Source organism: Acidovorax sp. 1608163 (genome assembly GCF_003669015.1).
Classification (GTDB): domain Bacteria; phylum Pseudomonadota; class Gammaproteobacteria; order Burkholderiales; family Burkholderiaceae_C; genus Acidovorax.
This window is the reverse complement of record NZ_CP033069.1, coordinates 4,046,911-4,103,963: the sequence shown is the minus strand read 5'-3', so window position 1 is coordinate 4,103,963 and position 57,053 is coordinate 4,046,911. Positions and strand designations below refer to the sequence as shown.

48 protein-coding genes, 2 pseudogenes and 1 riboswitch (2 of these 51 only partly in view) are annotated in these 57,053 nt (G+C 64.2%); of the genes and pseudogenes, 33 read left to right on the top strand and 17 right to left on the bottom strand.

Translation table 11 applies throughout. The features are described 5' to 3' along the window. Together EAG14_RS18215 and EAG14_RS18210 are read right to left on the bottom strand one after the other, a co-directional pair. Nucleotides 1-866: the 5' portion of a methyl-accepting chemotaxis protein gene (locus EAG14_RS18215; RefSeq protein WP_121730546.1), read on the bottom strand. The gene continues 706 nt to the left of window position 1, outside the view; the window shows 866 of its 1,572 coding nt (coding positions 1-866); its start codon is at nucleotides 864-866; its stop codon lies off the left edge, out of view. Nucleotides 867-958: 92 nt separating this feature from the next. Next, a complete protein-coding gene (locus EAG14_RS18210; protein ID WP_121729715.1) occupies nucleotides 959-1,480 on the bottom strand; it encodes a chemotaxis protein CheW in 522 nt (173 codons plus the stop codon). A gap of 151 nt (nucleotides 1,481-1,631) precedes the next feature. Between EAG14_RS18210 and EAG14_RS18205 the strand changes: the two genes are divergently transcribed. The 22 genes from EAG14_RS18205 to ftsZ all read left to right on the top strand — a co-directional run bounded on the left by EAG14_RS18205 (nucleotide 1,632) and on the right by ftsZ (nucleotide 27,422). Continuing rightward, the gene (locus EAG14_RS18205; protein WP_121729714.1) at nucleotides 1,632-2,867 is read left to right on the top strand and encodes a class I SAM-dependent rRNA methyltransferase; all 1,236 of its coding nucleotides are present in this window, start codon (nucleotides 1,632-1,634) and stop codon (nucleotides 2,865-2,867) included. 151 nt (nucleotides 2,868-3,018) lie between these two features. Next, nucleotides 3,019-4,107 carry a GTP-binding protein gene (locus EAG14_RS18200; RefSeq protein WP_121730545.1) on the top strand — a complete coding sequence of 363 codons (1,089 nt, stop codon included), beginning with the start codon at nucleotides 3,019-3,021 and terminating at the stop codon, nucleotides 4,105-4,107. A 191-nt stretch (nucleotides 4,108-4,298) separates the two neighbouring features. Further along, complete coding sequence (gene dksA / locus EAG14_RS18195) at nucleotides 4,299-5,075, top strand: RNA polymerase-binding protein DksA (protein WP_099743080.1); 777 nt, start codon at nucleotides 4,299-4,301, stop codon at nucleotides 5,073-5,075. Nucleotides 5,076-5,184: 109 nt separating this feature from the next. Beyond that, entirely contained in the window at nucleotides 5,185-6,942 is a 1,758-nt protein-coding gene (locus EAG14_RS18190; RefSeq protein WP_121729713.1) for a hypothetical protein, read from the top strand. A 48-nt stretch (nucleotides 6,943-6,990) separates the two neighbouring features. Next, the gene (gene hslV, locus EAG14_RS18185) at nucleotides 6,991-7,554 is read left to right on the top strand and encodes an ATP-dependent protease subunit HslV (RefSeq protein WP_099657909.1); all 564 of its coding nucleotides are present in this window, start codon (nucleotides 6,991-6,993) and stop codon (nucleotides 7,552-7,554) included. A 117-nt stretch (nucleotides 7,555-7,671) separates the two neighbouring features. Then, nucleotides 7,672-8,985: an ATP-dependent protease ATPase subunit HslU gene (gene hslU / locus EAG14_RS18180; RefSeq protein WP_121729712.1), complete on the top strand. Its 1,314-nt coding sequence runs from the start codon at nucleotides 7,672-7,674 to the stop codon at nucleotides 8,983-8,985. A 369-nt stretch (nucleotides 8,986-9,354) separates the two neighbouring features. Then, on the top strand, nucleotides 9,355-9,783 hold the full coding sequence (mraZ, locus tag EAG14_RS18175; RefSeq protein ID WP_099657911.1) for a division/cell wall cluster transcriptional repressor MraZ: 429 nt from the start codon (nucleotides 9,355-9,357) through the stop codon (nucleotides 9,781-9,783). After that, a complete protein-coding gene (gene rsmH / locus EAG14_RS18170) occupies nucleotides 9,758-10,714 on the top strand; it encodes a 16S rRNA (cytosine(1402)-N(4))-methyltransferase RsmH (protein WP_099743083.1) in 957 nt (318 codons plus the stop codon). The genes mraZ and rsmH overlap by 26 nt, the downstream gene beginning before the upstream one ends. A gap of 85 nt (nucleotides 10,715-10,799) precedes the next feature. Beyond that, nucleotides 10,800-11,129 (top strand): cell division protein FtsL, encoded by a 330-nt coding sequence (gene ftsL / locus EAG14_RS18165; protein ID WP_099743084.1) that lies wholly within the window; start codon nucleotides 10,800-10,802, stop codon nucleotides 11,127-11,129. Beyond that, entirely contained in the window at nucleotides 11,126-12,871 is a 1,746-nt protein-coding gene (locus EAG14_RS18160; RefSeq protein WP_099657914.1) for a penicillin-binding protein 2, read from the top strand. Before ftsL ends, EAG14_RS18160 begins: the two co-directional genes overlap by 4 nt. Continuing rightward, nucleotides 12,871-14,421, top strand: a complete 1,551-nt coding sequence (locus EAG14_RS18155; protein ID WP_099743085.1) for a UDP-N-acetylmuramoyl-L-alanyl-D-glutamate--2,6-diaminopimelate ligase — start codon at nucleotides 12,871-12,873, stop codon at nucleotides 14,419-14,421. Before EAG14_RS18160 ends, EAG14_RS18155 begins: the two co-directional genes overlap by 1 nt. Continuing rightward, nucleotides 14,412-15,839 carry a UDP-N-acetylmuramoyl-tripeptide--D-alanyl-D-alanine ligase gene (murF, locus tag EAG14_RS18150; RefSeq protein ID WP_099743086.1) on the top strand — a complete coding sequence of 476 codons (1,428 nt, stop codon included), beginning with the start codon at nucleotides 14,412-14,414 and terminating at the stop codon, nucleotides 15,837-15,839. Before EAG14_RS18155 ends, murF begins: the two co-directional genes overlap by 10 nt. Before the next feature lie 43 nt (nucleotides 15,840-15,882). Continuing rightward, the gene (gene mraY, locus EAG14_RS18145) at nucleotides 15,883-17,061 is read left to right on the top strand and encodes a phospho-N-acetylmuramoyl-pentapeptide-transferase (protein WP_099657917.1); all 1,179 of its coding nucleotides are present in this window, start codon (nucleotides 15,883-15,885) and stop codon (nucleotides 17,059-17,061) included. Next, entirely contained in the window at nucleotides 17,058-17,273 is a 216-nt protein-coding gene (locus tag EAG14_RS22930) for a hypothetical protein (RefSeq protein WP_162996035.1), read from the top strand. Before mraY ends, EAG14_RS22930 begins: the two co-directional genes overlap by 4 nt. 395 nt (nucleotides 17,274-17,668) lie before the next feature. After that, complete coding sequence (gene murD, locus EAG14_RS18140) at nucleotides 17,669-19,186, top strand: UDP-N-acetylmuramoyl-L-alanine--D-glutamate ligase (protein ID WP_233195344.1); 1,518 nt, start codon at nucleotides 17,669-17,671, stop codon at nucleotides 19,184-19,186. Next, nucleotides 19,186-20,472 (top strand): putative lipid II flippase FtsW, encoded by a 1,287-nt coding sequence (gene ftsW / locus EAG14_RS18135; protein ID WP_099743088.1) that lies wholly within the window; start codon nucleotides 19,186-19,188, stop codon nucleotides 20,470-20,472. The genes murD and ftsW overlap by 1 nt, the downstream gene beginning before the upstream one ends. Continuing rightward, nucleotides 20,469-21,533 (top strand): undecaprenyldiphospho-muramoylpentapeptide beta-N-acetylglucosaminyltransferase, encoded by a 1,065-nt coding sequence (gene murG / locus EAG14_RS18130; RefSeq protein ID WP_121729711.1) that lies wholly within the window; start codon nucleotides 20,469-20,471, stop codon nucleotides 21,531-21,533. The genes ftsW and murG overlap by 4 nt, the downstream gene beginning before the upstream one ends. Beyond that, nucleotides 21,530-22,963: a UDP-N-acetylmuramate--L-alanine ligase gene (gene murC / locus EAG14_RS18125; protein WP_099657920.1), complete on the top strand. Its 1,434-nt coding sequence runs from the start codon at nucleotides 21,530-21,532 to the stop codon at nucleotides 22,961-22,963. Before murG ends, murC begins: the two co-directional genes overlap by 4 nt. Further along, a complete protein-coding gene (locus EAG14_RS18120) occupies nucleotides 22,960-23,946 on the top strand; it encodes a D-alanine--D-alanine ligase (RefSeq protein WP_121729710.1) in 987 nt (328 codons plus the stop codon). The genes murC and EAG14_RS18120 overlap by 4 nt, the downstream gene beginning before the upstream one ends. After that, complete coding sequence (locus EAG14_RS18115) at nucleotides 23,943-24,740, top strand: cell division protein FtsQ/DivIB (RefSeq protein WP_099657922.1); 798 nt, start codon at nucleotides 23,943-23,945, stop codon at nucleotides 24,738-24,740. The genes EAG14_RS18120 and EAG14_RS18115 overlap by 4 nt, the downstream gene beginning before the upstream one ends. Nucleotides 24,741-24,790: 50 nt before the next feature. Then, nucleotides 24,791-26,020, top strand: coding sequence for a cell division protein FtsA (gene ftsA, locus EAG14_RS18110; RefSeq protein WP_099657923.1), 1,230 nt, complete (start codon nucleotides 24,791-24,793; stop codon nucleotides 26,018-26,020). A 157-nt stretch (nucleotides 26,021-26,177) separates the two neighbouring features. Beyond that, nucleotides 26,178-27,422 carry a cell division protein FtsZ gene (gene ftsZ, locus EAG14_RS18105; protein WP_121729709.1) on the top strand — a complete coding sequence of 415 codons (1,245 nt, stop codon included), beginning with the start codon at nucleotides 26,178-26,180 and terminating at the stop codon, nucleotides 27,420-27,422. Between the two features lie 282 nt (nucleotides 27,423-27,704). On the opposite strand, the gene EAG14_RS18100 is transcribed toward ftsZ, so the two are convergent. Next, nucleotides 27,705-29,477, bottom strand: a complete 1,773-nt coding sequence (locus EAG14_RS18100) for a methyl-accepting chemotaxis protein (RefSeq protein ID WP_121729708.1) — start codon at nucleotides 29,475-29,477, stop codon at nucleotides 27,705-27,707. Nucleotides 29,478-29,682: 205 nt separating this feature from the next. Here EAG14_RS18100 and lpxC point away from each other — a divergent pair, with 205 nt between their 5' ends. The 4 genes from lpxC (at nucleotide 29,683) to EAG14_RS18080 (ending at nucleotide 35,151) form a co-directional block, all read left to right on the top strand. Beyond that, nucleotides 29,683-30,606, top strand: coding sequence for a UDP-3-O-acyl-N-acetylglucosamine deacetylase (gene lpxC, locus EAG14_RS18095; RefSeq protein WP_099657926.1), 924 nt, complete (start codon nucleotides 29,683-29,685; stop codon nucleotides 30,604-30,606). Between the two features lie 57 nt (nucleotides 30,607-30,663). Then, nucleotides 30,664-30,787: riboswitch (TPP riboswitch) on the top strand. Between the two features lie 121 nt (nucleotides 30,788-30,908). Next, complete coding sequence (gene thiC / locus EAG14_RS18090) at nucleotides 30,909-32,813, top strand: phosphomethylpyrimidine synthase ThiC (RefSeq protein ID WP_121729707.1); 1,905 nt, start codon at nucleotides 30,909-30,911, stop codon at nucleotides 32,811-32,813. A 204-nt stretch (nucleotides 32,814-33,017) separates the two neighbouring features. Continuing rightward, entirely contained in the window at nucleotides 33,018-34,667 is a 1,650-nt protein-coding gene (locus tag EAG14_RS18085; RefSeq protein ID WP_121729706.1) for a methyl-accepting chemotaxis protein, read from the top strand. A gap of 115 nt (nucleotides 34,668-34,782) precedes the next feature. Next, nucleotides 34,783-35,151 carry a DUF2845 domain-containing protein gene (locus EAG14_RS18080; protein ID WP_162996034.1) on the top strand — a complete coding sequence of 123 codons (369 nt, stop codon included), beginning with the start codon at nucleotides 34,783-34,785 and terminating at the stop codon, nucleotides 35,149-35,151. 53 nt (nucleotides 35,152-35,204) lie between these two features. On the opposite strand, the gene EAG14_RS18075 is transcribed toward EAG14_RS18080, so the two are convergent. The 10 genes and pseudogenes from EAG14_RS18075 to gspG form a co-directional block, all read right to left on the bottom strand. Further along, on the bottom strand, nucleotides 35,205-36,593 hold the full coding sequence (locus EAG14_RS18075; protein ID WP_099657929.1) for a GspE/PulE family protein: 1,389 nt from the start codon (nucleotides 36,591-36,593) through the stop codon (nucleotides 35,205-35,207). A gap of 220 nt (nucleotides 36,594-36,813) precedes the next feature. Next, nucleotides 36,814-39,423, bottom strand: a complete 2,610-nt coding sequence (gene gspD / locus EAG14_RS18070) for a type II secretion system secretin GspD (RefSeq protein WP_162996033.1) — start codon at nucleotides 39,421-39,423, stop codon at nucleotides 36,814-36,816. Between the two features lie 4 nt (nucleotides 39,424-39,427). Next, a pseudogene (gene gspN / locus EAG14_RS18065) lies at nucleotides 39,428-40,169 on the bottom strand (type II secretion system protein N). A 152-nt stretch (nucleotides 40,170-40,321) separates the two neighbouring features. Beyond that, nucleotides 40,322-40,861 carry a type II secretion system protein GspM gene (gene gspM, locus EAG14_RS18060; RefSeq protein ID WP_121729704.1) on the bottom strand — a complete coding sequence of 180 codons (540 nt, stop codon included), beginning with the start codon at nucleotides 40,859-40,861 and terminating at the stop codon, nucleotides 40,322-40,324. Next, entirely contained in the window at nucleotides 40,858-42,117 is a 1,260-nt protein-coding gene (gene gspL / locus EAG14_RS18055) for a type II secretion system protein GspL (protein WP_121729703.1), read from the bottom strand. The genes gspM and gspL overlap by 4 nt, the downstream gene beginning before the upstream one ends. A gap of 62 nt (nucleotides 42,118-42,179) precedes the next feature. Then, nucleotides 42,180-43,192 (bottom strand): annotated as a pseudogene (gene gspK / locus EAG14_RS18050) (type II secretion system minor pseudopilin GspK). Continuing rightward, nucleotides 43,189-43,881, bottom strand: coding sequence for a type II secretion system protein J (locus EAG14_RS18045; RefSeq protein ID WP_099743094.1), 693 nt, complete (start codon nucleotides 43,879-43,881; stop codon nucleotides 43,189-43,191). Before EAG14_RS18045 ends, gspK begins: the two are co-directional and overlap by 4 nt. After that, nucleotides 43,882-44,283, bottom strand: a complete 402-nt coding sequence (gene gspI, locus EAG14_RS18040) for a type II secretion system minor pseudopilin GspI (RefSeq protein WP_099743095.1) — start codon at nucleotides 44,281-44,283, stop codon at nucleotides 43,882-43,884. Further along, the gene (locus EAG14_RS18035) at nucleotides 44,280-44,669 is read right to left on the bottom strand and encodes a type II secretion system protein GspH (RefSeq protein WP_240456835.1); all 390 of its coding nucleotides are present in this window, start codon (nucleotides 44,667-44,669) and stop codon (nucleotides 44,280-44,282) included. The genes gspI and EAG14_RS18035 overlap by 4 nt, the downstream gene beginning before the upstream one ends. 222 nt (nucleotides 44,670-44,891) lie before the next feature. After that, the gene (gene gspG / locus EAG14_RS18030; protein ID WP_304528998.1) at nucleotides 44,892-45,344 is read right to left on the bottom strand and encodes a type II secretion system major pseudopilin GspG; all 453 of its coding nucleotides are present in this window, start codon (nucleotides 45,342-45,344) and stop codon (nucleotides 44,892-44,894) included. Nucleotides 45,345-45,392: 48 nt separating this feature from the next. Here gspG and EAG14_RS18025 point away from each other — a divergent pair, with 48 nt between their 5' ends. Then, complete coding sequence (locus tag EAG14_RS18025) at nucleotides 45,393-45,842, top strand: type II secretion system protein N (RefSeq protein WP_099657935.1); 450 nt, start codon at nucleotides 45,393-45,395, stop codon at nucleotides 45,840-45,842. A 63-nt stretch (nucleotides 45,843-45,905) separates the two neighbouring features. Here EAG14_RS18025 and EAG14_RS18020 read toward each other — a convergent pair whose 3' ends face one another. The 3 genes from EAG14_RS18020 to ilvA form a co-directional block, all read right to left on the bottom strand. Further along, nucleotides 45,906-46,502, bottom strand: a complete 597-nt coding sequence (locus EAG14_RS18020) for a histidine phosphatase family protein (RefSeq protein ID WP_205603546.1) — start codon at nucleotides 46,500-46,502, stop codon at nucleotides 45,906-45,908. A 20-nt stretch (nucleotides 46,503-46,522) separates the two neighbouring features. After that, entirely contained in the window at nucleotides 46,523-47,332 is an 810-nt protein-coding gene (gene cobS, locus EAG14_RS18015; protein ID WP_121729701.1) for an adenosylcobinamide-GDP ribazoletransferase, read from the bottom strand. A 75-nt stretch (nucleotides 47,333-47,407) separates the two neighbouring features. After that, nucleotides 47,408-48,970 (bottom strand): threonine ammonia-lyase, biosynthetic, encoded by a 1,563-nt coding sequence (gene ilvA / locus EAG14_RS18010; protein WP_099657938.1) that lies wholly within the window; start codon nucleotides 48,968-48,970, stop codon nucleotides 47,408-47,410. Between the two features lie 377 nt (nucleotides 48,971-49,347). On the opposite strand from ilvA, the gene EAG14_RS18005 reads away from it, so the two are divergent. Next, complete coding sequence (locus EAG14_RS18005) at nucleotides 49,348-49,797, top strand: OsmC family protein (protein WP_099657939.1); 450 nt, start codon at nucleotides 49,348-49,350, stop codon at nucleotides 49,795-49,797. 17 nt (nucleotides 49,798-49,814) lie between these two features. Here EAG14_RS18005 and coq7 read toward each other — a convergent pair whose 3' ends face one another. Continuing rightward, nucleotides 49,815-50,432 carry a 2-polyprenyl-3-methyl-6-methoxy-1,4-benzoquinone monooxygenase gene (coq7, locus tag EAG14_RS18000; protein WP_121729700.1) on the bottom strand — a complete coding sequence of 206 codons (618 nt, stop codon included), beginning with the start codon at nucleotides 50,430-50,432 and terminating at the stop codon, nucleotides 49,815-49,817. A gap of 303 nt (nucleotides 50,433-50,735) precedes the next feature. Here coq7 and EAG14_RS17995 point away from each other — a divergent pair, with 303 nt between their 5' ends. From EAG14_RS17995 to EAG14_RS17975, 5 genes are all read left to right on the top strand, one after another. Then, complete coding sequence (locus EAG14_RS17995; protein WP_099657940.1) at nucleotides 50,736-51,776, top strand: porin; 1,041 nt, start codon at nucleotides 50,736-50,738, stop codon at nucleotides 51,774-51,776. 329 nt (nucleotides 51,777-52,105) lie between these two features. Continuing rightward, entirely contained in the window at nucleotides 52,106-53,254 is a 1,149-nt protein-coding gene (locus tag EAG14_RS17990; RefSeq protein ID WP_121729699.1) for a porin, read from the top strand. Between the two features lie 328 nt (nucleotides 53,255-53,582). After that, nucleotides 53,583-55,157, top strand: a complete 1,575-nt coding sequence (locus tag EAG14_RS17985) for an ABC transporter substrate-binding protein (RefSeq protein WP_099657942.1) — start codon at nucleotides 53,583-53,585, stop codon at nucleotides 55,155-55,157. A gap of 259 nt (nucleotides 55,158-55,416) precedes the next feature. Then, nucleotides 55,417-56,397: an ABC transporter permease gene (locus tag EAG14_RS17980; protein ID WP_099657943.1), complete on the top strand. Its 981-nt coding sequence runs from the start codon at nucleotides 55,417-55,419 to the stop codon at nucleotides 56,395-56,397. A 195-nt stretch (nucleotides 56,398-56,592) separates the two neighbouring features. Continuing rightward, nucleotides 56,593-57,053 carry the 5' portion of a M20 aminoacylase family protein gene (locus EAG14_RS17975; RefSeq protein WP_121729698.1) on the top strand. 757 nt of this gene lie beyond the right edge of the window, so the window shows 461 of its 1,218 coding nt (coding positions 1-461); it begins with the start codon at nucleotides 56,593-56,595; the stop codon falls past the right edge of the window.

The following is a 57,053-nucleotide window of genomic DNA, read 5'->3' as shown; positions in this document are numbered from 1 at the left end:
CGCGCTGAGAGATCGTCGTTGCCCTGTGCAATTTCGCCAGAGGCCGCGGACACGCTGGCTGCGCCGTGGTGCACGGCGCTCACCAGTGTCACCAGGGAGCTTTGCATGCTCTTGAAGCCGTGCAGCAACTGTGCCGTCTCGTTGGTGCCCCGCGCTTCGATGTGCTGGGTCAGGTCGCCCTGGGCGATTGCGTCAGAGAAGGCAATGGCGCGGCGCAGCGGCTGGGCGATGGAGCGAATGACCAGGTACCCAAATACCAGGGCGAGCGCAATGCTGATGAACAGCGAAGCGATCAGGCCAAAGGCCATGCTCTGATAGAGCGCATCTGATTGATCATATTCTGTTTTGGCAATGTCCAGTTGCACTTGCACCAGCTTGCCCAGAACGTCCTGCAAGGGGTCCAGGGCCGGATACATCTCTTTGGCGGCATACGCGGTCAGCGCGGTCATGTCCGCCGATTTCAAAATCTTCTCCAGGTTGGCCACCGCTGTGTCTGCGGTCGATTGCAGGCTCCTGAATTTCGCCACCAACTGCACTTCTTGCGCAACCAACTCTGTCGCAAGGTAGGCGCTCCATTGCTCCTGAATGTCCTTGCGCGCCTGGGCCACAGACTGCAAGCCTTGCACTGGTGTCATCGCGCCATCGCGCACCTTATGGGCGGTGTCGACGATGTTGATCGCGTAGGCATCGGACACCAGTTTGATTTGTTTGAGCGGGACAACGCGGTCTTGGTAGACCGTGTCGAGCCCCTGATTGGCCCGTTGCATGCCCAGCAGGCCCGCGGTGCCGATCACCGCAGTCAAAAGGCACAGCGCTGCAAGCAGCAAGGCCAGACGGGTCGAAATTCGGATGTTATCGAGGTTCATGGCAGTGCCTTTTTCCAAGGGGCTAAGGGGTCAGTCGAGTCAAGCAAGTTGGAGGCCATGCCGTTGTTTGGGCTTGGCTCCGGGCCGTGGTATCACTGCAGCGATTCGCCTTGCGCGGCCATCACCGAGTCCTGCAGAAATTTCTCGATGTCCAGCAAGATGAGCATGCGGTCGTCCACCGACCCAATGGCCAGCAGGTGTTCTGGGTCGAAGTTCGAGTCGAGTGCGGGCACGGGGCGCAGTTGCGAGGGCTCCAGCGTCAGCACGTCCGAGACGCCGTCCACCACCACGCCGATCACGCGCTGGCCGATGTTCAGCACGATCACGACGGTGAGGTGGTTGTATTGCACTTCGCTCACGCCCAGCTTGATGCGCAGGTCGATGATGGGAACGATCACGCCGCGCAGGTTCACCACGCCCTTGAGGTGCTCGGGCGCGTTGGCAATGGTGGTGGGCTTTTCGTACGAGCGGATTTCCTGCACCCGCAGGATGTCCACGCCGTATTCCTCGTTGGCAATCTTGAAAGCCAGGAATTCCCGAATCTGGGTCAGCGCCCCGGTGCCACTGGAGGACGCTGAGAAGGAGGAGGGCGTGGCGGTTGCGGCGTTGATCATCGGATGCTCCGGCTTAAATGATAAAAATGTGAATCAAATTTTATCAATCAGATAGTTGCGTGTCAATTTTGGCAATTTTTATTTCAACGTGAGCTCATCCGCTAGGGGGTGGGCGTTTTGTGCAGGGGATGGCTGCCTGCACAATCCAGGGATGAAAACGATCCGACTCAAGCAAGGCAAGGAGCGCTCGCTGCAGCGCCGCCACCCGTGGATATTTGACTCCGCCATCGCCAAAGGCGGTGGCGACAGTGGCGAGACGGTGCGCGTGGAGTCGCACGAGGGGCAATTTTTGGGCTGGGCGGCGTTCAGCCCCAACTCGCGCATCCGAGCGCGGGTGTGGAGCTTTGACGAGACGCAGCGCATTGATGCTTCTTTTTTCATAGCTGCTTGCGCTCGTTCTATCAGCGCTAGAGCACGATTTGATGTGAAAAGCGATGGCGTGCGGCTGGTGCACGGTGAGTCCGATGGGTTGCCAGGCCTGATCGTGGACCGCTACGGCGACACGCTGGTGGCCCAGTTCACCAGTGCGGGCACCGAGCGCTGGAAGGCGGTGCTGGCCGATGCCTTGTTGCAGGCCACGGGGCTGAGCAAGCTCTATGAGCGATCGGACGCCAACGTGCGCCAACTGGAGGGGCTAGAGCCTGCCACAGGCTGGCTGCGGGGTGGGCTTGCGGCTGGGCAGCCCGAGCCGCCGCTGGAGCTGACCATCCACGAGCACGACTGGCGCCTGACGCTGAACATTGCCGAGGGCCACAAAACCGGCTTTTACCTGGACCAGCGCGACAGCCGCAAGCGCTTTGCCGACTGTGTGCAGCGCTTGAACCTGCGCAAGGTGCTGAACTGCTTTTGCTACACCGGCGGCTTCAGCGTGGCCGCGCTGGCGGGCATGCGGGCGGCCGAGCAGGCGGGCGGGCAGGGCGGTGGCGAGGTGACTTCCATCGATTCATCCGGCCCCGCGCTGGAGCGGGCCCGCGCCCATGTGCTGCTCAATGGCTTTGACGTGGCGCAGGCCCGGTTCATGGATGCCGATGTGAACGCATCGCTGCGCCAGTTTTTGAAAGACGGTGTGCGCTTTGACGCCATCGTGCTGGACCCGCCCAAGTTTGCGCCCACTGCGGCGCACGCCGAACGGGCGGCCCGGGCCTACAAAGACATCAACCGCCTGGCGCTGCAGCTACTGGAGCCGGGCGGCGTGTTGTTCACTTTCTCCTGCTCGGGCGGTATCGGTGCCGATCTGTTCCACAAGATCGTGGCCTCCGCCGGGGCCGATGCGGGCGTGGATGGCTACATCACCGAACGCCTGGGGGGCGCACCTGACCACCCGATGACATTGGAGTTTCCTGAAGGGGAATACCTCAAGGGCCTGGTGGTGATGCGCAAGGGCTGAGGCTGCGCACTCCCAGTGCACTTTTTTTGCGCCGGGGGGCTTGACACGATCGATACACTGGAAAAAACCGGTTTCAACCCGATCTGCGGGCTCGGTTGCCCAACGGGCGGTGGCTTTCGCCCCCGCCCTATTTCATTTGAAAGAGATTCCCATGGCACTCATTCCAGTCACCATCCTCACGGGCTTTTTGGGCTCGGGTAAAACCACCTTGCTCAAGCGTGTCTTGAGCGAGGCCCATGGCCAGAAGATCGCAGTGATCGAAAACGAGTTTGGCGAAGAAAACATCGACAACGACATCCTGGTGACTGACTCGAAAGAGCAGATCGTGCAGATGAGCAACGGCTGCATCTGCTGCACCATTCGCGAAGACCTGCGCGAAACCCTGCAACTGCTGGCCGCCAAGAAGCGCAAGGGCTTGCTGGACTTTGAGCGCATCGTGATCGAGACCACCGGCCTGGCCGACCCTGGCCCCGTGGCACAAACGTTCTTTATGGACGAAGAGATTGCCGAGACCTACCTGATCGACTCCATCATCACCCTGGTGGATGCCAAGCACGCGGCGCAGCAGCTCAACGACCGCCAGGAGGCACGCCGCCAGGTGGGCTTTGCCGACCAGATTTTCCTGTCCAAGACCGACCTAGTGAGCGCCCAGGACGTGGACGCGCTGACGCATCGCCTCAAGCACATGAACCCGCGTGCGCCCATCAAGGCGGTGCATTTTGGCGAGGTGCCGATCAAGGAGGTGCTGGACCTGCGGGGCTTCAATCTCAATGCCAAGCTGGACATCGACCCTGACTTTCTCAAAGAAGAGGACGACCACAGCCACGGCGACCATGACCATGCGCATGAGGGGCATGAGCACCACGACCATGCTCCCGGCGAGGCGTGCAACCACCCCTCGCACCAGCACGGCCATGGCCATGGCCACCACCATCACCACGATGACGACGTCAAGAGCTTTGTCTACCGCTCCGATCGCCCGTTTGACCCCGCCAAGCTCGAAGACTTCCTGGGTGCCATCGTCAACATTTATGGCCCGCGCATGCTGCGCTACAAAGGGGTCTTGAATATGAAGGGCACTGAGCGTAAGGTGATCTTCCAGGGTGTGCACCAGCTTATGGGCAGCGACCTGGGGCCGCAGTGGGCCGAGGGCGAAGCCCGGTTGAGCAAGATGGTGTTCATCGGCATCGATCTGCCGCAGGACATCTTCCGCCAGGGGCTGGACCAGAGCCTGGTGTGAGCCAGGCTTGAGCCTGTGGCGAGCGCCTTTTCCCCTTGGGGAAAGACCTCGGTGTGTTGTATCTGCAACGTTTTCGTTTGCAGCGGCGCAGGTCGATACAATCGCGCCCCGGTAAAACCCCGGAAGGCTTGCCATCCGTCCCAGGCTGCACTTGCAGCCGGGGCCTGCCCGTATTGCGAGGAGACCAGGAAGTGAAAGCCGAAACCAGCAAACCCAAGGCGGCAACCAAAGCGTCTGCACCCGCGGCCAAGGCCGCTGCTGCCCCGGCACCAGCCAAGGCCATCAAGGCTGCTGCTTCCTCCAAGGTCGCAGCAGCCACTCCCGTGGCGCCTGCGGCGGTGCCCGCGTCGGCAGACCCGCAGGTGCCTCTGCGCACCACCCGGCCTTCTTCGCGTTTGGCCCAATTGACCGTACCATCCATGGCCCAAGCAGTGGCATCGACCGCTGCCAAAGCCAGTTACCAACACACCATGCCCACGACCGCGCCAGTGCACCCCACCTTCACCGCTGCAAAAAAAGACCCCAAGCTTGCCAACAACTGGAAAGCCAAGACGGCCCAAGAGCTGACAGATGCTGAAGTGCTGGCCATGCCTGACAGCGAATACATGAACGACAAGCAGATGGCGTTTTTCCGCCTGAAGCTGGTGCAGCTCAAGCAAGACATCCATAACAGCGCCGGTGAAACCACCGAGCACCTGCGTGAAGACACCGTGGTGGTGCCTGACCCCGCCGACCGCGCCACCATCGAAGAAGAACACGCGCTGGAGCTGCGCACCCGCGACCGCGAACGCAAGCTGCTCAAGAAGATTGAGCAGTCCATCGCCCGCATCGACGCTGGCGACTACGGCTACTGCGACGAAACGGGTGAGCCCATTGGTGTGGGCCGCTTGATCGCCCGCCCTACGGCCACGCTGTCGCTGGAAGCCCAGCAGCGCCGTGAACTCAAGCAAAAAATGTTTGGGGACTGAGCTTGCGTGAAAACCCCCGCCATGCCCGCTTGGACACGCGGGGTTCATTCACACCCTCCAACTCAGGCGTTATGCTGAACGCCTTCAGGACAACCGCAGCCAAATCACCATGAGCAAGGAAGAAACCCCACCAGCCGGCGGACTGTTGTCCAAGATGGTGCGGTTTGTGCGCAACCCCACCGTCCAGTGGACGGAGCTGGACTCTCTGCAGGATGACCGCGAGAGCCAGTACAGCAAGCAGATGCTCAAGGAAATGATTGAGCGCAAGCGGCGCAACGACTTTGTGCGCCGCCGCGAATTCGATCAGCTGCGCAAGTTGCGCCAGCGCGAGGTGCTGCAAGGCCATCGCACCGAAGACCCCACCAACCGCCCCTCGTTCTTCCAGAGCAGCATGGCATCGCCCGATGAGCGTGCCGTCACGCTCAAGAAGATCGATGAGATCGAGGCGCAAATGTCTCAGCAGTGGTGGAAGAGCAAACAATCTACGGACGGCGGCGCTACGGTTCCAGGGGCTTTGGCGACTGAGCCAGCCCCCGCACAGGGCGCCGACACAGAAGCGGCCGACGCCCGCGCCTTCGCCCCCACTGCTCCGGTGAGCCTGGCAGCGCCGCTGGCGCAGCCCAGCCCCAGCCCGGTGGCGCCGCTGTTTGCGGACGACAGCATGGCGATGGGCAAATTCGGCGGCACCGATGCCAAGTTACAAGCGGCCCCTGTGGCGGCTGAGCCTTCTTTCAGCCCCACGGTGCCCGGCGTGATCCCGCAGACCGTTGCCGCACTGGAGAAATTCGTGCACGAACCCGACCTTGAAGAAGCGGCCATCCGCTACGCCAATGGTGATAACGAAGGGGCAGAGTCCGGCTTGCTGGAGGTTCTGCAACAACATCGCAATGACAACCCAGACCAGCAACTGGATCTGTGGATGACCCTGTTTGACCTGTACCGGGCAACGGGGCAGCACGACCGGTTTGAAAACCTGGCCATTGATTTTGCAGCGCAGTACAGCCGCTCTGCGCCGCTGTGGTTCTCGCTGCCTGAGCAGTTGGGCATGACGGCTGCGGCCCCTGCGCTGCAGGCCGATGCGCCGGGCCGGCGTGACTTCAGCTGGAACGCGCCGCAGCGCCTGGCCGTGTCTTCGGTGGCTGCGTTGCAGGCTTCGGTTGAGCGCTCGGCCTCGCCGTGGACGCTGTCTTGGTCGCGCATTTCGGGGGTGGACGATGCGGCAGTGCCGTTGCTGGCCGATTTGTTCACCCGCTGGGCAGACAAACAAGGGCAGTTCGTGTTCTCGGGTGTGGACAAGTTCAACACCCTCATGGAAATCATGACCCAATCGGGCGATCGTGCGTCGGGGCCAGAGTGGTGGCGCCTGCGCATGTCGGCCTTGCGGCTCATGGGCCGCCCCGATGAGTTCGAACTGGTGGCCTTGGACTACTGCGTGACCTATGAAGTGTCACCCCCGTCCTGGGTGTTTCCCAAGTGCGGCTACTCAGACGACGATACCCAGGCTTCCCCAGAGCCCTCACCCGCGAACGAGCGGGACATGCTCGCCTCTGACTTTGGTGACCTGTCGATGCCGGCGCCTTTGGAGACAGGGCCGGTGGCCACGCTCAGCGGCATCATCGATGGCGACGCTACGCCGCTGCTGGAACCTTTGGAGGCCATGCTGCGCCCCGGGGTGCCACTGCCCATTGCCTGTGACAAGCTCATGCGCATCGACTTTGCCGCGGCAGGTTCGGTGCTCAACTGGGCGGCCGACCAGCAGGCCAAGGGCTATGTGGTGCATTTCCAGAACCTGCACCGGCTCATCGCCGTGTTTTTCAACGTGATCGGCATCAACGAACACGCCTGGGTCATCCCGCGCAAGAACTGAGCTTGGGGGCCGCTTGCAATTGCAGCGGCAGGCCCCACGTTCGGGGCTATGACGTCATCCAGCGAATCCCCCGTGTTCCACGGGACCACCATCATCAGTGTCCGCAGGCAAACCCCAGCGGGCGTACAGGTTGCCATCGGCGGCGATGGCCAAGTGACCTTGGGCAACATCGTGGTCAAGGGCACGGCGCGCAAGGTGCGCAAGCTCTACCACGGCAAAGTGCTGGCGGGCTTTGCGGGCGCCACGGCCGATGCCTTCACGCTGTTTGAGCGTTTTGAAGCCAAGCTGGAAAAGCACCAGGGCCATCTGACCCGCGCGGCCATCGAGCTGACCAAAGACTGGCGCACTGACCGCGTGCTGCGCCGCCTTGAAGCCATGCTGGCCGTGGCCGATGCCAGCGCGTCGCTCATCATCACCGGCAACGGCGACGTGCTGGAGCCTGAGCAGGGCATCGTGGCGATCGGGTCGGGCGGTGCCTACGCGCACTCGGCGGCCAAGGCGTTGCTGGTCAACACCGATCTGTCCGCGCAGGAGATCGTGAAGAAGTCGCTCGAAATTGCGGGCGAACTCTGCATCTATACCAACATGAACCACACCATCGAGACGCTCTGAGCGGTGTTGGCGTAAGTTTGCTATTGTTTTGATAGCTTTTTGCGCTTGATTAACGGGCGCTAGAGCCATTTTTGATTGAATTCAGGCTGACACCATGTCTTCCATGACCCCCAGGAAATCGTCTCCGAGCTGGACAACCACATCGTGGGCCAGGCCAACGCCAAACGTGCCGTGGCCATTGCGCTGCGCAACCGCTGGCGCCGCCAGCAGGTCGAAGGCAGCCTGCGCCACGAGATCACGCCCAAGAACATCCTCATGATCGGCCCCACTGGCGTGGGCAAGACCGAGATTGCGCGCCGCCTTGCAAGACTGGCCGATGCGCCCTTCATCAAGGTCGAGGCCACCAAGTTCACCGAGGTGGGCTATGTGGGCAAAGACGTGGACGCCATCATCCGCGACCTGGCCGAAATGGCCGTGAAGCAAACCCGCGAAGCCGAGACCCACAAAGTGCGCACGCGCGCGCAAGATGCGGCCGAGGAGCGCATTCTGGACGTGCTGATCCCGCCCGCCCGGGGCGCTGCGCCAGGCGCCGTGGGGGCTGAGCCCGCTGCAGATAGCACTGCCCGCCAGGTCTTCCGCAAAAAGCTGCGCGAAGGGCAGCTTGATGACAAAGAGATCGAGATCGACGTGGCCGAAAGTCGCCCCCAGCTCGAAATCATGGGCCCGCAGGGCATGGAGGAAATGACCGACCAGCTGCGCGGCATGTTCAGCCAACTGGGGCAAGACCGCCGCCGTACCCGCAAGCTCAAGATCGCCGAGGCGCTCAAGCTCATCACCGAAGAAGAAGCGGGCAAGCTGGTCAACGAAGAAGAAATCAAGGTCCGCGCCATTGCCAATGCCGAACAAAACGGCATCGTATTCATCGATGAGATCGACAAGGTGGCCACGCGGCAGGAAACCAGCGGCTCCGACGTGTCACGCCAGGGTGTGCAGCGTGATTTGCTGCCCCTGGTGGAGGGCACAACGGTATCGACCAAGTACGGGATGGTGAAGACAGACCACATCCTGTTCATCGCCTCGGGGGCATTTCACCTCTCCAAGCCCAGTGACCTGATCCCTGAGCTGCAAGGGCGCTTCCCCATTCGGGTGGAGCTGGAGTCCCTGTCGGTCAAGGACTTTGAGGCCATCCTCACGCAAACGCATGCGTCTTTGGTCAAGCAATACCAGGCGCTGCTGGCCACCGAAGGCGTGGCGTTGGAGTTCACCCCCGAGGGCATCACCCGCCTGGCACACATCGCATTCGAGGTGAACGAGCGCACCGAAAACATCGGCGCGCGCCGCCTGTCTACGGTGATGGAGCGCCTGCTCGATGACGTGAGCTTTGACGCCGCCCGTTTGTCGGGCCAAACAGTGCAGATTGATGCGGCCTACGTGGACGCGCGGCTGCAGTCGCTCAGCCAGGACGAAGACCTGTCGCGCTACATCCTGTAGCCCGGCCCGACCTCTGCAGCCAGCATTGCCCCGCTCAGCCCCGCTGGCGGGGCATTTTCTTGGGGCTTGCTTGATGCACATACCCTATTTCTCGGGACAACATAGTTAACAAGTCTTATCGGCGCCTTGGCGCTTCAGGTATCACTTGCATAGCCTGTTCTAAGTGCTTATTTTTCAACAGATTTTGCCATTCTGATACCTTTGGATTCGCTGCTAAGTCATTGATTTCATTGCAAAACTTTGTAGCGTCCCTATTGCTTGGTGTGCTTTTCCTGCTACAGTGGAAAAAAGTGCAAATAAGTGGTGAAAAGTGCCATTCGGCCCACAGTCCAGGGCGTCTGGTGATCCATCAAGCTGGGAAATCCATCCGTGTTCCAAGGTGCCTCATCGCTCAGTCTCGACGCGAAGGGTCGGCTTTCCGTGCCGACCCGGCATCGTGACGTCTTGGCGGCGACGGCATCGGGCCAGCTCACCATCACCAAGCACCCCCATGGGTGCCTGATGGTCTTCCCCCGCCCCGAGTGGGAGAAGTTTCGCGAGCGCATTGCCCAGTTGCCCATGTCCGCCCAGTGGTGGAAGCGGATTTTTCTGGGCAACGCCATGGACGTGGAGATGGATGGCACCGGCCGCGTGCTGGTGTCGCCCGAGCTGCGCTCTGCAGCGGGGCTCTCCAAAGAGGCCGTGCTGCTGGGCATGGGCAACCACTTTGAGCTGTGGGACAAGGCAACTTACGACGAGCAAGAGGCGCAAGCCATGCAAGGTGAGATGCCCGATGCCTTCAAGGATTTTTCTTTCTGAGGCCGCGGTGACAACAACTTTTCAACACACCACGGTTTTGCTGAACGAGGCAGTGGATGCACTGCTCGGCAACGCCGGCCCAGAGCCTTCGGGCACCTGGGTGGATGCGACCTTCGGACGCGGGGGGCATTCGCGGCTGATTCTGCAGAGGCTGGGACCCCAGGGGCATCTTGTCGCTTTCGACAAGGACCCCGAAGCCATCCAAGAGGCAGCGCGCATCACCGATGCGCGTTTTTCCATTCGGCACGAGGGTTTCCGCCACCTGGCCGATCTGCCTGCGGGCAGCGCCTCGGGGCTGCTGATGGACATTGGGGTGAGTTCACCCCAGATCGACAGCCCCTCTCGGGGCTTTAGTTTCCGTTTCGATGGCCCGCTGGACATGCGCATGGACACCACGCGCGGCGAAAGCGTGGCCGAGTGGCTGGCCACGGCCGAAGTTGGGCAGATTGCGGAGGTGATACGTGAATACGGTGAAGAACGGTTTGCTGGCCCCATTGCAAAGGCGATTGTTGCTCGGCGCGAGGAACGGGGCCCCCTTGCCACCACCTCCGAGCTTGCCGATCTCGTGGCTGGCGCGGTCAAGACCCGCGAGGCGGGCCAGAACCCTGCAACGCGCACATTTCAGGCTCTACGGATTTTCATCAACGCTGAGCTTGAAGAGCTGCAACAGGCCCTAGAAGCCAGCCTGTCGGTGCTGCGCCCCGGCGGGCGGCTGGTGGTCATCAGTTTTCACTCGCTCGAAGACCGCATCGTCAAGCAGTTCATCGCCAAGCACTCCAAAGAGGTGTTTGACCGCCGCGCGCCTTTTGCCGTGCCGCAGGCCATGAAGCTGCAGGCCCTGGACCGCATCAAGCCCAGCGAGCAAGAGGTGGCCGCCAACCCCCGTTCCCGCAGCGCCATCATGCGCGTCGCGCAAAGGACGGACGCATGACATTGCTTTGCACGCTGCTAAGCCCCGCAGGCCCTTCGCTGGTCTGGGGTGAGGGCGCGTGCGTGCACCCTGTGCGGGGGGCTGCATGGCCCGCTTGAACCTCATGCTGCTGCTGGCCGTGCTGGTGAGTGCGATGTACCTGGTGCACACGCAGTACCAGTCGCGCCGTCTGTTCACCGAGTTGGACCGCGCCGTGGCCGAGGCCCGTCGCCTGGACACCGAGCACCAGCGCCTGCAGGTGGAAAAGCGCGCCCAGGCCACCCCGCTGCGGGTGGAAAAGCTCGCCCGGGCCCAGTTAAACATGCGCACAGCCACCCCGGCCATCACCCAGTACGTGAGTGACCCTGCCGGTGCTGCTGAGGCCACCACCCCCAACCGCCAGGCTGGCCAAGCTGGCGCGGAGAGTGCACGATGAGCCGCAGCGTGCTGTACACCTCCAGCCCCTTGCTGGCCAGCAAGACGCCTGTATGGCGCAGCAAATTCATCGTGGCCATGATCGGCCTGGGCTTTGTGGGGCTGGGTGCCCGCGCCGCCTATGTGCAGGTGTTTGGCAATGACTTTTTTCAGCGCCAGGGCGAGGTGCGGTTTGCGCGCACGCTGGAGCTGCCCGCCAACCGCGGCAAGATCCTGGACCGCAACGGCTTGATCCTGGCTTCCAGCGTGCCAGCGGCCAGCATTTGGGCCATTCCGGAAGACGTGGAGCATGACAAGCCTGAAGTGAAAGCCAAGCTCAAGCAGCTGGCCAAGCTGATGGACATGCCGCTGGCTGACCTGCAGGCCAAGCTGGCCGATGAGGACAAGACCTTCGTCTGGATCAAGCGCCAGCTCGACTGGGATGTGGGCCAGCAGATTGCCGCGCTCGACATCAAGGGCATCTACCAGCGCAAGGAATACAAGCGCCAGTACCCCGAAGGGGAGGCCGCAGCCCACATCGTTGGCTTTACCAACGTGGAAGACAAGGGGCAAGAGGGCATGGAACTGGCCTTCAACAGCCAGCTGTCTGGCAAGCCCGGCTCGCGCCGCGTGATCAAGGACCGCCTGGGCCGCGTGGTCGAGGGTGTGGGCGAGACCATTCCGCCGGTGGACGGCAAGGATATGCAGCTGTCCATCGACAGCAAGGTGCAGTTCTTCGCCTACCAAAAGCTGCGCGACCAGGTGGCCCTGCACAAGGCCAAGGCGGGCAGCGTGGTGGTGATGGACGCCCACACGGGCGAGTTGCTGGCCCTGGCCAACTACCCCAGCTACGTGCCCGACAAGCGCCAGAACCTGACCGGCGAGCAGCTGCGCAACCGCGCACTCACCGACGTGTTCGAGCCCGGCTCGACCATGAAGCCCTTCACGATCGGTCTGGCGCTGGAGTCTGGCCGTGTCAAACCTGAGACGCCCGTCGACACCAACCCGGGGCGCATCACCATCACGGGCTCCACCATTTCCGACACGCACAACTACGGCCTGCTGACGGTGGAAGGCGTGATCCAGAAATCGAGCAACGTGGGCACCACCAAGATCGCCATGCAGATGCCTGCCAAAGAGATGTGGGAAACCTTCTCTGCCGCAGGCTTTGGGCAAAAGCCGCAAATCGGCTTTCCCGGCGCGATCAGCGGGCGCCTGCGCCCCTACAAGACCTGGCGCCCGGTGGAGCAGGCCACCATGTCCTACGGCTACGGGCTGTCGGCCAGCCTGTTCCAGATGGCGCGCTCGTACACCGTGTTCGCCAACGGCGGCCGTGTGATTCCGGCCACCTTGTTCAAGACGGACGAGCCCGCTGTGGGCGTGCCGGTGTTTTCTGAACGCACCGCAGACCAAGTGCGCAAGATGCTGCAAATGGCCGCAGGGCCCGGCGGCACGGGGCAGAAGGCCCAGACCGTGGGCTACTCGGTGGGTGGCAAATCGGGCACGGCCCGCAAGCAAGTGGGCAAGAGCTACGCTGCGGGCAAATACCGCGCTTGGTTCACCGGCATGGCGCCTATCGACAAGCCCCGCATCATCGTGGCCGTGATGCTGGACGAACCCAGCGCGGGCCAGGTGTATGGCGGCCTGGTGGCCGCCCCTGTGTTCAGCGAAGTAGTGCAGCAAACCCTGCGCATGATGGGCGTGCCCCCGGACATGGCCGTCAAGCCGCAAATCGTGGCCAACCCCGTGGAGGAGTCGCTGTGATGGCCCCGGTGCAGGTTTTGAACCAACCGGCCGATGCCGTGGCTTGGCTGCGCGCGCGCGTCACCGGCACGCTGCAAACCGACAGCCGCAGCGTGGCCCCAGGCGACGGCTTCATTGCCTGGCCCGGCGCCGCCACCGATGGCCGTGCCCATGTGGCAGATGCGCTGGCGCGCGGCGCCACCGCCTGCCTGGTGGAGGCCGAGGGCGTGCAGAACTTTGCGTTTGCCGCAGGTGCCCCGCTGGTGGCGTTGAACGGGCTCAAGGCAGCAACAGGCGAGATCGCTTCCCAGTGGTTCCATAACCCATCGCAAGCCCTGGACGTGCTGGCGGTGACGGGCACCAACGGCAAGACCAGCACTGCCTGGTGGTTGGCCGAAGCGCTGAATTTGCTATCAAAAAATGAGCTGCCTGCGCTCTCTGGGTGCGCCGTAGTGGGTACTTTGGGTGTGGGTGTGCCACCTGCGCTGCAGTCCACGGGCATGACCACGCCTGACCCGGTGCGCTTGCACCGCGCCTTCCGCCAGTTTGCCGACCAGGGCCTGGGGGCGTGTGCTATCGAGGCGTCGTCCATCGGCCTGGCCGAGCACCGCTTGGCGGGCACGCAGATCCGCGTGGGCGTGTTCACCAACTTCACGCAAGACCACCTTGACTACCACGGCAGCATGGCCGACTACTGGCTGGCCAAGCGCGCGCTGTTTGCGTGGCCCGGCCTGCGCACGGCGGTGATCAACATCGACGACCCTGCGGGCGCCGCCCTGCGTGCCGAGCTGGCGCAGCGCAGCGATGGCGTCGAGGGTGGCGTGGCCGATGGCGCCGCGTTGGATTTGTGGACGGTGTCGGCCAATGGCGCCGCGCGCATTGCCGCCCGCAACATTGCAGCGGCCGAAGTCGGCTTGCAGTGGCTGGTGGTGGAGGGGGCTGAGCAGCACCTGCTGCCATCCCGCGTGGTGGGGCATTACAACGTGCTCAACCTGCTGGGCGTGGTGGCCGCCCTGCGCAGCCTGGGTGTGCCGCTGCAGCAGGCCGTGCATGCATGCTCGCAACTGCAGCCCGTGCCCGGCCGCATGGAGCAGCTGGCGTTGCCCGCGCAGCCCCTGGTGGCCGTGGACTATGCCCACACACCCGACGCCTTGGAAAAAGCCTTGCAGGCCCTGCGCCCCCTGGCGCAGCAGCGCGGCGGGCAGCTGTGGTGCGTGTTTGGCTGCGGCGGCGACCGTGACGCCACCAAGCGCCCTCTGATGGGAGCCGTGGCGCAGCAACAGGCCGACTGGGTGGTGGCCACCAGCGACAACCCCCGCAGCGAAGACCCCGCCCACATCCTGCACCAAATCTTGCAGGGCACCATCGCCGGTGACACCGTGCGTGTGGAGCCCGACCGCGCTGCCGCCATTGCCCTGGCGCTGGCCGAGGCCGACCCTGCCGACGTGGTGCTGATTGCGGGCAAGGGGCACGAGGATTACCAAGAGGTGGCAGGCGTGCGCCGCCCGTTTTCAGACATGGCCCAGGCGCGCGCAGCGCTGCAAGAGCGTGGAGGCAGCACATGGGCATGATGACCCTGCAACAAGCGCTGGGCCTGGTGCGTCAGCGCATTCCGACGGCCCAATTGGTGGGCGATGGCGCCACCCCCGTGGCCCGTGTGCACACCGACACCCGAACCCTGCAGCCCGGCGACCTGTTTGTGGCCCTCAAGGGCGAGCGTTTTGACGCCCATGCTTTCTTGCCTCAGGCACAGGCCAGCGGCGCTGCGGCAGCCCTGGCGCAGAGCGGCCTGGCGGCTGCGGGCCTGCCCGGCCTGGAAGTGCCTGACAGCCTGGCTGCGCTGGGCGCTCTGGCAGCGGGCTGGCGCGCCCAGTTTGAGCTGCCGTTGATTGGTGTGACCGGCAGTAACGGCAAGACCACCGTCACGCAGATGATTGCTTCCATCCTGCGGGCCTGGAAGGGTGAAGCGGCCTTTGCCACGCAGGGCAACTTCAACAACGACATCGGTGTACCGCTGATGCTGCTGCGCCTCACAGCTGCACACGAGGCTGCCGTGATCGAGCTGGGCATGAACCACCCTGGCGAAATCGCCACGCTGGCTGCCATGGCCCAGCCCACGGTGGCTCTGGTCAACAACGCCCAGCGCGAGCACCTGGAATTCATGCACACCGTGCAGGCCGTTGCCGAGGAAAACGGCTCGGTCATCAGCGCTCTGCCGCCCCACGGCGTGGCCGTGTTTCCTGCCGCTGACACCTACACGCCGCTGTGGCAGGGGTTGGCACAGGACCGCCGCTGCGTCACCTTTGGCGCGGGCGGTGATGTGGACTGCCCTGCAGCCCAGTGGCAGCAGGGCGGCTGGACGGTGGCGCTCAGCACCCCCGCAGGTTCTGCCCAGTGCCGCCTGCACATTGCCGGTCGCCACAACGTGACCAATGCCCTGGCCGCGACCGCCTGTGCGTTGGCTGCGGGTGTGCCGTTGCAGGCCGTGGTGCAAGGGCTGGAAGCTTTCGTGCCCGTCAAGGGCCGTTCGCGGGCCTTCGCCATCACGCTGGCGGGCCGGGACATCACGGTGGTGGACGACAGCTACAACGCCAACCCTGATTCCATGCGCGCCGCCATCGATGTGCTGGCCGACTTGCCTGCGCCCCGGTTGCTGGTGATGGGCGACATGGGCGAGGTGGGCAACCAGGGCCCGGCCTTCCACGAGGAAGCGGGTGAGCACGCGCGCCGTGCAGGCATTGACCACATTTACACGCTGGGGGCCTTGTCGGCCCACGCTGCGGCCGCTTGCGGCCCTGCGGCCCGGCATTTTGACAACATGGCATCGCTGCTGGCAGCGGTGCACGGCGTGCTGCCCCAGGTGGGCAGCGTGCTGGTAAAGGGATCTCGGTTCATGAAGATGGAGCAGGTGGTGGAGGCTTTGGCCGCCGCCGCGCAAACACAACCCCACAAGCCCGCGCAAGCCGCCCCTGCAGGAGGTGCGCAGTGAACCCGCTGGCCATGAACCTGTCTGCCGCTCTGGGAGGTGCCGCATGCTTCTGATGCTGTCGCAATGGCTGCAAGGCCTGTCGCCCGAGTTCGGCTTTTTCCGTGTCTTCCAGTACCTTACCTTCCGTGCGGTGATGGCGGCCATGACGGCTTTGTTGATCGGGTTGTTGGCGGGGCCCAAGGTGATCCGTGTGCTCACGGCCCTCAAGATCGGCCAGCCCATCCGGGGCTATGGCATGCAGTCGCACTTGTCCAAAAGCGGCACGCCCACCATGGGCGGGGTGCTGATTCTGCTGTCGATCGCCATTTCCACTTTGTTGTGGTTTGACCTGTCCAACCGCTTCGTGTGGATCGTGCTCATCGTGACCTTGGGCTTTGGTGCCATTGGCTGGGCCGATGACTGGCGCAAGGTGGTCAACAAAGACCCCGAAGGCATGCGTTCGCGCGAGAAGTATTTCTGGCAATCGGTCATCGGGCTGGTGGCGGCGCTGTACCTGGCGTTCAGCATCTCGGAAAGCTCCAACATCAAGGTGCTGGAGCTGTTCATGAACTGGGTGCAGTCGGGCTTCTCGCTGGATTTGCCGCCCAAGGCCGGTCTGCAACTGCCGTTCTTCAAAGAGGTGAGCTACCCGCTGGGCGTGCTCGGCTTTGTCATCCTCACCTACCTCGTCATCGTGGGCTCCAGCAACGCCGTCAACCTGACAGATGGGCTCGATGGCCTAGCCATCATGCCCGTGGTGATGGTGGGCTCGGCCCTGGGCGTGTTCGCCTATGTGACGGGCAGCTCGGTGTACTCCAAGTACCTGTTCTTTCCGCACATTCCCGGTTCGGGCGAGTTGATGATTTTCTGCGCCGCCATGGCCGGTGCTGGCCTGGCCTTTCTGTGGTTTAACGCGCACCCCGCCCAGGTGTTCATGGGCGATGTGGGCGCGCTGGCCTTGGGCGGTGCGCTGGGCACCATCGCCGTCATCGTGCGCCAGGAGATCGTGCTGGCCATCATGGGCGGCATCTTTGTGGTCGAGGCCCTGTCGGTGATGCTGCAGGTGGCCTGGTTCAAGTACACCAAAAAGCGCTACGGCGAAGGCCGTCGCCTGCTCAAGATGGCACCGCTGCACCACCACTTTGAAAAGAGCGGCTGGAAGGAAACGCAGGTGGTCATCCGCTTCTGGATCGTCACCATGCTGCTGTGCCTGATCGGCCTGTCCACGCTGAAACTGCGATGAACCCGCACGACGAAACCCCTCTGCCCCACGGCGCTGACGCGCCGGGCTTTGACGCGTCGGGCGCTGTTGTGCCCGGTGCCGCAGAGTCTGCAGGCTTGGCGGTCGAACATTTGCCGCCCATGGCGCCAGCGCAGGACGATGCCCAGGCTGCGGCACCGCAGGAAGGGCTGGCCCCCTGCCCGAGCAGGCCGGGGTGGAGTTTGCACAGGTGATGGAACAGGCCGACACCGTAGAGTCTGCCGAAGATGTGACCGCCAGCGGCGTGGACGATGCCCAGACGGCAGACCTGCAGAGCGTGGACGATGCGGCCTTTGAGGGTGTTGCCGAAGGTGCACCCGAAGACGCCGCAGCCGAAGACGTTGCCGAGCCCGCACTGCTGCTCGAAGGAGCTGCACCGGCAGAGCCAGCCAGCCCTGCCGTGCTCGACAACTACGTGGCGCCGGCCATCTCGGCGGCCAAGGCGGCTGCTGATTTTGTGGCCCAGATCTTTGCCGAAGTGCGCGCCAGTGACGAGCCCGAGGCCGCCCCCCTGCCCATCGCAGAGGTGGCGCCCGTGGCCGATGCCTCCGATGCTGCGCAGGAGCCCCAAGGCCGTCCGGGTGAAGGCATGGCGCCATTGCAGGACAAGAACGTGCTGGTGCTGGGGCTGGGAGCCTCTGGCCTGGCCATGGCACGCTGGTGCGTGCGTTGCGGCGCCCAGGTCACAGTGGCCGACACGCGCGAGGCGCCGCCCCAGCTGGCGCAGCTGCAGCAAGAGCTGCCCGGCGTGCGCTTTGTGGCTGGTGCGTTCGATGCCTCGCTGGTCGACGGCCAGGGCCTGCACGCGGTGTACCGCTCGCCGGGTCTGAGCCCCGCCACCTTTGCGTCCGTGTTCCAGGCCGCCAAGGCCATTGGCCTGGTCACAGGCAGTGAGCTGTCTTTGTACGCTGCTGCGCTGGCTTACCTGCGCAGCCAGCATGCCTACGCACCGTGCGTGTTGGCCATCACCGGCACCAACGGCAAGACCACGGTGACGTCGCTCACCGGGCAACTGGTGGAGCGGGCGGGCAAGACCGTGGCTGTGGCGGGCAACATCGGCCCCACGCTGCTGGACACGCTGGCCGGGCACATCGATGCGGGCACCCTGCCCGAGGTGTGGGTGTTGGAGCTGTCCAGCTTCCAGCTCGACGATGTGGCCGGGTTCGAGCCCACGGCCGCTACGGTGCTGAACATCACCCAAGACCACCTGGACTGGCACGGCGACATCCACGCCTACGCCGCGGCAAAGGCACGCATTTTTGGACAAACCGGCCTGATGGTGCTCAACCGCGAAGACGCCGAGGTGATGCAGATGCTGCCGCCGCCCGTGCGTGTCAAGCTGCAAAAGCCGCAGCAGCGCGAGCACCTCACCTTCGGTGCCGACATGCCTCGCCGTCCCGGCGATTTCGGCATTGAAATTGTCAGCGGCATGCCCTGGCTGGTGCGCGCCCTGGAGGCCGATGAAACCCGCAAACGCAGTCGCAGCGAAGCCGAGGAAGAGCTGCACATCCAGCGCCTGATGCCTGCCGATGCCCTGCGCATTCGCGGCCGCCACAACGCCACCAACGCGCTGGCCGCTCTGGCACTGGCGTCTGCGGCGGGTTGCTCCCTGGCGCCCATGCTCTATGGCCTGCGCGAGTACCGGGGCGAACCCCATCGCGTCGAACCCGTGGCGTTGGTCAATGGTGTGGAGTATTTCGACGACAGCAAGGGCACGAATGTGGGCGCCACGGTGGCTGCGTTGACTGGCCTGGGCGCGGACCGCCGCATCGTGCTCATCCTCGGTGGGGTGGGCAAGGGGCAGGACTTTTCTCCGCTGACCACCCCCGTGGCCCGGTATGCACGCGCCGTGGTGCTGATCGGGCGCGATGCGCCGCTGATTCGCGCAGCGCTGGCCGATGCCGGTGTGGCACTGATCGACGCGGCAGACCTGCCGCAGGCGGTGGACGCGGCCACGCAGCGTGCCCATGCGGGCGATGCGGTGCTGATGTCGCCAGCGTGCGCCAGCTTTGACATGTTCAAAGACTACGAACACCGTGCCCATGTGTTCTGCGACGCCGTGCGCGCCCTGGCACAGGACGCCGGGCAATCTGTGGAGGGCGTGTGATGTCCGCAGCAGGCAGCACCCCAGAGCGCAGCGCAGGCTGGTTGCTGCGCATGAAGGGCTGGTTTGGCAGCCTGTCTGACAAGGCGGCAGACGTGTTGCCCGTGCGCGTGGGCGGCACCGAGTACCGCCAGTCCACCACCACCCCGGCCAGCGTGCTGGGCTTTGACCAAGCCTTGTGCGGCGTGGTGGTGGCGTTGCTGGCCTGGGGGCTGGTGATGGTGTATTCGGCATCTATCGCGTTGCCCGACAACCCGCGCTTTGCCAACTACGCGCCCACCCACTTTCTCACCCGGCACATGATGTACCTGGTGTTTGGCTTTGTGGCGGCGCTGCTGGCCTTCCAGGTGCCCATGAAGCTGTGGGAGCGTGTGGCGCCCTGGTTGTTTGTGGGCTCGCTTTTGTTGTTGATTGCGGTGCTCATCCCCGGGGTGGGCAAGGTCGTCAACGGGGCGCGCCGCTGGCTGTCCATTGGCCCCATTGGCTTTCAACCGTCCGAGGTTGCGAAGCTTGCCGTGCTGATCTATGCCGCCGACTACATGGTGCGCAAGATGGAAGTCAAAGAGCGCTTCTTCCGCGCCGTGCTGCCCATGGGCGCCGCCGTGGCCATCGTGGGGGTGCTGCTGCTGGCCGAGCCGGACATGGGCGCCTTCATGGTGGTGGCCGTGATCGCCATGGGCATTTTGTTCTTGGGCGGCGTCAACGCGCGCATGTTCTTCCTGATTGCGGGCGTGCTGGTGGGGGCCTTCGCTTTGATGATCGCCAGCTCGCCCTGGCGCCGCGAGCGCGTGTTTGCCTACCTGGACCCGTTCAGCGAGCAGCATGCGCTGGGCAAGGGCTACCAGTTGTCGCACTCGCTGATCGCCATTGGGCGTGGCGAGATTTTTGGCGTGGGGCTGGGGGGCAGCGTGGAGAAGCTGCACTGGCTGCCCGAGGCGCACACCGACTTTTTGCTGGCTGTGATTGGCGAGGAGTTCGGCCTCTTGGGCGTGGTCACGCTCATCATCCTGTTCCTGTGGATGACGCGCCGCATCATGCACATCGGCCGCCAGGCCATCGCGCTGGACCGCGTCTTCTCGGGCCTGGTGGCCCAGGGCGTGGCCATCTGGATCGGTTTTCAGGCCTTCATCAACATGGGCGTGAACCTGGGCGCCTTGCCCACCAAGGGGCTCACGCTGCCGCTGATGAGCTTTGGCGGCTCGGCCATCTTGCTCAACCTGGTGGCGTTGGCGATCGTGCTGCGGGTGGACTATGAGAACAAGCACCTGATGAGGGGAGGCCGCGTATGACGCAAAAAACCGCACTCATCATGGCGGGCGGCACTGGCGGCCATATCTTCCCTGGCTTGGCGGTGGCCGAAGAGCTGCGCGCACGCGGCTGGCGGGTGCACTGGCTGGGCGCACCGGGCAGCATGGAGTCGCGCATCGTGCCGCAGCATGGGTTTACGCTGGAGTTGATCGATTTCTCGGGCGTGCGGGGCAAGGGCCTCGTCACGCTGGCTTTGCTGCCACTGCGCCTGCTGCGGGCCTTCTGGCAAGCACTGCAGGTGGTGCGCCGCGTGAAGCCCGATGTGGTGGTGGGCCTTGGCGGCTACATCACCTTCCCCGGCGGGATGATGGGCGTGCTGTGTGGCAAGCCGCTGGTGCTGCACGAGCAGAACTCGGTGGCAGGCATGGCCAACAAGGTGCTGGCAGGCGTGGCCGACCGGGTGTTCACCGCGTTCCCCCATGTTTTCAAAAAGGCCCAGTGGGTGGGCAACCCGCTGCGGGCGGCTTTCACCCGCCAGGCAGCGCCGGCTGAGCGTTTTGCGGGCCGCACCGGCCCGCTGCGCCTGCTGGTGGTGGGCGGTAGCCTGGGCGCGCGGGCGCTCAACGAGATTGTGCCCCAGGCCCTGGCGTTGATTCCCTCAGAGCAGCGCCCCGTGGTCACCCACCAAAGCGGCGCCACGCAGATCGACGCCTTGCGCGCCAACTACGAGGCCGCAGGCGTGCAGGCCGAATGCACGCCCTTTATCGATGACACGGCCAGTGCGTTTGCCAACGCCGACATCATCGTTTGCCGCGCCGGTGCCAGCACCGTGACCGAAATCGCCGCCGTGGGGGCTGCGGCGGTGTTCGTGCCATTCCCTTCTGCCGTGGACGACCACCAGACCACCAACGCCCAGTTTCTGGTGAGCGCTGGGGCTGGCTGGCTGGTGCCACAAGGCGATTTGACCCCCGAGGGTTTGGCCAAAATGCTATTAAATTCAGAGCGCCTAGCGCTTGTAGAGATTGCCGAGAAGGCCAAAAACATGCAAAAAATCAATGCCACCCGTGAAGTGGTAGCCGCGTGCGAGGAGTTGGCCGCATGAAACACGCCATCCGTCACATTCACTTTGTAGGCCTGGGTGGCGCCGGCATGAGCGGCATCGCCGAGGTGCTGTTCAACCTGGGCTACCGCATCTCCGGCTCCGACCTGGCCGACAGTGCCACGCTGCGCCGCTTGCAGGGCCTGGGTATCCAGACCTGCCTGGGCCACGCTGCTGCGCACATCGAGGGCGCGGATGCGGTGGTCACCTCCACCGCCGTCACGGCCGACAACCCTGAAGTGCTGGCCGCCCGCGAGAAAAAAATCCCTGTGGTGCCCCGCGCCTTGATGCTGGCCGAGCTGATGCGCCTGAAGCAGGGCATTGCGATTGCTGGCACCCACGGCAAGACCACCACCACCAGCCTTGTGACCAGCGTGCTGGCCGAGGCGGGCCTGGACCCCACCTTCGTCATTGGCGGCAAGCTCAACAGCGCGGGCGCCAATGCCAAGCTGGGCAGCGGCGACTACATCGTGGTCGAGGCCGATGAGTCTGATGCATCGTTCTTGAACCTGCTGCCCGTGATGGCCGTGGTGACCAATATCGACGCCGACCACATGGAGACCTACGGCCACGACTTTGGCCGACTTAAGGGCGCGTTTGTCGACTTTCTGCACCGCATGCCGTTCTATGGCACCGCCGTGCTGTGCGTGGACAGTCCGGCCGTGCGCGACATCCTGCAAAGCGTGACCTGCCCGATCACCAGCTACGGCTTCTCGGAAGACGCCCAGGTGCGCGCCGTCAACGTGCGGGCCGAGGCCGGGCAAATGCACTTCACGGTGCAGCGGCGCAATGGCGTCACGCTGCCCGATCTGGACATCGTGCTCAACCTGGCGGGCGAGCACAACGTGCTCAATGCGCTTTCTGCCATCGCCATTGCGGTGGAACTGAACATCCCCGACGAAGCCGTGCAGCGCGCGCTGGCGGGCTTCAAGGGCGTGGGGCGGCGCTTTCAAAGCTACGGCAACCTGCCCGCCAAGGACGGCGGCCAGTTCACCGTCATCGACGACTATGGTCACCACCCGGTGGAGATGGCCGCCACGCTGGCGGCCGCGCGCGGTGCCTTCCCTGGGCGGCGCTTGGTGCTGGCCTTCCAGCCGCACCGCTACAGCCGCACCCGCGATTGCTTCGAGGATTTTGTGAAGGTCATCGGCAGCGCCGACTCCGTGCTGCTGACCGAGGTGTATGCCGCCGGTGAGGCGCCGGTGGTGGCTGCGGACGGCCGCTCGCTGGCCCGCGCGCTGCGCGTGGCAGGCCGGGTGGAGCCCATTTTTGTGGACAACGTGGCAGATCTGCCACAGGCCATTGCCGACAACGCACGTGCTGGCGATGTAGTCATGTGCATGGGCGCTGGTTCCATAGGGTCTGTGCCCGGAAAGGTGGTCGATTTGCTACAAAATAGTGAGCTAGCACCGCTTGCAGGGAAAGCGCAATGACGCAGTTGAATACCAATGTTGATGTGAAGGCACTGGGCAAGGTGGCCGTGTTGATGGGCGGCTCCTCGGCAGAGCGCGAGGTCTCGCTCATGTCGGGCACCGGTGTGCTGCAGGCCCTGCGCTCGCGCGGGGTGGATGCCCACGCGTTCGACCCCTCGGAAACCGACCTGAGTGAACTCAAGCGCGGCGGCTATGCCCGTTGCTTCATCGCGCTGCATGGCCGCCATGGCGAAGACGGCACGGTGCAGGGCGCGCTCGAATTGCTGGGCATTCCGTACACCGGGCCGGGGGTCATGGCCTCCAGCATTGCCATCGACAAGATCATGACCAAGCGCATCTGGCGCTTTGAAGGCCTGTCCACCCCCGACTGGCGTCTGGTGTCCAGCGCAGCGGAAACCGAGCAGGCGCTGCAGGCCCTGGGCGCTCCCATGATCGTCAAGCCTTCGCGCGAGGGCTCGACCATCGGGCTGACCAAGGTCACCTCTACCGAACAATGCGCCAAGGCGTATGCGCTGGCTTCGCAATACGACCCCGAAGTACTGTGCGAGCAGTTCATCGAAGGCGATGAAACCACTTGCCCCGTGCTGGGCGAGGGGGCTGCAGCCCATGCACTGCCGGTGATTCGCATCGTGGCGCCCGAGGGCAACTACGACTACCAGAACAAGTACTTCACCGATACCACGCAATACCACTGCCCGAGCGGCCTGCCCGCGCACGAAGAAGTCGCCATCCAGCGCTTGGTGGAGAAAGCCTTCCGTGCCCTGGGTTGTCGGGGCTGGGCGCGTGCCGACATCATGATTCGCGCCAGCGACCGCCAGCCCTTCCTGCTCGAAATCAACACCTCGCCCGGCATGACCGGCCACTCGCTGGTACCCATGTCGGCCCGCGCTGCGGGGCTGAGTTACGAAGACCTGTGCGTAGGCATTTTGGCCACCGCATCGCTGGACTCTGCCGCCGGGCATGAAGGAGCCGCTCAACCATGAACCCCTCCATGCCAGCCCCGCTGGACGTCAAGCTCATGAACATGACCGCCTCGGTCCTGTTTGTGGGCTGCGCCCTGCTCGTGCTGGCCGCAGGGGCCTGGTGGGTGATGCGTTACCCCGGCTTTGCGATTGCGCGCATCGTGGTGCACGGCGATCTGTCGCACAACAACGCCGTGACCTTGCGGGCCAATGTGGGGCCGCAACTGGTGGGCAATTTCTTCACCGTGGACTTGCGCGCAGCGCGCCAGGCGTTTGAGGAAGTGCCCTGGGTGCGCAAGGCGTCAGTGCGCCGTGAATACCCCGGCTTGCTGCATGTGGAGCTGGAAGAGCATGACGCCGTGGCGTATTGGGGCCCCGAGACGGGCTCGGGCCTGGTGAACAAGCAGGGCGAAGTGTTTGAGGCGAACGTGGGCGATGTGGAGCAGGAAGACCTGCCGCGCCTGCAAGGGCCTGAGGGCAGCTCGCAAGAGGTGTTGGCCATGTACGGCGCAGTAGCCCCCGTGTTCAAGACCCTGGGGCTGGAGCTGGAAGAGCTGGAATTGAACGGGCGCGGCGGCTGGCGCGCCAAGCTGGCAAACAACGCCGTGGTGCAGCTCGGGGGCGGCAGTGAGCAAGAGCTGCAGCAGCGCACGCGCCGCTTTGCCCGCACGCTGGCACAGGTGGCGGCGCAGTACCAGCGGCGCGTGGAGTCGCTGGAGTCAGCCGACCTGCGCCACGCGGGCGGCTATGCGTTGAAGCTGCGGGGGGTGACCACCACGGCGGGAGCCGAGGGCGCACCGGCGGTGCGCCGGTGACCGCGTGGGGTATGCGCAGCACATAAGAACCATGAAGGGCAGAAACTGATATGGCAAGAGAATACAAAGATGTGGTGGTGGGCCTCGACATTGGCACAGCCAAGGTCATGGCCGTGGTCGCCGAAGTTCTGCCCAACGGAGAGCTCAAGTTGGCTGGCCTGGGCGTGGCGCCCAGCAATGGCCTCAAGCGCGGCGTGGTGGTCAACATCGACGCCACGGTGCAAAGCATTCAGCAGGCACTGAAAGAGGCCGAGCTGATGGCCGACTGCAAGATCCAGCGCGTGTACACCGGCATCACCGGCAGCCACATTCGCGGCCTGAACTCCAGCGGCATGGTGGCTGTGAAGGACAAGGAAGTCACCTCGGCTGATGTGGCGCGCGTGGTCGAGACGGCCAAGGCCATCAACATCAGCAGCGACCAGCGCCTGCTGCTGGTGGAGCCGCAAGAGTTTGTGATCGACGGGCAGGATGTGAAGGAGCCCATCGGCATGAGCGGCATCCGCCTGGAAGCCAAGATCCACATCGTGACCGGCGCGCAGAGTGCGGCCGAGAACATCATCAAGTGCGTGCGCCGCTGCGGCCTGGAGGTGGAGCAGCTCATGCTGAACCCGCTGGCCAGCAGCCAGGCCGTGCTGACCGATGACGAGCGCGAGCTGGGCGTGGTGGTGGTGGACATTGGCGCGGGCACGACCGACGTGGCGATCTTCACCGGCGGCGCCATTCGCCACACGGCGGTGATTCCGATTGCGGGCGACCTCATCACCAGCGACATCGCCATGGCGCTGCGCACGCCCACCAAGGACGCCGAAGACATCAAGGTGGAAAGCGGCTACGCCAAGCAACTGCTGGCCGACCCCGAGGCCCAGGTGGAAGTGCCGGGCCTGGGCGATCGCAGCCCACGCATGCTCAGCAAGCAGGCGCTGGCGGGCGTGATCGAGCCGCGCGTGGAAGAGATCTTTTCGCTGGTGCAGCAAGTGGTGCGCGAGTCGGGCTACGAAGAAGTGCTTTCTTCGGGCATTGTTCTCACCGGCGGCAGTTCTGTGATGCCCGGCATGATCGAGCTGGGCGAAGATATCTTCCTCAAGCCCGTGCGCCGTGGCGTGCCCAAGTATTCGAGTGCGCTGGCCGACATGGTGGCCCAGCCCCGTGCCGCCACCGTGATGGGTTTGTTGGAGGAGGCCCGACTGGCCCGGCTGCGCGGCTTCAAGGTGGCGCAAAAGAGCGGTTCTGTGAAGACCGCTTTTGGCCGCTTCAAGGACTTCATTGTGGGGAACTTCTGATGATGCACCACCCCACCTGCCAAGCCCGGGAAAGCCCCCACCTGCGCGATCGCGAGCGATGGCGAAGCACCGGACCGCCGCGCTTGCACGACGACCTTGACCCCACCGTATTCATCCATTGGCAAACCAATACCCGTAAAGAAACAGGAGCTCCCAGATGACCATCGAAATGATCGAAGCCGAAGAATTCAACCAGGGCACCCAGATCAAGGTGATCGGCGTGGGTGGTGGCGGCAGCAATGCCGTTGAGCACATGATTGCCCGTAGCGTGCAGGGCGTGGAGTTTGTTTGCGCCAACACCGATGCGCAGGCACTGACGCGCAGCTCGGCCCACCGCGTGATTCAGCTCGGTGGCAGCGGCCTGGGTGCAGGCAGCAAGCCCGACAAGGGCCGTGATGCCGCTGAAGCCGCAGTGGAAGACATCCGCTCGGCCATCGACGGCGCGCACATGCTCTTCATCACCGCAGGCATGGGTGGCGGCACGGGCACGGGCGCTGCGCCTGTGATTGCCCGTGTGGCCAAGGAAATGGGCATCCTGACTGTGGGCGTGGTGACCAAGCCTTTCGACTGGGAAGGTGGCCGTCGCATGCAAAACGCCGACAACGGCCTGGCCGAGCTGGAAGCCAACGTCGACTCGTTGATCGTGGTGCTCAACGAAAAGCTGCTGGAAGTGCTGGGCGATGACATCACCCAGGACGAGGCCTTTGCCCACGCCAACGACGTGCTCAAGAACGCCGTGGGCGGTATCGCTGAAATCATCAACGAATACGGTCATGTGAACGTCGACTTTGAAGACGTGCGCACCGTGATGGGTGAGCCCGGCAAGGCCATGATGGGCACGGCCACGGCCAGCGGCCCGGACCGCGCACGCATCGCTGCAGAACAAGCAGTGGCCTGCCCACTGCTCGAAGGCATCGACCTGTCGGGCGCCAAGGGCGTGCTGGTGCTGGTCACGGCCGCCAAGGGCAGCCTCAAGCTGTCCGAGTCGCGCCTGGCGATGAGCACCATCAACGCCTACGCTTCGCCCGACGCGCATGTCATCTACGGCGCCGCCTACGACGACAGCCTGGGCGATGAGATCCGCGTCACGGTGGTGGCCACCGGTCTGTCGCGCCCCAACGCACGCCGCCAGCCCATCTCGGTGGTGCAAGGTGGCCTGCGCACGGGCACCGACAACATCGCCTACCAAATGCCGGTGGCAGGTGTGGCTGGCGCCATGGGCAGCGCCGTGGGCCTGGCGGGTGGCCACGCTGGAGGCTCGCAAGCCGACTACGGCAGCATGTCGGTGCCCAGCGTGTGGCGCACCAACCGCACGCAGGCCGCAGCCCGCGTGGATGCGTTGTCGTCCGGCGGCATGGACGACCTGGAAATCCCAGCCTTCCTGCGCAAGCAGGCTGACTGATGGGTAGCCCGAGCGGGCGGTGACGCACGCTCGGGCTCCTCGGTAAGATGTAGGTGCTATGAAAATATGAGCTGCTAGCGCTTATTTTTAAAGGACTTTCAAGGTGTTTGTATTGAAGCCTGCCATTGAATAAGCGCTGGCGGCTATTAAAAACATAGCGCCCTAAGGGCTTTAGGCCCCAACAAAAAAGCCCCGTTCGCAAGACCGGGGCTTTTTTGTTGGGGCCTGGGCATCCGCCGCTGGAAGCAGCGGGTGCCCAGGTTGAGCAAAGCGCGTGGCGCGTCAGAAGCTCTCCCAATCGCCCGAGTCGCCTGCGGGCGGCTTGGGGCTGGACTTGGCGGGCAGGGCGGCTGCGGGCTTGGGGGCGGGTGCCCGTGGGCTGGCGGCAGGGGTCTTGGCCTTGGGCAAGGCCGTCGCGGGGCGTGGTGTCGGGCGTGGTGCAGGGGCCCTGGCCGGAGCAGGTACGGGTGCGTGCGGCGTGCTGGCCGTGCTGCCGTTCACGCGGAAGAGGGCCACCACCTCGGTGAGCTTCACAGCCTGTTCGCGCAGGCTGTCGGCGGCGGCAGACGATTCCTCCACCAGGGCAGAGTTTTGCTGCGTCATCTGGTCGAGCTGGTTCACGGCCGTGTTCACCTGCTCAATGCCCTGGCTTTGCTCTGAGGTGGCCGCGCGGATCTCGCCAATGATGTCGGTCACGCGCTGCACGCTGGCCACGATTTCGGTCATGGTCGCCCCGGCGTTGCCCACCAGGCTGGTGCCCGATTCGACCTTCTCAACCGACGCGCTGATCAGTGATTTGATCTCTTTGGCGGCCTCGGCGCTGCGCTGGGCCAGGCTGCGCACCTCGCCCGCCACCACGGCAAAGCCCCGGCCTTGCTCACCGGCGCGGGCGGCTTCTACGGCCGCGTTCAGCGCCAGGATGTTGGTCTGGAAGGCGATGCCGTCGATCACGCCAATGATGTCGGCAATCTTGCTGCTGCTGGCATTGATGTCTTGCATGGTGGCCACGACCTGCGCCACCACCTGACCGCCCCGTGCGGCCACTTCGGCGGCCGATGTGGCCATCTGGTTGGCGGTCTGGGCTGAGTCCGAGGTCTGCTTCACGGTGCTGGTCAGCTCTTCCATGCTGCTGGCCGTGGTCTGCAGGTTGCTGGCGGTGTCTTCGGTGCGCCGGGCCAGGTCGTTGTTGCCCTGGGCGATTTCGGTGGACGCCGTCGCGATGCTGTCGGTGGCCGAGCGCACCTCCGTCACCAGGCGGCGCAGCGCATTCACCATGTGTGCCAGCTCGTCGAGGATGGAGCCTGGGTGGGCTCTGGGGATTTCAGTGTCCAGGTTGCCTTGCGCCACTTGCGACATGATGCCGATGGCCTGGCTGGGCTCACCCCCAATTTGCCGCAGCACGGAGCGCGCCACTGTGAAGCCCACACCGCCCACCAGGGCCATCACCAGCAGCACGACGGCCAGTTCCGACAGCAGCGTTTTGCGCACCTGCTGGTCGATGTCGTCGGTGTACAGGCCCGAGCCCACCATCCAGTTCCAGCCATCCACTTTGACGATGTACTGCAGCTTGGGCACAGGCGTCTGCTGGCCCGGCCGGGCAAACATCATGGAGACGAAGGCCTTGCCGTCGCGGCTGTTGCGCATGCCTTCAACGAGTTGGGCAATGATGTCCACTCCCGCTCCGTCCTTGACCTTGCCCAGCATGTTCTGGCCGTCCCACTCGGGCTTGATGGGGTGCATTACCCCCACGCCGTCGGTGGTCCAGATATAGAAGTATTCGGTCTTGCCCTCGGCGCCGCCGTAGCGGGCAAGGCGCAGGGCCTCTTTGGCGGCTTTTTGGGCTTCTTCCTGGCCCATGGCGCCGCTGGCAGCCTTGGCCTGGTAGGCGGCCACGATGCTGTGCGCTGACTGCACGGCCGTGGCCAATTGTTCGCGCCGCGATTCGATGATCAGCGAGCGCTCTTGTAGCAGCGCTGTGACGGCCATGAACAGCAACGCTGCCAACGCCGTGCCCAGCATCAGCAGCACCTTCATTTTGAATCCAAGCTTGTTCATCGTGTGTCTCCAGTTTTCTCTCAAACTCTAGCAATGCCATGACTCGCGCAGTGAGTACGTGCACGCCTATCTGCGTTTGCCTTGACTTGCAACAACAAGTAACCTCATGGATTGTGGGGCTGGCATGGGGCGCCCTTTGTCAGGGAAAACGAGTCTGCGTGGGCGCATGCCAGCATGTTGCGGGGCACGCAACTAAAATGTGCGGATGCTCCAGCAACGCACCCTCAAGACCTTGACCCGCGCCGTTGGCGTGGGATTGCACAGTGGCCAGCGCGTGGAGTTGACCTTGCGCCCGGCGCAGCCCGACACGGGCATCGTCTTTCGTCGCGTGGACCTGCCCCAGCCGGTGGACATTCCCATCCATGCGGAGTCGGTGACCGACACGCGCCTGGCCTCCACCATCTCTGCCGGTGGGGCCAAGGTGCACACCGTGGAGCACCTGATGTCGGCCTGTGCGGGCCTGGGCATCGACAACCTGTATGTGGACATCACGGCCGAAGAGGTGCCGATCTTGGACGGGTCTTCCGCCTCGTTCGTGTTCTTGCTGCAAAGCGCGGGGGTGGAGCTGCAGCGTGCGCCTAAGCGCTTCATCCGCGTGAACCGCCCGATCGAAGTGCGCGAAGGCACCGGCCCCAGCGCCAAATGGGCGAAGCTCACGCCCTACCATGGCTACAAGCTGAGCTTTGAAATTGACTTTGACCACCCTGCGGTGGACTCCACGGGCCAACGTGTGGAGTTTGACTTGGGGCAAGGCAACTACAGCCGCGACATCGCCCGCGCACGCACCTTCGGCTTCACCCGCGATGTGGAGATGATGCGATCCAACGGTCTGGCGCTGGGCGGTGGTCTGGACAACGCCATCGTCATGGATGACTACAAGGTGCTCAACAGCGACGGCCTGCGCTATGACGACGAGTTCGTGAAGCACAAGATCCTGGACGCCATGGGCGACCTGTACCTGATTGGCAAGCCCTTGCTGGCCGCCTACAGCGCCTTCCGCTCAGGCCACGCCATGAACAACCAGTTGCTGCGTGAGCTGCTGGCCCAGCGCGATGCCTGGGATGTTGTCACTTTTGACGACGAGCGCGCAGCCCCAGCCGGCTTCGCTCAGCCTGCACGGGCTTGGTGATCCTGCGCTGCGCAATCTCGGCTGGGCGCCTTCCTTTTGCCTCTGTGGCCTATACTCGCGCCTGCTCCGGGGTGTGCTGATGCGCTGAGATGCGAGAGGCCTGAAGAAATTCAGGCCAGCTTGCGAACCCGACGAACTTGATCCGGTTCATACCGGCGGAAGAAGAGCCGACCTCCTTGTCCCCGTGCCCGCACTCCCTGCGGGCACGCCTTGCCTCAGGGGCTGCCATGCGCAGCCACCCGAGGGGTGCACAGGTCCATTCCGGAGCAGACCCACCGCCACCGGAACCAGGAGACCTGCCCATGAACGCCCCCGATCCCCACGCCCAGCTCGCCGCCCCCGAAAAGTTTGCCGAGCTGCTCGCCCGCACCCGCGAACCCTTTCCTGCATCGCGCAAGGCCTATATCCCCGGCCACCTGCACACCGACCTGCGCGTGCCTGTGCGCGACATTGCGCTGACCAACGGTGAGCAGGTCAGCGTGTACGACACCTCGGGCCCCTACACCGACCCGAACGCCGTGATCGACGTGCGCCAAGGCCTGGCCAGCGTGCGCGGCGGCTGGATCACCGGCCGTGGCGATGTGGAGCACTACGAAGGCCGCGCGCCCGTGGCGCTGGACGATGGCCAAAAGAGCGAAGATGCCACGCGCCTGGCCCAGCTGCGTGCCGAGGCCGCAGCCCTGCAACGCAAGCCGCTGCGCGCTAAGGCCGGTGCCAACGTCACGCAGATGCACTACGCCAAGAAGGGCATCATCACGCCCGAGATGGAATACGTGGCCATTCGCGAAAACGGCAAGCGCGAGTGGATGGAGCAGTACATGCAGGACGCAGGCCGCGAGAAGCGCCTGATGGGCAACCCGATGGGCGCCAGCATTCCGCGCATCATCACGCCCGAGTTCGTGCGCGACGAAGTGGCCCGGGGCCGCGCCATCATCCCCGCCAACATCAACCACCCTGAGGTGGAGCCGATGGCAATTGGCCGCAACTTCCTGGTCAAGATCAACGCCAACATCGGCAACTCGGCCGTCACGTCCAGCATTGAAGAAGAAGTGGAAAAGCTCGTGTGGGCGATCCGCTGGGGCGCCGACAACGTGATGGACCTGTCCACTGGCAAGAACATCCACACCACGCGCGACTGGATCGTGCGCAACTCGCCCGTGCCGATTGGCACCGTGCCGATCTACCAGGCGCTCGAAAAAGTGGGTGGCGTGGCCGAAGACCTGACCTGGGAGATCTTCCGCGACACGCTGATCGAGCAGGCCGAGCAGGGCGTGGATTACTTCACCATCCATGCCGGTGTGCGCCTGGCCTACATCCACCTCACGGCGCAGCGGCGCACGGGCATCGTCTCGCGCGGCGGCTCCATCATGGCCAAGTGGTGCATGGCGCACCACCGCGAGAGCTTCCTGTACGAGCACTTCGAAGATATCTGCGACATCATGAAGGCGTACGACGTGTCGTTCAGCCTGGGCGATGGCCTGCGGCCTGGCTGCGCGTCCGATGCCAACGATGAAGCCCAGTTTGCCGAGCTGCACACACTGGGCGAGCTGACCCAGGTGGCCTGGAAGCACGACGTGCAGACCATGATCGAAGGCCCCGGCCACGTGCCCATGCACATGATCCAGGCCAACATGACCGAGCAGCTCAAGACCTGCCACGAAGCGCCGTTCTACACCCTGGGCCCGCTGACCATCGACATCGCCCCCGGCTACGACCACATTGCTTCGGCCATTGGCGCGGCCATGATCGGCTGGATGGGGACGGCCATGCTGTGCTACGTGACGCCCAAGGAGCACCTGGGACTGCCCGACCGCGACGACGTGAAGCAGGGGATCATTGCGTACAAGATCGCTGCCCACGCTGCCGATGTGGCCAAGGGCCACCCCGGCGCTCGCTCGCGCGACGATGCGCTCAGCCAGGCGCGCTTCGACTTCCGCTGGCAGGACCAGTTCAACCTGGGCCTGGACCCCGAAACGGCCAAGGAATACCACGACGAAACCCTGCCCAAGGACTCGGCCAAGGTGGCGCATTTCTGCTCGATGTGCGGGCCCAAGTTCTGCTCCATGAAGATCACGCAGGAGGTGCGCGACTTTGCCGCGCAGAAGGGCGTGGACGAGCAAAACGCACTGGTCCAGGGCATGCAGGTGAAGGCGGTGGAGTTCCAGCGCAATGGCGGGCAGTTGTACGTGCCATTGAAGGCTGAATAAGCCGCCCTAATGGCCCCTGTGTTTCCCTGTTCATGGCGGGAAACCGGGTGCATACCCTGTAAAGGGGCAGGTGTGTGGGCGCATACAGTCGCGCCCAGTATTTGCCTGCCCCAGAGTGGGTGTCTTCTTTGGTGCACATCACAGCGCAATGGCATCAAAGTTGCTATTCTTTGGGCAGGTTGTTAAAAAATGTAAGGAAGCGCCGTGAACGCCCTGAATCGACTGTCTATTCGCACCCGTCTGTACTTTGGCACGGTGTTTTCCTTGGTCTTGCTGGTAGTGATCGGGGCCATGGGGTACTTGGCGCTGGAGCGCACGCGCACAACGCTGGAGGTGCTGTTCACCCAGCGGGTGCAGACCCTGACCGACATGAGCGAGCTGCGCACCACGCTGGGGGATTTGCGGCGTGCGGAGAAGGACATCATCATCAACTTCAACAACACGATTGAGGTGTCCACCCAGCGCGACCTGTGGAAGAAGTCGCTGCAGTCGCTCAACAAGGGGCTGAGCGATGTGCGCAAGGTGCAGACCTCCGATGCCAACTTTGCGGCGTCCATCGACAAGGCGTTGGCAGAGGTCAAGGAATACGAAACCGGCATTTCCCCCGTGTTCGAGCAGATTGAGCGGGCGCAGATTGACGGTGCGGTGGGCGGAGCCTACGCCGACAAGTACAAAAAGCACATGGAGGCCAGCGACAAGCTGTTGTTGGACTTGGCCATGGATGCGCGCAAGCAGATGGACGAGGCCCGCCAAGGCGTGGACTCTCTGACCTCCACCATGTCGGGCCTGATTGGTGGGGCCTTGCTGCTGGCCCTGGCGGTGTTGATTCCGCTCACGTTCTTCAGTGTTCGCTCCATTACGCAGTCCATCTCGCAGGCCAGCGAGTTGGCCGAGCGCATTGCGGGGGGCGATTTGTCGCGGGATGTGCAAGTCACCTCCACCGACGAAGTGGGGCAACTGGTGGGCGCGATGGCGCGCATGCAGGACGCGTTGCGTGGCCTGGTGCACCAGGTGCAAGAGGCCGCGGGTAATATCTCGACCGCCAGCTCTGAAATCGCCACGGGCAACCATGACCTGAGCCACCGCACGGAACAGACGGCGGCCAATCTGGAAGAAGCGGCTTCCTCGATGGAACTGCTCACCGGCACCATCCAGCAAAGTGCCCAGTCCTCGCGCCAGGCCAGTGACTTTGCGGCTTCGGCGGCCGAGGTCGCCGCTCGGGGGGGCTCTGTGGTGTCGCAAGTGGTAACCACCATGGACCAGATCACCACCAGTTCGCGCAAGATCGCCGATATCACCGGCGTGATCGACTCCATTGCCTTCCAGACCAACATCCTGGCGCTGAATGCTGCGGTGGAAGCCGCCCGCGCAGGCGAGCAGGGTCGGGGCTTTGCGGTGGTGGCTAGCGAGGTGCGCAGCCTGGCTCAACGCAGCGCCGAGGCCGCCAAGGAGATCAAGGGCCTGATCGGCTCGTCGGTGGAGCGGGTCGAAGACGGTTCGCGCCTGGTGACCCAGGCCGGGCAGACCATGACCGAGATCGTGGGCAGCGTGCACCGCGTGTCCAGCATCATTGGAGAGATCACGGCATCGTCTTCCGAGCAGAGCGACAACGTGGCCCAGATCAGCCAGTCGGTGAGCCAACTCGACAACATGACCCAGCAGAATGCGGCGCTGGTCGAGGAGTCCACGGCCGCGTCCGAATCGTTGCGCGAACAGGCTGTGCAACTGACCCGGGCCGTGGCCCAGTTCAAATTGCCCGCAGGGGGCATGCGATCGGCCTCCGTTGCCGGGGCTGCGATGGGCTATGGGGGCAATGCCCTGCCTGGGCATTCGGTGGTGCCCCAGTTGGCTTGACCGACTGGTGCGGGGGCGGATCAGCGCCGGGCCTTGGTTACGGTTTGCCCGTTGGCTGGTTGACGGTGACCATCCCCGTTGGGCCAAAATGGTGCATAGACGATACCTTTGCCCCATGAAACACCTTGCACCCCGCCGGAGAGTCTGGGCCCCGTGGGCCCTGTGGATTAGCTTGGCTGGTAGCGTGCCGTGGGCTGCGCAGGCCGAGTCTTTGCAATGCCAGTCGGGCAGCGTGGGGGTGGGCGACACCATGGCCACCGTGGCCCTGCGGTGTGGCCAGCCCACTGCCACGGGGGCCTATTGCGCACCCGTAGAAATCCAATGGATAGACCGCCCGCACAACGCGCCCTATGGCCGTTGGCTGGCCCCCTGTCAGCCCGTGGATGAGTGGATTTACGACCGGGGTGTGGGCTACCTGCCGGCCAGGCTGCAGTTTCGCGGGGGGCGGCTGTGGTCGCTGGTGTACGGGCAGTCAGTGCCTTAACAAGGCGCTGAGGGCTGTAGCCCGCCTCTCAATGCCGGGTGATTGGCACTCGCTCAGTCGCGCGTCACCCGCAGCACTTCTTCGCGGCTGGTCACTCCTGCCGCAATCAGTCGCTCGCCGTCTTCACGCATCAGCGTCATGCCTGCGGCCAGGGCGGCCGTGCGGATCTCGGCTTCTGAGGCCTGGGCGTGGATTTGTGCGCGGATGGCGTCGTCCGTCACCAGCAGCTCGAACACCCCGGTGCGCCCGGCATAGCCCGTGTGCCCGCAGGCCTCACAGCCTTTGCCATGGCAGGTACCGCAGTATTTGCGCACCAGCCGCTGGGCCAGCACGCCCAGTAGCGAGGAAGACAGCAGGAAGGGCTCCACCCCCATGTCGATCAACCGCGTCACGGCGCTGGCCGCATCGTTGGTGTGCAGCGTGGCCAGCACCAAGTGGCCGGTCAGCGAGGCCTGGATGGCGATCTGTGCGGTTTCGAAGTCGCGGATTTCACCGATCATGATGATGTCCGGGTCCTGGCGCAGGATGGCGCGCAGGGCCTTGGCAAACGTCAGGTCGATCTTGCTGTTCACCTGCGTCTGGCCCACGCCGGGCAACTCGTACTCAATCGGGTCTTCCACCGTCATGATGTTGTTGCGCGTGGCGTCCAGGCGGCCCAGGCCCGCGTACAGCGTGGTGGTTTTGCCCGAGCCCGTGGGCCCGGTCACCAGGATGATGCCGTGCGGCTGGCTGATCAGCCCCTCAAAGCGGCGCAGAGTCTCGCCCTGCATGCCCACGGCTTCCAGGCTGATTTTGTTCTCGCTCTTGTCCAGCAAACGCAGCACGGCGCGCTCGCCATGGGCGCTGGGCAGGGTGGACACGCGCACATCAATGGCGCGGGTGCCCAGGCGCAGGCTGATGCGCCCGTCCTGTGGCAAGCGCTTTTCCGAAATGTCCAGGTCGGCCATGATCTTCAGGCGCGAGATCAGTGCGGCGTGCAGCGCGCGGTTGGGCTGCACCACCTCGCGCAGCGTGCCGTCCACCCGAAAGCGCACGCTGGAGTGGCGCTCGTACGGCTCGATGTGGATGTCACTGGCCCCGTCGCGTGCGGCCTGCGTGAGCAGGGCGTTGAGCATGCGGATGATGGGGGCATCGTCTGCGGTTTCCAGCAAGTCTTCCACGGCGGGAAGCTCTTGCATCATGCGCGAGAGGTCGGCATCGGACTCGACCTCGCTCACCACCGTGGCCGCGCTGGATTCGCCTTGGGCATAGGCCGCGCTGATGCGCTGGGCCAGGCTGGGCGCATCCAGCGACAGCAGGTGCCGCACCTTGTGCTTGCGCAGCACTTCGGACAGCGCCGTGACGTCGGGCGCAGGGCCGTGCCACAGCACGAGCTGCTGGCCATCGTCCTCGAGCAGCAGCTGCGATGAGCGGGCAAAGGCGTAGGGCAGGGGGTGGCGCATGGCGGTTCGGTGGGTAACGGGGCTTGGGGGCTTAGGGGGCTGAGGGGGCTGAGGGTGGCTCACGGAGGCGAGAAGGCCGGGGGCTGCTCAGAAATTCAGGCGTAGTGCATGCGGTGTGTGCAGGCAAAGATGCTGCCTGCCAAACACCGACCCCGCCGTGGCGCTTGCGCTGCCGGGCGGGGCCCTCTTGCGTCCAGGGCGCAGCACGCTAGCGCACCGCTCACTGCCGAATCACGTCGGCTTCCAGTGCCAAGGCGCGCACCGACACAGCCGCCTTGTCTGCCGCCTGCTGCGTGTTGAACGGGCCCACCTGCACGCGGGTGCGGTTGCCCCGGTTGGTGTTCACGGTCTGCACATTCATCGGCAGTGCCGCTTTGCGCAGCTTGTTCATCGCGTCGGTGGCGGTTTTGTCATTGGCAAAAATGCCCACGTTCACAAAATACGTGGGTGGCAGTGCCTGCTCGGCCTGGGCTGCGGGCTCCGTGGCTTGCGGCATGGGTGCTGCTGACACAGGGGCTGCGGCAGGAGCGGGCGTGACCACAGGCGGCGGCACCACCTGCTGTGGCATCAGCGGTGCGGGCACCTCCACGGGGGCTGCGGGGGCGGGCGCCGGGGCCTCGGCGCGGGGGCGGGGCTCCAGTGGCGGCAGGATGGGCGCGCCAGACACGGAGCGCATCACTGGGTTGGAGGCGGGCTGCACCACTTGCTGCAGCGCGCGGATGGACTCGTACCGGTCGGCCATGAGGGCGTCGCTGGTGACGGTGTCGCGCACCACGACGGGGCGCAGGAACACCATCAGGTTGGTCTTCTTGCGCGAGCGGTTTTCGCTGCGGAATAGGGCGCCCACCACGGGGATGTCGCCCATCACTGGCACCTTGTCTTCGGCCTGCGAGTAGCTGTCTTCCAGCAGGCCACCAATCACGATGATGTTGCCGTCGTCCACCACCACGTTCGACTCGATGGAGCGCTTGCTGGTGGTGGGCCCGTTGGTGTCCTTGAGCGTGGAGGCGTCGATCTTCGAGACCTCCTGGTAAATCGCCATCTTCACCGTGCCGTTCTCGCTGATCTGCGGGCGCACGCGCAGCATCAGGCCCACGTCCTTGCGCTCTACCGTGTTGAACGGGTTCACGGTGCTGCTGCCGGTGGTATTGGCGTAAGAGCCCGTCACAAACGGCACGTTGTTGCCGATGACGATCTTGGCTTCTTCGTTGTCCAGCGTCATCAGGTTGGGCGTGGACAGCACGTTGGCGTCGCCGCTGTTTTGCAGGAAGTTGGCCAACGCGCCCAGGTAGTACTGGCCGTTGATGCGCGGTGCCAGTGCCATGTTCAAGCCGCCGCCCAGCGAACCGACGGCGGTGGCAATGCTGGACGTGGAGCCCGTGGCCAGCGCCGCTGTGGCGCTCAGAATGTTGGTGCCTGCCGTGCCGGAGTTGGTGCCGATCACCCCCACAGTGCCACTGCCGCTGCTGCCCACGGTGCCCTGCCACTGGATGCCGAACTGTGCGAGCTTGCTGGCAGAGACTTCCACGATCAGACTTTCGACCAGCACCTGCGCGCGGCGGCCGTCGAGCTTGTCGATCACGGCGCGCAGCTGGCGGTACTGGGGTTCGGGGGCGCTGATGATGAGCGAGTTGGTGGTCGGGTCGGCCTGGATTTGTCCGCCGGTCGAAGGTTGGTTGCTGGTGGCGCCACCGCTGCTGCCGCCTGTGCTTGCTCCCAGGCCACCGCTGGAGCCCAGGCCGCCGCCATTGCTGCTGCTCGTGCTGTTGCCCAGCGACGATGCGCTGGTGCTGCCCGTGCTGGTGCTGCTGGCAGACACGCCGCCGCCACTGGAGCTGCCATTGCCGTTGGCGCTGGCCATGGCTGCACGCAGGGTGGTGGCCAGCTTGGTGGCGTCGGCGTTCTTCAGGTACACCACATGGATGTTGCCGGTGGACGCGGCGCTGCCGGGCACCGGTGGCTGGTCCAGCTTTTCGACCAGCATGCGCACCAGCGCCACGCGTGCCGGGTTGGCGGCACGCAGAATCAGCGAATTGCTGCGGGGCTCGGCCAGCAGCGTGGTCTTGAAGGAGTTGTCGGACTGCCCCTGCGCTGCACCGGCGGCTGCGCCGCTGCTGCTGCCGTCGATCAGCCGCGACACCAGCGGAGCCATGTCGGCCGCCACCGCATTGCGCAGCGGGATCACCTCCACATCGGTGGCGTTGGAGACGTCCATGGCCGCGATGATGCGGGCCAAGCGCTGCAGGTTGTCGGCGTAGTCGGTGATCACCAGCGAGTTGTTGCCGGGGTTCACGTTGATGGTGTTGTTGGGGCTGATCAGCGGACGCAGCACCGGCACCAGGTTGGCCGCGTTCTCAAAGTTGAGCTTGAAGATCTGCGTGACGATCTGCCCGCCGCTGGGGCCGCTCGCGCTGCCGCCTTGCGACACACTCACGCCACCGCTTTGCAGCTTGGCATCGGCCTCGGGCACTACCTTGTACAGGCCCGCAGATTCGACCACCGTGAAGCCCTGCAGGCGCAGTGCGGCCAGAAACTGCTGGAACGCGGCGGCCGGAGGCACGGCCCGCTCGGTGATCAGGGTGAGCTGTCCCTTCACGCGGGGGTCCACCACCACGTTGCGCCCGGTGATGGTGGCCATGGTGCGGGCCACGGCTTCGATCTCGGCGTTGGCAAAGTTGAGGGTGACCGGCTCGCCCGAGCGCACGCTGCTGGTGCCCGTGCCCACCGCAGTTTGCGCATGAATTTGGCCGCTAAGGCACGCCAAGAAAGCGCTGAAAGCTATGCTATTCATAGCAAAACGCAGGCGTGGCGAAAGAATGGAAGTCGTCATAGGGTCAACCCACGGTAATGAGGGAGCGTGCGCCGCTGCGCCGCCCGATGATATTCAGAAGATTGGCCAGTGCCGCTTCGCGGTCCGGGGCCGCTGTGGCTTCGCCGGTAAAGCGCAGGCGTTGCCCCACCCACTGGCCACTGCCGCTGAGTTGCAGGTGGCCTTGCAGGGTGCTGAGGGTGAGGGTGGGCACTTCGCCCCCGCCAGGTTCAACCGGTAGCTGCCCATGGGGCGCAGGGTTGACAGGCGCGAGGACATGGACATGGCATCGAGTTGCGCCGTGCCTGCCAGCACCATGCGCCCGGCAGACCACACCGCCTCCAGCCCCCGGGTTTGCAACATCAATTGCCCTTGCGGCTGCAGCGTGTTCCACGGCGTGCCCAGCCCGGCCAGCACGGCGGCGGGCCACTGGCTGCTACTGTCTTGCAGCGCCAGGCGCACACGCCCCAACTGCAGCTGGATGCTGGCCTGAATGGGTTGCTGGGTGCAGCAGCTGGCATGCACCTGCAGGCGCAGCCCGCTCCAGGAGGGGCGCAGCTGCCACTCCAGTCGGCCGGGCAGGGCTGCACGGTCTTGGCTGGCGCCGCCACCGGTCAACACCAGTTGGGCAGAGCCGGTCCACACAGTGCCACGCGCTTGCGTCAATTGCACCTGGCCCCGGTGGCGGCACTCAGCCGCTGGGTCAGCCACTGTGCGGGGGCAAAGACCACGATGGCGGGCAGCAGCCCTGCCAGGGCTCCGGCAATGGCCCAGCCCCAAGGGGCGCGGGGCGGCTTGGAGGCGCTGCGCGAACGTGAGCGGCCCTTGCTGCTGGCTTGGCCTGCGCTGTTGGAGCGACTGGTGCTGGATCGGGGGCGGGTAGGCACGGCGTGGGGTGCGTTGATGGGCACAGTCGGTGTCAACGGGCGGGCAGGGCCAGCACCACGGTGCCATCCCAGCGGGGCACCGGCGCGGCACCGGTGTTACCCAGTGTGGCCGGACCGGCATTGGCTGGGGTGGCTGCGGTGCTGCGGGTCAGGCGCGATTCGACCGGCACGGCGCGCGCATTGGTGCGGGCCAGGGCCAGCCACTGGGCCACGGCATCGGCCGGTGCGCCTTTGAGGGTGACGGTGACGCGGTCACCCAGCACGTTCATCTGGGCGGAGGTGCCCAGGCGCTGGGTAAGTGCTGCGCGCAGCGCGCCCACGGCGTCGGTGGGCGAGGTCTGGGGCTGGGCTTGCAGTTGCTGGGCTTCGGCCTGCAGGCGCTGCATGTGCTGCAGTTGCAAGTCCAGCTTGCCATGCAGTTCGGGCGCCTGGTGCAAGGTCGTGAGGGCTGGGGCCAGGGCCACCCACCACAACAGGGCCAGCAGCACCACGCCAGCGGCTGCCATCACCAGACTTTGTTCGCGCGGGGCCAGGGCCTTCCAGCGCGCTTGCAGGGCGGCGGCGCGGCTCATGGCATCCCCTCGGCACGCACCAGCAAGGTGCCATCTTCGGTGCGCGCGCTGTAGCCAGCGGCCTGCAATCGGGTGTTGAACACAGATTCCTCGTCGGGGGCCAGGGTGACGCCGCGCAGGCGCAGCTCGCCGGGGGCAAATTCAAGGGTGGTGGGCACGCGGTCGTCCGGCAGGCTGGCGCCCACGGCCTCCATCAGGGGTTCCAGGTCACGCGGCGATACGCTGCCTGCCTTTTGGCGCAGCAGGCCCAGTTCGCGCTCCATCTGCACGGGGGCATCCACCACCACTTTGACCTGGGGGAAGGTGGTGGTCAGCGCATTGCGCACGGCCACCTGCTTGGCGGCCAAGGCCTGCTTTTCTTGCCAGGCCCACAGGTTCAAGCCCACCAGGTGCACGCCCACCAGCAAGGCGGCGGCCCAGCGTGCGGCGCGCCATTGGGGGGCGTACAGCAGCGCGCTGGCTGCGGTGCCTGCCTTGCGCATGGCGCGGATGCGGCTGGTGCTGGCCAGTTCAAACTGTGCCAGGTCCCAGTCGCCCCGGGCGGCATCCAGCGCGCGCTGGGTAGCGGTGTGCAGTGTGACCTGGCGGCCCAGGGTGCGCTCGGCCACCTCGGCCACGGCCGGGTCGGCGCGCACCACGGGGGCGGGGGCGTCGTCGTCGGTGGTGGATGTGAGCCCTGCCAGTGCCAGCACGGCGGCCGACAGGGGCAGCATGGTCACGCTCTGGTCGGGGCCCTGGCCGCACAGGATCATCTGCGGCTCGCTGGGGCTGCCCATGGCGCAGATTTCGGTGGTGCCGCTGGCTGTGGGGCCGGGGGCAAACTCAGGCACCACGCGCGATACAGCACGGCCTGCGGCTTCCAGCGCTTGCAGGTTGTCGCGCAGCCAGCTGCGGTCGCACACCGCAACCCACACGGGGCTGCCAGCCTCGGCGCCGGGCTGCAGCGCAAAGTGCAGTTGGGCGGGGTCGTCCAGCAGGCGGTCTTCCAGCAGGCCTTCCAGAATGGAGCGCAGGCGCGGCGTCTGGTGGTTGGGCCCCAGCGGAATGCCGGGGGGCAGTTGCACCCGCTGCCATGACAGGGCCGAGATCGGCACCATGGCCACCACTTCGCCGCCGGGGCGTGAGGGCTCGGGCAGCAAGGCGGCAGCCGCACGCGCATGGTCGGTGGCGGTGTGGCCGTCCGACGTCAGCGTGTAGCTGTATTTGGTGGCGATGCCCGGTGGCGTCAGGGGCAGGGTAAGGATCAGGGAGCTCATGGGCAGGTTTTGCAGGCCATTTTAGGGGGCTGACATGTCGGTTGGGGGCATGTTCTGCCCTGTCAGCGGGGTGCCTGTGCGGCTGCAGTGGCGGGGTCGCGGTCAAAAACGCCGCGCTCGCGCCAGAGGGTCACGACACTGTTGGTGCTGTCTTTGCGCACCAGAGAGCGCTCGTCCACCACGGATTCGCCCAGCCGCAGGCGCCCACGCACTTCAAAGAAGCGCGAGGCGACCGTGATCAGATCGGTGTCTGGCACAGTGTTTGTTCCAAGCAACGTTATGGCATCGTTGAGCACCTTGAAGTGGCGCGATTCGCGGCTGGCGATCAGCTTTTGGGCGCTGGCCAAGTCGATCCCATCGATAGCTGCCCACAGCACGTCCAACTGAGCGGTGTTCAGGTTCACCGGGGTGCGCACGGGCAAGATGGTGACATGCGGGCTCAGGATGGCGATGGTGCTGGCGGGGACGCCCAGCCAGCCCAGTTGCGACACGGTCTGGGGCATGAGTGGCGCGTTGGCGTCGTCGGTGCCTGCAGCCGACTGGGCTTTGCGCAAAGCCTCCACCAGGGATGTGAGCTGCTGCTGCGGCAGGCCCAGCCGCTCAAACAAGCGGGTGAATTGCTTCAGCCCCCCGCTTGCACCTGCCCGGCATCGACTAGGCTGGTGAGGTTCAAGCGGCTTTGCATGTCGATGATCTGGCCCGACAGGAAGGCCTCGGTAGTGTCTGTTGTGGCATCGTCCACCTGCGAGACGTTGCGCTCGGCCGCCAAGAAAGTGGACAACCGCGCTTCTTGCAGCGGGATAGCCCAAGGCTCTGCCAAGTGGTCGGCGCCGCCAGCGCGGCCGTCTTCTCGCAGGATCAGGCGCGACCAGTCCAGTGCCCCCACCAAGATCCACGCGGCTTGCACGCGGCCGCGCTCGGCGGTTTCCACTTCGACTGCGCGCCACTGCTGCCACATCGCGGCAGCGGCCAGGGTGGCCACCAGCGTCACGGTGAGCATGGCTGCCAACAGGGCGGCCCCGGTTTGACGCGGGGCGCTCAGTGGCTGGGGCTTGGCGGGCGGGTGCAGCGTCATGTGCGGCTGCCTCCCAGTGCGGGATTGATCCAGTCGCGCACCAGCAGGCCGCTGAGCGCACCGCCAGGGCTGAGGGTGATTTGCAGGCGTATGCCCTCAGGCAGAGTGCTGCTGCCGTCTGTGCCGGGCACCGTGCCCACGCTGGACAACGCGTTGGACCAGGCACCGCCCCGGTAATAGAACAATTGCCAGCCGTCGATGGGGATGAGCGCGACCTCGCTGCGGCGTTCGGCATCGCCCGGGGTGCGGGCCCATTGCGCGGCCCGTGCCCAGGCCTCTTGCCATTGGGTGCGGGTGCGCACGGTGGGGGACTGCCAGCGCAGCCACTGCGCCCCGGCATTGGTCTCACGGCGCGTCCAGGCCACCACCACGGGACCTTCGTCGGGCACGGCGGTGCTGCGGCGCGTCAGGCGCAGCACTTGGCCGTCCCAGTCCAGTGGCGTGGTGTGGGCCAGCGGGGACACCAGTGCGTCCAGGTCGGCACCCCACTGGGCCAGAGAGGCTTGCAGCACCAGCATGTCGTCGGCGCGCTGGCGTGTGGCTTCTTGCGTGCGCACCATGCCGTCGATGCCGCGCCAGCTCAAGATGGCGATGAGCGCCATCACGGTGATGGCGACCAGCAGTTCGATGAGTGTGAAGCCGCGCAGGGCTGGCTTTGCCACGCCGCTCGGTTGGGTCAACGGGCGCATTCAGTTCCTCCCGATGATGGTGGAGATGCGCAGGATGGACATGTCTGCGTCAAACACCTGCGCATCCATGCGCCGGAACTGGGGGTTGGGCGTGGGCCGCACGATCACGTTCACCGTGAACTGCCGACCCGCTTGCTCGCAGGGCTCGGTGCTGTCGCCCACGCTGGGCATCTGGCGCGACAGGCGGGCTTTGATCAATTCGTTTTCGGCGCACAACTGGGCCAGCACGATGTCGGACTGGCGCTGGGCATTGCGGGTGAGCGTACTGGCGGCCTGCGTGCCTGCCAGCAGCGCAATGGCCACAATGGCCAGGGCGACCAGCACTTCCACCAGGGTGAAGCCACGGGTGAGGTGATGGGCCGGGCGACACGCTGGGCGAGTGGCTGTGCGCTGCGGTGTCATGGCAGGGACTCCACCGTGAAGGGGCGCAGCCCGTCGGTGACCACGCGCAGGGCGCGGTCGGGGTAGTTCTGGTGGGTGATGACCACTTGCTGTGGGCCGATGAGGGGCTCCGGCCCCAGCAGCAACGCGGCGGTGCCGCGCACGGTGACGCCTGGGTCCAGCCATTGGCTGGGCAGGGCGCTGGCGGGCAGGCCCTCAAACTTGAAGCCTTGCTCCGTCGCTCGCCAGCGCACGGGGGCCCCGGTGGAGCGCGACTGTGCCCTGCCTGATTCCAGCAGCGCGGCCAGCCGCGCGGCCTCGCGCTCCAGCACGGTCTGGCCGTTGTCGCGGATGGCCATGGACACCCCGGCCGTGGCCAGCGCCATGATGCTGATGACGACCAGCAACTCTAGAAGAGTGAACCCCCCTGAGCCGCCACCCGCTCGGTGCCGCCGCCAGAGGCGGCAGCTCTTCGATGCCGTCCGACCCTGCGCAGGCAGGCTTGGAGCCGCGGCATCTCAGCCCCCGAGGGGACGACGCCAGTGGCCTGGCGAAGCCAGCTCCACGGCATCCCTCGCCTGGGGCGTGCCAGTTTCATGAGGTGGTAGGGCGTGGCAAAGAATGGGGCATCACTGCCAGCTGCCAATGTCCGCATCCTTGCCTTCGCCGCCCGACTGCCCGTCTGCGCCGAACGACATCACGTCGATCTCACCCTTGATGCCGGGGCTCAGGTACTGGTAGGGGCGGCCCCAGGGGTCATTGGGCAGCTTGTCCAGGTAAGGCTTCCAGTTGTTGGGGATGGGGCCGGAGGTCGGCTTGGCAATCAGGGCCTGCAGGCCTTGCTCGGCCGAGGGGTAGCGCTGGTTGTCCAGGCGGTACATCTTGAGCTGCTGCACGATGTTGGCGATGTCGGTCTTGGCGGCCGTCACGCGGGCGTCGTCGGCACGTTCGAGCACGTTGGGCACGATCAGCGCGGCCAGCACGCCGATGATGACCATCACCACCATCAATTCAATGAGGGTGAAGCCCCGGGCCAGGCGTTGGCGGGCGGAGCGCACGAAGGAAGAGGGAGAGGTGTTCACTGCAGGCGTTCTCGGGTGATCTCGGATCGCGTGAATCATAATCTGCGCATGGTGACAAACACACACTCTCAATGGGGCATGCGATTGGGGACTCTGGTCTTGTGGGCTGCGGCGGGCGCCAGCGTGGTCTATTGGGGTCTGCGCTTGTCCTCCCGGCCTTCGGGTGTGGCCGTGCCGGTCGCGGCAGCGGCCCCTGCCGCGCCTGATGCGGGCGCGCTGGCGCGCTTGCTGGGCGCATCGCCCGCTACGGCGGTGGTCAAGGCCCCGGTGGCCGCGCCTTCCAGCCGGTTTGCGCTGCAGGGCGTGCTGTCGGGCCGCACCAGCGGCGGCGGTGCAGCACTGATCGCCATGGACGGCAAGCCCGCGCGGCCCTACCGCATTGGGGCGCAGGTGGATGCCGGGCTGGTGCTGCAATCGCTGGGCCCGCGCCAGGCGGCGCTGGGGGCCACGGTGGATGGACCCACCACGGTGCGCCTGGAGATGCCGCCCAAGGGCTGATCTTTTTGGGGGCCCTGCGCGACCGGTTTCAGTGTTGCGGAAAGACCGCTGCAGTTACGGTTGTTACACCTGCTGCGCCTGTTGCAGCGCAGCCAGCACACCGTGCGGGGCCATCGCATAGGTTTGCCATTCTCCAAACCCGGGTGCATGCAGCGGCCATTGCTCTGCCGTGACTTGCAACGCCGCAGCCAGGCTGCCTTGCCTGACCAGCCAATCCACACACCGGGCGACCCCGGCATGCGTGATCCAGACCACATGGGTGCCGCGCTGCAGGTGTTGTTGCGCCTCGCCCAAGGCCGCGCTCACCCGGGTCAGCATGCTGGCCAGGTCTTCACCCTGGCCGGGGCGGTAGCGGGTGAAGTCCTGCGTCCAGGCATCCAGCTCATGGCGGGCGATGTCGGCCCAGAGGCGGCCCTCCCACTGGCCGAAGTCCATTTCGCGCAGGCGCCCGTCTGCATTGCTAGTCAAATTGGCCTGTAGGGCGCACAGAGAAAGCGCTAGCTGCTCACATCTTTGTAGCGGTGAGTGGCATAAGAGCAGGGGATTTGGCAGCGAGATTGCCAGCCGCTGTGCGGCCATCTGGGTGGCTTCAGGGTCGGCGGGCACGTCCAGCAGGCCGTAGCAGGTGCCGGGCGCGATGCAAGGCGCCGCGTGCCGCATTACCCACAGGGTCGCAGGGCTCACCGTGCGGCGCCCAGGGCCAGCGCGGCGCCCAGGTAAAAACCGATTTCGCCCACTTGCTGGGTGGCGCCCAGGCAGTCGCCGGTAAAGCCCTGCAGGCGCCGGGCAAACCAGCGCCCCATCCAGACTGCCGCCGCCATGCTGAGAGCGATGGATGCTATTAAAAATATAGCTGCTTGCGCTTGATAGACCAGCGCTAGCGGCACAAAACACCACAAAGCGGCGGCTGCCAGCGCGCGGCGCGAGATCTGGTCGGCCAGTGGCTTGCTTTTGGAGCGGGCTGTGTCGCCCACATGCGGCAGCCAGCGCACGATAAACAGCGGCCACAGGCGCGAGAGCACATGCCCCCCCGCCAGCGCGGCCAGCACGGCCCCTAGGCTGTGTGCGCCCAGCAGCGCCAGCAGGCTCACCTTGGCCAGCAGGGTCAGCACTAGCGCCATGGCCCCAAAGGCACCGACGCGCGAGTCTTTCATGATGTCCAGCGCGCGCTCTCGGTCGTAGCTGCCACCCAGGCCGTCGGCCACGTCGGCCAGGCCGTCTTCATGGAAGCCGCCGGTCATTACCACCGTGGCCACAGTGCTGAGCACGGCCGCCACCAGCGGGGCCATAGGCTGCGCGCCCAGCCCCCAGTGCAGCAGCGCCACCACGGCGCACGACAAGCCCGCCGCCAGCCAGCCAATGCCCGGAAAGTGTGCCGCACTGGCGCGCAGCATGGCCGGGCTGTACCCCACCCAGTCGGCCAGTCGCCCCGTGACGGGAATGCGGGTGAAGAACTGCACGGCCAGCAGGTAGTGGCGCAGGGCTTGCATGGCAGTGTGTGTCGGTTTTACTATTGATTTAGTAGCTGCTAGCGCTTGATTGGTAAGCGCTAGTGGCCTTTTTGATCAAGATGCGGAGCGCAGAAAAAGACGGTACGCCGGGTTGTTCGTCTCGTCCACATACGGGTAGCCCAGGGTGGCCAGGAAGGCATCGAACGTGGCGGTGTCTTCGGCAGGCACCTGCATGCCGACCAGGATGCGGCCATAGTCGGCACCCTGGTTGCGGTAGTGAAAGAGGCTGATGTTCCAGGTCGGCTGCATTAGGCTCAGGAACTTGAGCAGTGCGCCGGGCCGCTCGGGGAAGACAAAGCGCAGCAGCCGCTCGTCTTGTGCCAGGGCCGAGTGGCCGCCCACCAGGTGGCGCAAATGCTCCTTGGCCAGTTCGTCGTGGGTCAGGTCCAGCGCCTCAAAGCCTTGCTGGTTGAAGTGCTGCGCAATCGTGGCCGACTCACCTTTGCCGCGCGTGGTCAGGCCCACAAACACATGGGCGCGGGCGGCATCGCTGATGCGGTAGTTGAACTCTGTGACGTTGCGCGGACCGCCGGGCAGGGCGCCCACGGCTTCGCAAAAACGACGGAAGCTGCCGCGCTCTTCAGGGATGGTGATGGCGAACAGGGCTTCGCGCTCTTCGCCCACCTCGGCACGCTCGGCCACAAAGCGCAGGCGGTCGAAGTTCATGTTGGCGCCGCACAAAATGGCGGCGTAGGTCTCGCCTTCGGTGTGGTGCGTGTCCACATACTGCTTGATGGCGGCCACAGCCAGGGCCCCGGCGGGCTCCACAATGCTGCGCGTGTCCACAAACACGTCCTTGATGGCGGCGCACACGGCGTCGGTGTCTACGGTGATGAATTCGTCCACCAGCCCGGCCGCGACGCGGAAGGTCTCCTCGCCCACTAGCTTGACGGCGGTGCCATCCGAGAACAGGCCCACATCGGCCAGGGTCACGCGCTCGTGCGCCTTGACGGACTGAATCATCGCGTCCGAGTCATTCATCTGCACTCCGATGATCTTGACCTCAGGCCGCACGGCCTTGATGTAGTTGGCCACGCCGCTGACCAGCCCACCGCCACCAATCGCCACGAACACCGCATTGAGCTGGTTGCTGCCCAGGCTTTGCAGTTGCCGCAGGATCTCCATCGCAATCGTCCCTTGCCCGGCAATCACATCGGGGTCGTCGAACGGGTGCACAAAGGTCAGGCCCTGTTCTTTCTCAAGCTTCAGAGAGTGGCCGTAGGCGTCGGAGTAGCTGTCGCCAAACAGCACGACTTCGCCGCCGAGTGTCTTGACGGCGTCCACCTTGAGCTGCGGTGTGGTGGTGGGCATGACGACGACGGCCCGCACGCCCAGGCGCTTGGCGCTCATGGCCACGCCCTGGGCGTGGTTGCCAGCCGATGCGCAGATCACGCCGCGCTCCAGCTGTGCGGGCGTCAGGTGCGCCATCTTGTTGTAGGCGCCGCGCAGCTTGAAGCTGAAGACGGGTTGCTGGTCCTCGCGCTTGAGCAACACCCGGTTTTTCAGGCGGTGGCTCAGGTTCTTGGCGGGCTCCAGGGGGGACTCCACGGCCACGTCATAGACGCGGGCGGTGAGGATCTTTTTCAGGTAATCGGCGGGGGTGAGTGGCTGTGTCATGGGGCGATTGGGTCACCCGCACTGCGGGGCAGGCAGGGGCACACATCATAGTGGTGCAGGCAGCCGGGGGCTGAACCTTGTTGGGGCACGGCGCGGCAGGGGCGCCATTTGGGCAAAAAAAAGCCCCAGGCCGTGAGGCTTGGGGCTGAATCCATCCTTTGAGGAGATGGAGGAGACAATTGGTGCGTGGCACATCAGTGTTTGTACTGGTTGCCATTGGTCATTTTTGTTCAAAGTGACCGTGCTTGGTTGAATTCTAGCCGGATGCTTGTTGCGATGCAGCAAAATTCACAGCGAATTTTCAGGCGCACGCCGAATTCGTGCGAAAAAAACCACGCATTGGACGGGTTCTAATGCGCACCACAGGAGAGAAATCTATGGAATGCACCGTCAGTTGGACAGGGGCCTCGGGCACGCGCTCAGGCATGGGGTTTGTTGCAGAAACCGGCAGCGGCCATGTTTTGACCATGGATGGCGCCCCGGATGCCGCCAATCCCGCCAATGGCGGCCAGAACCTGGCCCCGCGGCCCATGGAGACCGTGTTGGCCGGTACCGGAGGCTGCACCGCCTATGACGTGGTGCTGATCCTCAAGCGCGGCCGCCACGATGTTCGCGGCTGCAGTGTCAAACTCACCTCCGAGCGCGCAGAGGTGGACCCTAAGGTCTTCACCAAAATCCACATGCAGTTCACGGTGACCGGGCGGGGCATTCCCGCCGTGGCCGTGGAGCGCGCCATTGCCATGAGCCACGATAAATACTGTTCGGCCAGCATCATGCTGGGCAAGACGGCCGAAATCACGACCGGCTTTGATATCGTGGAAGCCTGATTGGCCTGGGCGCAGGCTTAAATGCGGTGCGCGGTGGTCGTCATCACCTTGGCGGCCACTTTCATCATGCCTTTGGCAATAGGGGGAAGGGGAAATGCGCCCCGTAAGCGGGCCTGCTCTGCATGGCGTTCCTCGTCGTCCTTCATGCGGGCCACGACAGCCCGTGATGCCAGATCGGCCACTGGCAGGCGCGAGAGATGGCTTTGCAGGTGGGCTGCCACCTGGTTTTCGGTCTCGATCACAAAACCCAGGCTGACCCTGTCGCTCACCTTGGCGGCCACCCAGCCCAGGGCGAAAGCGCCCGTGAACCACATGGGGTTGAGCAAGCTGGGGCGATCGCCCAGCGCTTGCAGTCGTTGGTGTGTCCAGGCAAGGTGGTCGGTTTCTTCTCTGGCGGCTTCCAGCAGGTGCGTGCGCAGTGCTTCGTCTTTGGTGGCCAAGGCTTGTGCGCTGTACAGCGCCTGGGCGCATACTTCTCCGACGTGGTTGACCCGCATCAATGCGCCGGCAAGCTTCTTTTCTTCCGCATTCAGGTCTGCTTCTTGCATGTGCGCTGCAGGGGTTGATTCACTGGCACGCGGCTGGGCAAACAGCGTTCGCAGCGCGTTGTCGAGACTGGAAAGTAGGCGGTCCATGGGTGGAATGTGTTTTGACTTGGAAATTTCAATCAGATACAAATAAATCGCTTGCAATAACGCTCGTTGCAAGGGAGAAGTTTGTTAACTTTTTGCTTTAAGGGTTGTTGCACCACTGCAACGATTTTCCGCGTTCCGGGCAATTGTGGGTGAATTCCTTTGCGAAACCGGACGCGCTCTGGTGCAATAGGTGCAACTTCCCCACCAGGAGGTTGGCCCGGGGAACCGGCGGGACTATGCTGGTGCCTGGCACCCAAGACCCCTCGTACCGGCGCCCTATGTTTAACCTTGGAGTAACTCGCAATGAAAAAATCCCTGATTGCCCTGGCTGTGCTGGCTGCTTCCGGCGCTGCAATGGCTCAGTCTTCCGTGACCCTGTTCGGTATCGTTGACGCTGGCGTTGGCCGCGTTTCTTCCGGTGGCACTTCCGTGACTGGCGTGACCAACAGCGGTCTGGCTACCAGCCGTCTGGGCTTCCGCGGTGAAGAAGACCTGGGTGGCGGTCTGAAGGCTGGTTTCTGGCTGGAAGGTGCTATCCAGAACGATACAGGCACTGGCCAAGGCGGCGGCGCTGCAGGCCCTGGTTTTGAATTCAAGCGTCGCTCGACTCTGAGCCTGGCTGGCGGCTTCGGTGAAGTCCGTCTGGGTCGCGAACTGACCGTTGGCTATGTCAACTCCACAGCAGCTGACGTGTTCGGCGATAACGGCGTTGGCGCTTCGATCGGTAAGAACCACTTCGCTGGCGTGATCGAAACCCGTAAGGGCAACGGCATCAGCTACATTCTGCCTTCCAACCTGGGCGGCATCTACGGTCAAGTGCAGTACGTGTTCGGCGAATCCCTGTCGAACGCTGCTTACGACAAGGCTGGTGACTACCTCGGCGCCCGTATCGGCTACCGTAACGGTCCTCTGGACACAGCCATTGCTTTCGCCAAGGGCCGCGGTGCTTCCGCAGCTGCTGACGCTGACCAGTTCAACATTTTCGCCAGCTATGACCTGGGTGTTGTGAAGCCATTCATCGGCTTCAACCAAGAAAAGAACAAGGCTGCTGTTGAAGTCAAGTACCAAAGCTACCTGCTGGGTCTGACTGCTCCTGTGGGCCCAGGCACCATCCGCGTTTCGTACAACGATGTGGACCTGAAGAACAGCTCCAACGACGCACAGAAGTTCGCCATTGGTTACGTGTATGACCTGTCCAAGCGTACAGCTCTGTACGGTACTCTGGCTCACGTGAAGAACAAGGGCGCAGCTAGCTTCGGTGCTACTCCTGGCGGCCTGTCCTTCACTCAAGTCGCTGGCAAGAACGCCAACGGTTACGAGTTCGGCATTCGTCACTCCTTCTAATGGCACGCGGGCGTGAGCCCGCTGACATTGAGATGAGTAAAAGCCCTCCCGCGAAAGCGGGGGGCTTTTTTCATGTTTGTGTCGATTGGGTTAGTGGCGGCAGTTTCTCTGTTTCTTCGCTTGTTAGGGTTGTGTTTTGGTGATTTCGCTTACGCCTGGATGCGCTGATTGGGTGCGGTGGGTATGCGGGATGCCTCTTCTTTGGAAAATAGAACGACCGTTCTATTAGGGAAAGCCTGTGTGTGGAACGTGCAACAAAAAGTTCCACGTTGGAGTGCAATTACTAAACTGGCTGGGTAGCACATCAACCACAGAAAGAGACGGGATCCATGAAAAAAGTAGACGCCAAGAGACTGTTCGCCTTGGGAGCTGTTGCTCTCGTTTCCGGTTCTGCCTTTGCCCAAGCTGCGGCTGGTGCTGGCACCAGTTCCGTGCAGCTTTACGGGATTGTGGATGTGGCTTACCGTCACACGAACAACGAAGGCCCCGCCACCAATGTGGGTCAGTCACTGAATCAACTTGTTGGTGGTGGCATGTCGCAAAGCCGTTGGGGTATCAATGTCTCGGAAGATCTGGGTGGCGGCACGAAAGCACTCGTCAACATGGAGAACCGTTTTGGTGCTGACACAGGGTCGCCAAACTCTGGCGCCACGGGTCCTTACTTCCAGCAATCCTGGGTCGGTCTGCAAGGCGGTTACGGCCGTGTAACGTTGGGTCGTCAGTACAACGTGCTGTTTGATCTGGTCACCAGCACCTACGCTTCGTACCCTTATTCGCCTTACATGGATGTCTATAAGCCAGAAATTGGCTTCTCGCTGGGTGCGCGCGCTGACAACATGGTCAAGTACATGGCTGAGATTGGCCCTGTGCGTGGTGCTTTGCAGTACTCTTTCGACGAAAAGAGCCCTACAGGTGGTAAGACCGTGGGTGGCTACCTGCGCTATGCCACAGGCGGTGTGGCTGCTGGTCTGGGCTACGAGAGCTACAAGTTTGCCTCGGGTAAAGAAGTTGAGGCCTGGACTCTGGGTGGCTCTTACCGCACTGGCGACTGGTACTTCAACGCTGGCTATGGTGAGAATAAGGTCGATCCGCTGACCAGCGCGACCGACCTCGCTGTGCTGGGTGCCATGTGGCAAGGCACCATCAATGGCGGCTTTGGTGGCTCTGCCTTTCTGCAAGCCAACAAGCGCACGATTTACAAGGTGGGTGTGGGCTATCAGCTGACCCCACAAATCAACCTGGGTGCCCATTACTTCCATGCCAAGCAATCTGGCACGGTGGCTACTGCGGATGCTACCGCCAACTTCTTCACTATGGCTCTGGACTACGCGTTCTCCAAGCGCACAGATGCCTACGTTGAAGTCGACAACACGCGCCTGAAGGGCAATGTGTCTTTGAGCAGCAGCGCTGCAGGTGTGGGGGTGAATGGTGCCAAGAGCCGCACAGGTTTCACGGTAGGGTTGCGCCACCGTTTCTGATGACGGCGATGGTCGCTGCCTGACTGCTGTTTGAGGGTAAGCAGGCGCTAATGAGATAGCCGAGACCAGTCCGCGTGGTGGGGTTTGCGGACTGGGTTGTCGGTTGAAAACACTGGGTGATTTTGTGGGTTGCTCCGGAAGAGTGATTTGCAAAGTGCCCAGTGTCTTTTTTTGGGGGCGATTTATGCAATTTGGCACCAATTTTGCGTAGATGCCAGGGTGTCCGAATAGGTCAATAAATGGCATCGAGGCATGCGGGAATTCAGGGATACCCCATTGGATTTACCTTATCTTTACTGCATAGTAAAAATTTTAAAGAGAATGTTCCATGAAGTTTAAGCACGTTCTTTTGTCCGCCGCCGTGGCGCTGTCTTTTGTGCCAGCAGTACAGGCCAAGCCTTTCAAGTGGACGAGCCAGGGTGAAATTTCCACGTGGGATATCCACTCGCAAAATAATGCGCTGCAAAGCGGCTTGCATGCCAATGTGTATGAAAGCCTGGTGTACTACAACAGCCGTACTTTCCAGGTCGAGCCCGTGCTCGCAACCGCGTGGCGCGAGGTCAGCCCCACGCAAATGCGCTTTACCCTGCGCGAGGGCGTCAAGTTCCATGACGGCTCGGTCATGACGGCGGATGACGTGGTGTACTCCCTCAACCGCGCCATGGCCAAGACCTCCAACTTCACTCCATTCACCCAGGGCATCTCCAAAGTGGTGAAGGTGGATGCCAAGAACATCGACATCCTGCTGACGTCGCCCAACCCCGTGCTGCTGCGCCAACTGACCGAGCTGCGCGTCATGAGCAAGGCCTGGGCAGAAAAGAACAAGTCGGTGGAGCCCAAGGACATCAAGGGCACCGAAGAAACATATGCCCACCGCAATGCGATGGGCACAGGCCCCTACACACTGGAGTCCTGGCAGCCCGATGTGAAGATGGTCTTCAAGCGCAACCCCAACTGGTGGGGCAAGATGGAAGGTAACGCCACCGAGATCGTCTACACCCCGATCAAGTCTGCTGCCACGCGCATCGCTGCGCTGTTGTCCGGTGAAGTGGACTTCGTGATTGATCCAACGCCTCAAGATTTGGCCCGCCTGCGTGCCAACCCCGACCTCAAGGTGGTCGACGGTCTTGAGAACCGCACCATTTTCCTGGGCATGGACCAGTACCGCGATGAACTGCCGGGCTCCAACATCAAGGGCAAGAACCCCTTGAAGGACATGCGTGTGCGCAAGGCCCTGTACCAGGCCATTGATGCAGACACGATCTCGCGCAGCATCATGCGGGGCCTGGGCAAACCCACGGGCACGTTGGTGGCCCCACAGGTGGCGGGCTGGACGGAAGCGGTGGGCAAGCGCATGCCTTACAGCGTGGACGCCGCCAAGAAACTGCTGGCTGAAGCGGGCTACCCCGATGGTTTCGAGGTGGACTTCGCCTGCCCCAACAACCGCTACATCAACGACGAGGCCATTTGCCAAGCCGTGACAGCCATGTGGTCGCGCGTGGGGGTCAAGGCCAAGCTGCGCACGCTGCCCCTGGTCAATTACTTCCCGATGATCCAGCGCAATGAAGCCAGCATCTACATGCTGGGCTGGGGCGTTCCTACCTTCGACGCGCTGTACAGCCTGCAATCGCTGGTGCGTACCGTGGGCGCGGGCGGCGACGGCAACTACAACGTGGGCCGCTACAGCAACCAGCGCATGGATTACCTGGTAGACCGCATCAAGGTGGAAACCGACGCCCCCGTGCGTGCCCGCATGTTGACGGAAGCACTTCAGTTGTCCAACGACACCGTGTCGCACATCCCGTTGCATGACCAAGTGATTCCTTGGGCGATGAAGAAGAATGTGGAAATGGTGCACCGAGCAGATAACCGTGTGGACATGCGCATGGTCAAGGTGAACTGATGCGGCGAGTGCTCGCAGACTGACAGTGTGTATGCGAAAACCGAGGGCCACGGCCCTCGGTTTTCTTGCTAAGGTGCCATGGGGTGCCGCAGAGTCTGCGGCCATAGGGATTTAGCGGTGGCGCGGCATTGTCCGCGCGACAATGCCGCCAAGCGGGTGCGCTTGATCCAGGCGGTTTGCTGCACTGGGTGGTACCAACCAGTGTCTTCGTTGCCAAAAGCAGCGCTGGCACGCTTTCGAAAACAAACTCGACTCTCCGATGCTTGCTTTTATTTTGCGCCGCCTGATTCAGGCAGTGATTGTGATGGTCACGGTGGCCTTCATCGCTTTCATGCTGTTCCAGTATGTGGGCGACCCTGTGGTGTTCTTGTTGGGGCAAGATGCCACCCCCGAGCAAATTCGTGAGCTGCGCGCTGCGTTGGGGCTGGACCAGCCCTTTATCGTGCAGTTCTGGCACTTTTTGGTGAATGCGGCCCAGGGCGAGTTTGGCCTGAGCCTGCGCCAGGGCGCCAAGGTGTCGCGCCTGATTGCCGAGCGCTTCCCAGCCACCCTGGAGCTGGCGCTGGTCGCGGCCTTTCTGGCTTTGCTGGTGGGCGTGCCTATGGGGGTGTATGCCGCTCTCAAGCGGGGAAGCTTCAGCAGCCAGTTGTTCATGACCCTCTCACTGCTGGGCGTGTCACTGCCCACCTTCCTGATCGGCATCCTGCTGATCCTGGTGTTCTCGGTCACGCTGGGCTGGTTCCCCAGCTTTGGGCGTGGTGAAGTGGTGCAGATGGGCTGGTGGAGTACCGGGCTGCTCAAGGCCAAGGGCTGGCACCACATCACGCTGCCGGCCATCACGCTGGCGATCTTCCAGCTCACGTTGATCATGCGCCTGGTGCGCGCCGAGATGCTGGAGGTGCTGCGCACCGACTACATCAAGTTTGCGCGCGCGCGCGGCCTGTCCAACCGGGCCATCCACTTTGGCCATGCCCTCAAGAACACGCTGGTGCCGGTGCTCACCATCACCGGTTTGCAGCTGGGCGGCTTGATCGCGTTCGCCATCATCACCGAGACCGTGTTCCAGTGGCCTGGTATGGGCCTGCTGTTCATCCAGGCCGTGACGTTTGCCGACATCCCTGTGATGGCGGCTTACCTGTGCCTGATCGCGCTGATCTTCGTGGTCATCAACCTGGTGGTGGACCTGCTGTACTTCGTGGTCGATCCACGCCTTCGCGTGGGCAAGGCCGGGGGGCATTAGAGATGAAGCACCCCCTGAGTCGCTTCGCGCCTTCCCCCTCTCTCGCATTGCATTGCAATGCGGGATGGGAACGCCCCCAGCGCACGCCAGCAACGCGCCGCCTTTGCGGCTTGGCGGCCCTTGCGCGGGGGCACTGGCCTGGGCCGTGCCAGTTTCAAGCATTGCGGGTTGCGTGCAGCTCTCTGGACTACTGAGATGCAATCGCTTCGATACAAGGCCGGAGGCAGGGCCTTTGCCCACATCGCCCAGTTTCACCCCGATCTGACGGCCCTGCGGCGCGATCTGCATGCGCACCCAGAGCTGGGCTTTGAAGAGGTCTACACCGGCAAGCGCGTGGTGGAAGCCCTCAAGGTGTGCGGTGTGGATGAGATCCATGAAGGCATTGGCCGCACCGGCATCGTGGCCGTGGTGCGTGGGCGCAGCGTGGCCAGCGGCGCCATGGTGGGCCTGCGGGCCGACATGGATGCGCTGCCCCTGGCCGAGCACAACGACTTTGCCTGGAAGTCGTGCAAGCCCGGGCTGATGCACGGCTGCGGGCACGATGGGCACACCGCCATGCTGGTGGGCGCCGCCCGCTACCTGGCTGCCACGCGAGACTTTGACGGCACGGCCGTGCTGGTCTTTCAACCTGGCGAAGAAGGTTTTGCGGGCGCGCG

Excerpts from the sequence above, each read along its gene's own strand:
- EAG14_RS18210 (WP_121729715.1), bottom strand. The coding sequence starts at position 1,480 with ATGATCAACGCCGCAACCGCCACGCCCTCCTCCTTCTCAGCGTCCTCC.
- EAG14_RS18205 (WP_121729714.1), top strand. The coding sequence starts at position 1,632 with ATGAAAACGATCCGACTCAAGCAAGGCAAGGAGCGCTCGCTGCAGCGC.
- EAG14_RS18200 (WP_121730545.1), top strand. The coding sequence starts at position 3,019 with ATGGCACTCATTCCAGTCACCATCCTCACGGGCTTTTTGGGCTCGGGT.
- EAG14_RS18190 (WP_121729713.1), top strand. The coding sequence starts at position 5,185 with ATGAGCAAGGAAGAAACCCCACCAGCCGGCGGACTGTTGTCCAAGATG.
- hslV (WP_099657909.1), top strand. The coding sequence starts at position 6,991 with ATGACGTCATCCAGCGAATCCCCCGTGTTCCACGGGACCACCATCATC.
- rsmH (WP_099743083.1), top strand. The coding sequence starts at position 9,758 with ATGCCTTCAAGGATTTTTCTTTCTGAGGCCGCGGTGACAACAACTTTT.
- ftsL (WP_099743084.1), top strand. The coding sequence starts at position 10,800 with ATGGCCCGCTTGAACCTCATGCTGCTGCTGGCCGTGCTGGTGAGTGCG.
- EAG14_RS18160 (WP_099657914.1), top strand. The coding sequence starts at position 11,126 with ATGAGCCGCAGCGTGCTGTACACCTCCAGCCCCTTGCTGGCCAGCAAG.
- EAG14_RS18155 (WP_099743085.1), top strand. The coding sequence starts at position 12,871 with ATGGCCCCGGTGCAGGTTTTGAACCAACCGGCCGATGCCGTGGCTTGG.
- murF (WP_099743086.1), top strand. The coding sequence starts at position 14,412 with ATGGGCATGATGACCCTGCAACAAGCGCTGGGCCTGGTGCGTCAGCGC.
- mraY (WP_099657917.1), top strand. The coding sequence starts at position 15,883 with ATGCTTCTGATGCTGTCGCAATGGCTGCAAGGCCTGTCGCCCGAGTTC.
- EAG14_RS22930 (WP_162996035.1), top strand. The coding sequence starts at position 17,058 with ATGAACCCGCACGACGAAACCCCTCTGCCCCACGGCGCTGACGCGCCG.
- murD (WP_233195344.1), top strand. The coding sequence starts at position 17,669 with ATGGCGCCATTGCAGGACAAGAACGTGCTGGTGCTGGGGCTGGGAGCC.
- ftsW (WP_099743088.1), top strand. The coding sequence starts at position 19,186 with ATGTCCGCAGCAGGCAGCACCCCAGAGCGCAGCGCAGGCTGGTTGCTG.
- murG (WP_121729711.1), top strand. The coding sequence starts at position 20,469 with ATGACGCAAAAAACCGCACTCATCATGGCGGGCGGCACTGGCGGCCAT.
- murC (WP_099657920.1), top strand. The coding sequence starts at position 21,530 with ATGAAACACGCCATCCGTCACATTCACTTTGTAGGCCTGGGTGGCGCC.
- EAG14_RS18120 (WP_121729710.1), top strand. The coding sequence starts at position 22,960 with ATGACGCAGTTGAATACCAATGTTGATGTGAAGGCACTGGGCAAGGTG.
- EAG14_RS18115 (WP_099657922.1), top strand. The coding sequence starts at position 23,943 with ATGAACCCCTCCATGCCAGCCCCGCTGGACGTCAAGCTCATGAACATG.
- ftsA (WP_099657923.1), top strand. The coding sequence starts at position 24,791 with ATGGCAAGAGAATACAAAGATGTGGTGGTGGGCCTCGACATTGGCACA.
- ftsZ (WP_121729709.1), top strand. The coding sequence starts at position 26,178 with ATGACCATCGAAATGATCGAAGCCGAAGAATTCAACCAGGGCACCCAG.
- EAG14_RS18100 (WP_121729708.1), bottom strand. The coding sequence starts at position 29,477 with ATGAACAAGCTTGGATTCAAAATGAAGGTGCTGCTGATGCTGGGCACG.
- lpxC (WP_099657926.1), top strand. The coding sequence starts at position 29,683 with ATGCTCCAGCAACGCACCCTCAAGACCTTGACCCGCGCCGTTGGCGTG.
- thiC (WP_121729707.1), top strand. The coding sequence starts at position 30,909 with ATGAACGCCCCCGATCCCCACGCCCAGCTCGCCGCCCCCGAAAAGTTT.
- EAG14_RS18080 (WP_162996034.1), top strand. The coding sequence starts at position 34,783 with ATGAAACACCTTGCACCCCGCCGGAGAGTCTGGGCCCCGTGGGCCCTG.
- EAG14_RS18075 (WP_099657929.1), bottom strand. The coding sequence starts at position 36,593 with ATGCGCCACCCCCTGCCCTACGCCTTTGCCCGCTCATCGCAGCTGCTG.
- gspD (WP_162996033.1), bottom strand. The coding sequence starts at position 39,423 with ATGACGACTTCCATTCTTTCGCCACGCCTGCGTTTTGCTATGAATAGC.
- gspM (WP_121729704.1), bottom strand. The coding sequence starts at position 40,861 with ATGAGCCGCGCCGCCGCCCTGCAAGCGCGCTGGAAGGCCCTGGCCCCG.
- gspL (WP_121729703.1), bottom strand. The coding sequence starts at position 42,117 with ATGAGCTCCCTGATCCTTACCCTGCCCCTGACGCCACCGGGCATCGCC.
- EAG14_RS18045 (WP_099743094.1), bottom strand. The coding sequence starts at position 43,881 with ATGCGCCCGTTGACCCAACCGAGCGGCGTGGCAAAGCCAGCCCTGCGC.
- gspI (WP_099743095.1), bottom strand. The coding sequence starts at position 44,283 with ATGACACCGCAGCGCACAGCCACTCGCCCAGCGTGTCGCCCGGCCCAT.
- EAG14_RS18025 (WP_099657935.1), top strand. The coding sequence starts at position 45,393 with ATGGTGACAAACACACACTCTCAATGGGGCATGCGATTGGGGACTCTG.
- EAG14_RS18020 (WP_205603546.1), bottom strand. The coding sequence starts at position 46,502 with ATGCGGCACGCGGCGCCTTGCATCGCGCCCGGCACCTGCTACGGCCTG.
- cobS (WP_121729701.1), bottom strand. The coding sequence starts at position 47,332 with ATGCAAGCCCTGCGCCACTACCTGCTGGCCGTGCAGTTCTTCACCCGC.
- ilvA (WP_099657938.1), bottom strand. The coding sequence starts at position 48,970 with ATGACACAGCCACTCACCCCCGCCGATTACCTGAAAAAGATCCTCACC.
- EAG14_RS18005 (WP_099657939.1), top strand. The coding sequence starts at position 49,348 with ATGGAATGCACCGTCAGTTGGACAGGGGCCTCGGGCACGCGCTCAGGC.
- coq7 (WP_121729700.1), bottom strand. The coding sequence starts at position 50,432 with ATGGACCGCCTACTTTCCAGTCTCGACAACGCGCTGCGAACGCTGTTT.
- EAG14_RS17995 (WP_099657940.1), top strand. The coding sequence starts at position 50,736 with ATGAAAAAATCCCTGATTGCCCTGGCTGTGCTGGCTGCTTCCGGCGCT.
- EAG14_RS17990 (WP_121729699.1), top strand. The coding sequence starts at position 52,106 with ATGAAAAAAGTAGACGCCAAGAGACTGTTCGCCTTGGGAGCTGTTGCT.
- EAG14_RS17985 (WP_099657942.1), top strand. The coding sequence starts at position 53,583 with ATGAAGTTTAAGCACGTTCTTTTGTCCGCCGCCGTGGCGCTGTCTTTT.
- EAG14_RS17980 (WP_099657943.1), top strand. The coding sequence starts at position 55,417 with ATGCTTGCTTTTATTTTGCGCCGCCTGATTCAGGCAGTGATTGTGATG.